We start from the raw sequence: 57,671 nt of genomic DNA on the forward strand, positions 1-57,671 counted from the left end.
TAAGTTTGAAAAGCTCAATTGTATTGATTGTGAATGAACCTTGTTCATTCGATAGTTGTCTTGATCCATAAAGAATCGAAGACCCCTGCACATTTGGTTGTTTTACTTTGTTCAGTTTTCAAAGATCTACTGTATTCATGGTGTTTCAATGTTCGTCGCCTCGTTATCAGCAACTTTTATATCATACCATTTAGTCAATTTAATGTCAATAACTTTTTTCAAAAAGTTTTTTGATCAATCATTGTCGGCTTCCGGTTGGAAGCGTTCCCTTACTCGACTTTTAGTAGTATATCATCTTGCAAGAGTTAGTGTCAAGAAAAAGTTTTATCAATTTTTGACGTTCGTTCGTCTCTCACAAGCGACAAGATATACTTTATCACGATATCGAATACTGGTCAATAGAAAAAAGCTAAAAAGTAGAAGTTTTTATTCAATCTCTGCTGTCAGTAATTCCGCCGCTTTAATTTAGAGCTGTATTTCATAAAGGTTATAAGCATTATCGTTAACTTCAGGAACTTTTTTATTGACTTCAAGCAATTTAAACCCACTTTTTTTATAGAAAGTGTTCAAGTACAGATTATCTGCCATACAGTCTAAACGCACTTTCTCTTTTTGATCTATCCGGGAGATTTCCAGCGCTGCCTCCATTAAACTTTTTCCTAAATTCTTGCCATGAGCATTTTTGGTTAAGGTGATTCTGTGTAGATAATAAGTATGATGCGATTCATCTATTCCCCAAAGTGTTTTATCCCATGCGCTCTGTTCGTCCCATAAAACGAACATTCCCATTACTTGTTGATCTTGTTTCACTAGATAGACTTCATTTCTTTCTATGGCTCTTTGGGTATTGTGAACATCTTTTCCTGACAGCAAATCACTCCATTGAGAAGATCCCTTAGCCGCAAGCCATTCAGCTGTTTCTGTCAGAATCGACAATACTAATTCATAATCTTTTTGCTGTGCTGTTTCTATTTTTAACATGCTCATTTATATCCCCCATTTATAACTAAAGAGAAAACCTCCGCAAGAAGTTACCTTCTTGCAAGAGGTTTTCAGATGCTTTAATCATCTAATATGAATTATAGTCGTTCGTTAAGTTCTTTTGCCAATTCTTCAAATCCAGGTTTACCTAATAGAGCGAACATATTTTTCTTGTATGCTTCTACTCCTGGCTGATCGAACGGATTGACACTGTTCAGATATCCTGAGATCGCAACAGCTATTTCAAAGAAGTAGAATAGGTATCCTAATGTATATGCACTTGTATCAGGAATATTCAGCACAAAGTTTGGAACATCTCCGTCTGTATGCGCCAATAAAGTTCCTTGGAATGCTTTTGTGTTGACAAAGTCGATTTCTTTCCCTTCTAAATAGCCTAATCCATCAAGATCTTCAGATTCTGAGGGTATCTTCACTGATTTAGCAGGATTGTCGATTTTGATCACAGTCTCGAATAAGTTGCGTCTTCCTTCTTGGATATATTGGCCTAAAGAATGAAGATCTGTTGAGAAGTTTGCACTTGAAGGATAGATTCCGCGCTGGTCTTTCCCTTCTGACTCACCGAATAACTGTTTCCACCATTCAGAGAAGTATTGCAAATTTGGTTCATAGTTGATCAGCAGTTCTGTAGAATATCCTTTGCGATATAATACATTTCTTAATGCTGCATATTGATAAGCTTCATTATTTGATAGATCAGAATCAGTATATAGGCTGGCAGCATCCGCTGCACCTTTCATTAGATCATCTAGGTTCCCGCCGCTGACTGCGATCGGTAATAGTCCAACTGCTGTTAAAACAGAGAAACGTCCACCGACATCATCGGGAATGACAAAGGTTTCATAACCTTCTGCATCTGCTAATGATTTCAAAGCACCTTTTTCTTTATCTGTAGTAGCAAAAATACGGGACTTGGCTTCTTCTTCTCCATATTTTTCAATCAGAAGATTTTTAAATACTCTGAAAGCAATTGCTGGTTCAGTTGTAGTCCCCGATTTAGAAATAACATTAACTGAGAAGTCTTTGTCGCCGATAACTTCAATTAAGTCTGCTAAATAAGTCGAACTGATACTGTTTCCTGCAAAGAAGATTTGAGGTGTTTTTCTTTGTTCTCCACTTAGTTCATTATAGAAAGAGTGATTTAGAAAATCGATCGCCGCTTTTGCACCAAGATAAGATCCGCCAATTCCGATAACCACTAAGATTTCTGAGTTAGATTGGATTTTCTCTGCAGCTGCTTTGATGCGTGCAAACTCTTCTTTATTATAATCTGTAGGAAGCTTGACCCATCCTAAGAAATCACTGCCTGCTCCAGTGCCGTTTCTCAGTGTATCATCAGCTGTTGATACTTGAGCTTGCATGTTTCCTAATTCTTCTTTACCGATAAAGCGATTTAGTACGTTTGAGTAATCAAATGAAATATGACCCATTCGAATTCTAACCTCCATATTTTTGATATCGTTCTCTTTATATTTTATATGATTTAGGCAAGAAAAAAAAGAGAAAGCTTGAAGTTCCTCTTTTTGTTCAAAGGTATTAAATTAAAAGAAATTGCGGGACACCAGATATCTCCCACTCTTTAAGCGTTTTTGTGATCTTTTCAGAATGTTCCCAAGACAGTTCACTATTATCGGGCAATAAATCCAGAGGTGTTCTTAATTGTTCATCTTCATAGGTGAATACAAACAGAGGGACACGATGATTTTCTACCACTGCATTAGTCAGTTCATTCAACTCAAGTTTTTCAACTTCCAGCAGTAAAACTTCTTTCATTCTATCAATAATACAAGCTAAACCTGTTTTTTTCGGCAGAACCTCAGTCGCTGGAAAAGAAAAACCTTCTTCTTCTTTCTTGACTAAGAAGACGTATCTGTCTTCTTCGTCTTTCACTAAAACGGTACATGCTACATAATGATTTTTTGCTATCACAATTTACACCTCTCGTAGTCTTACCAAACATCCATGCAATTAACCCAGATAACTAAATAGGTCATTTTTAGTCAACCAGGCTATTATATATTATACTTTTCATTAAGTATAGAGGCAGATGCTTTCTTTTAATTAGAAAAGTTTTTTTCTTCTATTTCAGTCAATGCTTCATCTATCCAGTTGGGCATTTGCTTTCGAATCGATTCGAATTCTGTCCCTGTCCTGCGGCCATATCTTGGATTTTTCTTTTTATTTGAAAAAGGATGATAGTTAGGTTTATGCAGACTTCTCATAGAAAGACTGATTTTTTTACTATATTCATCGATATCCATCACAATGACTTCTACTTCGTCATCTACCTTGACGATGTCCTCGATCTCTTTTATAAACCCATGTTTTAACTCAGAAATATGCACGAGCCCTTGTGTTTCGTCATCTAGCGAAACAAATACTCCATAGGGTTGTATACCAGTGACTTTGCCTCGCACACGGTTGCCGATTTTGTATTCCATGAACTCACCTCGCTGTCTGTCATGGAGTATTATTTTCATATCCTTTTTAGTATAGCATGAATAACAGGCATAGGGAAATTGTGATTCAAGTTGAACCTTATGAAGAAATAAAGAATGAATTGAATAATGGACCCTCTGGTAGAAATTCACTTTTGACAACGATATAATGTAAGAAAAGGATAAAGGAAGTGGCGTATGGAAAGAATATTTGATGAAATCATTGATCGTTCCGGTACCAACAGCGTTAAATGGGATGGCAGAAAACTGTTCTTTGATTCTGAAACTGCATTGCCGATGTGGGTAGCCGACATGGACTTTGATAATGCCCCGGCAATTAAAACTGCATTGCATAACTTAATCAATCAACAGGTTTTAGGATATGCGCTGCCTTCAGACACTTTATATCAGTCCATTATTAATTGGCAAAATGAGCGACATCAAATGAACATCGCTAATGATCAAATATTATTTGCTCCAGGGGTCGTTGGCGCATTAGCTGTCTGTATCCAAGCTTTTTCCGAACCTGGTGAAGGTGTGATGATCAATGATCCTGTTTATACTCCTTTTGCTTCCGTTACAGAATCTAACAGTCGGAAACTTTATCGATCTCCTCTATCTATTTCAAATAACCAATACATTATGGATTTAAAAGATATTGAAGATCAGTTCAGTCGTTATTCGATTAAAGTATTCCTATTATGTAATCCGCATAATCCAGGTGGACGAGTCTGGTCCAAGGAAGAACTGATTCAGCTTACGGACCTCTGTATACAATATGGTGTGATTCTGATCAGCGATGAGATCCACAGTGATCTGGTCTATTCTGAATCAACACATTACTCTCCCGTTGCATTAAACGATACGTACAGGGATACTGTTGTTACACTGCATTCAGCAAGTAAAACCTTCAATATCGCTGGTGTCAAACTCGCTTATTTTATTGTCTGCAATGATGAACTCAAAGAAAAAATCAGTTTTGTGCAGTCACAGACCGAACAAAGCGGTATTTCCACATTTGGGATGGTTGCTACAGAAGCTGCTTTTTCAGAAAGCCGTGACTGGCATAACGCATTGCTTGAATATCTTGAGGATAACCGTCAGTATGTCACAGATTTTTTTGACCACGAGCTTCTTGAAGTCCGGTATATGAAGCCTGAGGCAACCTATTTATTCTGGTTTGATGCTTCGACTTTGAAAACACCTGGTGAAGCATTGAAGCAGCTTTTCGTAGACATAGGGGATGTTGCATTAAATGACGGTACTGCATACGGAGAATCCAGCGGACAGTATATGAGATTAAACTTTGCTTGCCCTAGAACGATGCTGGAAGAAGGGCTCAAGAGAGTCAAAAAAGTTTTTGATGAAAAAACAGCTGAATAGTTCCGCTATAAGAAAGAACCGTTTCCTCTTGAGGAAACGGTTCTTTCTTATGATAATTCATTCAAAGCTAAGATCAAGCTGCCTGTAATGCCTGCATCGTCATTCAGTCCTGGAGACGTAATATATTCTTCCAGAGCCGGGGTTGCAACATATCCATTTAACAGCTTTTGAAATTGTTCTCTAACCAAAGGAAACAGCTGCTTCTGTTTCATGACACCGCCGCCGAGAATGATTTTTTCCGGGCTGATAATCAGTGTATAATTCATTAATGCCTGTGCTAAATAATACGCCTGAATTTCCCAGACTTTTTGATCATCTGACAAGTCCTGCGCTTTCTTTCCATATCTTTTTTCAATCGCCGGTCCTGATGCTAATCCTTCTAAACAATCTTTATGGAAAGGACAGATTCCTTCAAAGGTATCTTCAGGATGTCGTTTGACTAGCAAGTGCCCCATTTCGGGATGACCAAACCCTTCTAATGGTTCCCCGTTTACTACTGCTCCACCACCGATACCTGTTCCAATTGTAAGGTAGACACAGGATGATTTCCTTTTTGCAGCGCCTCTTTCCAGCTCACCTAATGCTGCAGCATTGACATCTGTCGTCCATCCGATTGGTATTGAATAGCGGTTTTTCATTTGCCCTAGAAAGTCTGTCTGCTGCCAAGCTGTTTTAGGGGTTGTGGTTATATAGCCATATGTTTCAGACTGCTGATTGACGTCAATGGGGCCAAAAGATCCAATTCCCATTGATTCTAATTCAAATTGATCAAAAAACTCGAAAACTTTTCCAAGTGTTTCTTCTGGTGTAGTGGTAGGTATAGTTACTCGATCTTGAATCGCAAGTTCGTTATCGCTGACAGCGCATACAAACTTTGTTCCTCCTGCCTCTATTGCTCCTAACATATTTCCACTCCTTTAATGAGTATGTATCAAAAAGCAGCGTACCTGCGCACCCTGCTGATTGATCAAACTATCATAATCCTTATCTGTTGATGGTGATCGTTTCGATAACGACATCTTCGTTAGGCTTGTCCATCATATTTCTTTCTACGTTTTGGATTGCTTCAGCTACATCCAGTCCGGATACTACGTGCCCGAAAACAGTATGTTTCTGATCCAACCATGGCGTTCCGCCCTGTTCTTTGTAAGCTGTAATGATTTCATCTGGGAAGCCCGCTTGTTCTAATTGGCCGACCATTTGCTCTGGCAGATCAGACATTGTTACAATAAAAAACTGGCTTGAATTGGTATTAGGTCCAGCATTTGCCATAGACAGAGCACCTTTCAAGTTAAACAGTTCTGTAGAAAACTCATCTTCAAAGTTTCCGCCCCAAAGACTTTCTCCGCCCATACCGCTTCCAGTAGGATCTCCACCTTGAATCATGAAGTTTGGAATAACACGGTGGAAAACAACACCGTCATAGTAACCTTTTTCAGCTAAACCAGTAAAGTTTTCTACTGTTTTGGGTGCATGTTCCGGGAATAATTGAACAGTAATATCCCCTTTGTTTGTTTTGATTGTTGCAGTTAATGCTTCGGCATTTTGTCCTGCTAATTGTGGAAATTGACTCATCGTTTAAATTCCTCCTTTGGTATCATTAACAGTTTACCTTAGATTCCTCAGATTTCCAACCTCTTTATTCGAGCCGTTGATTAAGCTGTGTTAGTGAACATAAACCAGCTGATTATTCAAAACTTCATTCATTAAAAATTTATCTTCAGAGGTTCAATCTTTTCTATTAATAACTGTTTTATTCATGTTATCATTAACATTGGATCTGCATTTTAAATAAAGGAAGATTACTCATGGCATTTTTAAGCAACTACCCGCTGATTTCAGCATTGTCTGCAATTGTTCTGACGCAAATTGTTAAAATTCCGATCGCTTTTTTATTAGGTCGGCCGACTTCTTTAGCGTTGGCAACTTCTACTGGAGGAATGCCTAGTTCCCATTCAGCAGGCGTAACAGCACTCATTACTAGCTTGGTCATTCAATATGGATTTGCCTCTCCTTTAGTCGCGATCGCTGTAACCTTTGGTGTCATAGTCATATTTGATTCTATGGGGGTCAGAAGACAGAGCGGTGAACATGGTATATTAATTAACGAGCTGATTGCAGACTTAGAAAATCTCAGAAAAACAATTATTACAATTGGACAAGAAGGACCGAAAAGTGTCAAAAACATGATTGACGAAGAACGCTATTCAAAAGAATTTCTTGGCCATAAGCCTATAGAAGTATTCTTTGGAATATTATCTGGAATTCTGATTGCTTTCTTAGTACGGTTAGCTTACTAGTTTTTGATTTGTAATTGGATTTAGTAAAATGGAGGAAATATAGTGGCAAGTGAAAAAGAACTTTTTGATATAACCATCATCGGCGGCGGGCCGATCGGCATGTTTGCTGCTTTCTACGCAGGAATGAGAAACGTGAAGACCAAGCTGATTGAGACACTGCCTGTTTTAGGCGGACAGGTCGCTTTGTTATATCCTGACAAAACGATTTACGATATCGGCGGATATGCAGCAGTAACCGGGAAAGAACTGATCAAACAGCTGCAGGCACAAATGTCTTTATTTGATCAAGAAATTTGTCTTGAAGAACAAGTACAAGACGTGATCAAGAATGAAGAAGGTATTTTTGAATTAACGACTGCGAAAGGTAAACATTACTCTCGTACAGTCATTATCACCACAGGTCAAGGTGCTTTTAAGCCTAGAAAATTATCACTAGAACATGCAGAAGATTTTGAAGATCAGTCGCTGCATTATATTGTCAGTAATATAGAACAATATCGTGATAAGACGGTAGCTATCTGCGGCGGCGGTGATTCAGCAGTGGACTGGGCACTGACATTGGAGCCTGTTGCTAAAAAGGTTTATCTAGTACATCGCAGAAATAAATTCCGAGCTCATGAAGCGTCCGTGGAGCAAGTCAAGACCTCATCAATTGAGTTGCTTACTCCATATATTCCGCATGAGCTGCACGGTTATGATGGTCAGCTAACTGCTGTGACCTTCAAACAAGCAAAAGGCGAAGAAACCAAGACTATTGACTTAGACTTTTTTGTCGTCAACTACGGATTCAGTTCATCGATTGGTCCACTAAAAAATTGGAACATCGAATTAGAAAAAAACGACATTATCGTAAGTCCGAAAATGGAAACTTCCATTGAGGGAATCTATGCTGCTGGAGATATCAGCACATACGATGGTAAAATAAAACTGATCGCAACTGGATTCGGTGAAGCACCGACTGCAGTCAATCATGCGGTACATTATTTGCGTCCAGAAGAACATGCTCAACCCTATCAAAGTACTAAACTATCATTTGACGACTAACAAAACGCAACATACATTTTAAAGGAGGAACCTTAAATGGTCCAACCAAGTAAAGCATTGCATAAAGTAGCGCTAGAGCGGTTAAAAGAACGCGGTGTCAGTTTAGAAGAAATTGCAGAATTGGTTTATGATCTTCAGCAGCCTTACATTGCTGATGTTACTCACGAGATTTGTCTGGAAAATGTTCGTTCTGTTATTAAAAAAAGAGAAGTTCAGAATGCTATCTTGACCGGTATTGAGCTGGATGTTTTGTGTGAACAAGGCAAACTGAGCAGCCCGCTGCAAGAAATTATTGAAGAAGATGAAGGGTTATATGGTATTGACGAGATTCTGGCTTTATCAATCGTCAATGTCTATGGATCAATCGGTTTTACAAACTATGGTTATCTAGATAAAACAAAGCCAAAATTAATATCAAAATTAGATAATCATGAAGACAAAGAACATACCCATACTTTTCTGGATGATATTGTTGGAGCCATCGCAGCAGCGGCTGCCAGCAGACTAGCTCATGACAATCCTGGAATCTCAGACATCATGCAATAAACAAAAAAAGTAAGTAAAAACACCAGACTATCTGAGGTCTGGTGTTTTTACTTACCGTAGGGGAAATATGACCATATACTTGAAGTACACATGAGTTTTAGAATCATAGTTTACTTGCTTTTTATTATCGCAGCATCTTTAAATAAGAAAGTTTAAGATACAAAAAAAGTTTCGAGCGCAAGCACGAAACTTTTTTTGTATTTCAGATAGTGGGTTGCCGCTTAGGACAAAGGTTAGTTGTTGAGAGAATCATACAAGTTGAGGGGCTCGTATGTCTTCATAGCTAATTTTAATAGATGGTTCCTACTTAAAATTTCTGTGTGTCAAAAAGTAGTCAGTCATTTTTCTTTAATTCCTCAAAATATATTTTATGTGCTTTTGCTTCATTTTCCAGTTCGAACAGTTCCATATTCCGAACTGCTGCTTCAGCAAGTTTTTCACCTTTGTCCTTATCTCCCGTCAAGTAATAGCAGCATCCATTTAGAAAAGAACATTTGATTCTTTCATAGATGTATCTTGATCCACTCAGATAGTCTTCAATTTTAAAAATATATGTTCTAACTAGATCAAGCTGCCGTTTTTCCAACATCACCACTACAACGTTCATCAGCATCAAGACCATCTCATCTGAATATCGGCTGATTTGATTATAGTTATTTAAAACTTTTACGGCTTTTTTAGCCAGCAATCCAATAACTTCCCCATCAAAGATAAATATTATATTGGTAAATAAGGCTACTTCATAATATTGCCAATTATCAATACTGAACAGATAATGTTGAATTACTTCTATTTTTGCCGTTTCAACAGGCTCTTTAGTCAGCCGTTTTTTTAAGGCATGACACAAGACACTCATATGTTCATTCCGAATCAGTTCCTCTTTAGATGCTAAGTAACGATCTTCCAGAAACTGCAGGCGACTGATGTCATTTTTCCTAAATGCCTCATTAATACCATTAAAGTCATCCATGACACTATCCTGAAGCTCTTCAACTTTTAAAATGTATTCATTAATTGGAATGTTTAAGACATTGAGTAAATTAACGATCTTGGGAAATCCTATATTTGTTTCTTCTCGCTCAAATTTCGAAATATTAGAAGCACTGATTTTTCTTGATGAATTTGATTTCTCAGACAACTCACTTAGAAATCTGGTAGAAACATTTTTACTTTCACGAAGTTCTTTAAAAGCCTGTCCATATTTTTCAATCACGGTTGGTTCTCTCCTTATAGATGCGGTCCTCTTTCTCGCTGACTACTATATGACCCAAATTTCTGAAATTTCTACTCTGCCTTTTACTATGTGAGTAACTCATGGTAAAAGGAGTGTTGAAAATGATCTTATTACAACTTGCTGGCTTAATGTTGACTAAAGGTTTAATCTCTACTCAAGATATTATAGAATTAATTGGAACTGGAAGATAATCTACATAACTTATGAACTTAAATAAGCAAAAGGCTACTTAAATGATAGCCTTTTGCTTATTTGATATCCAATGATAAATGAACTTTCTATCAGTATAAAAAAGAAAATAAAACAATACATAAAAAAGTCTTGCGGCAATGCATTAATGATTGGATCAGTTGCCGGGTCAAACAGCCATGCATCATTATTGAAAAACAGCTGATGGAATAGGACAAACATCTGATCAAAACTGACAGCCAGCAGCATTAGTAGAATCGGTGGTATCAAACAGGCTATAAAAAATGGCTTGATCAGTATCCAGATTCTTTTTGTCTGTTTCAAAAACTTCAAATAAAAGAAGGAACCGACCAGTGTAATGAACAAAACCGCATAATTAAGATAAAATAATCTTTTTACTTCGTAAAAGTGAAATAGCCCGCTCTCAGAACTTGAGAAATCTGGAAAGTTCAACTCTTGTATCCACGGAAAGTGCAGGTAGCGTAACAGCACATAGTAATTATCCATAAGCTGATCATAAGAAAGACCCAATCTTTCTGGCAAATTCTGCTGTTCAACGGTTATTTGATATAAAGGAATACACCAGATTGTCAAAGCAATAGCCGCCGAGACAATGAGTAAAATCAAACTAATGATCCCAAAAAAATCTTTAAATTTAGCTGTCATTAGATTGTCCATTCGTCTAATTTCTGAATTGTATAGGTCGGCTGATCAATGATAGTCTCCATATCCTCTTCTGTTGTGAACCCTGTAAAGACTAATAAAGTGTCGATTTCGTTGTTGATTCCTGCTAGAATATCCGTTTCGTAGTTGTCTCCAACCATCAGCACTTCATTCTTATCTAATCCGATTTTTTTGATTGCTTCATCCATTATAATCGTTTCTGGTTTACCTACAAAGGTCGGCTCAATACGAGTAGCTTTTTCAATCAAAGCAACGACTGATCCGGCGCCTGGCACCATTCCTCTTTCAGTCGGCAAATTAGTATCTTTATTGGTTGCAATAAAACTAGCCCCTTTTTGGATCGCCAAGGTTGCAATTTCACACTTTTCGTAGGTTAACGCTCTATCCAAACCGACAACTACATGATCAGGCGCTTCTTCATCGATTGTAAATCCAGCTTCAGTAACGGCTTCATGAAGTCCTTTTTCGCCGACCACATATACCGTTGAGCCGCCGAGTGTTTTCAAGTAATCAGCTGTAGCTAATGAACTTGTATAAATTTCTTCTTCATAAGCTTCAACTTGAAATTGTTCTGTCAGTTTTTTAGCCACTTCTTTTGGGCTGCTTGTAGAGTTGTTGGTCACAAACAAGAATGGCTTGTTTGCTTTTCTTAATCGATTTATAAAGTCCGGCGCCTCAGAGATTGGTTCTTTTCCTTTATACATCGTTCCATCCAAGTCGATCAGATACCCTTTATAGTCCTTTATCGTCTCTTCCATATACGTCTACCTCTCTCATGCTCGTTCTATTGTATTTCCCTATGCAACTTCCTGCTGTTTATCAGGATTCAGGATCATTTTTTTGACGAATTTTAAATTTTGTTTCGCCTTTTTGATTTTTCACTGTTTTCACTTTGTTTTCTTGTTTTGCTGAGTTTTGTTTCTGGTTTTGTACAGGCTCTTTTTGCCGATCTTTTTTAGTAAAAGTTTTTTTGGTCTGTCCTTGTTTTCGATCCGTTTTTTTCTCATTTTGTTTCTGCTTTTTCACTTGATCAAATTTTTTCAGATTCTGCTGTTTCTTGGTTTGCTGATTTTTTTGTTTTTGATTCGATTTAGGCTTCCGTTTGGATTGCCGCTGTTTTCTTTTTGGTTCGATTCTTTCCAAAACAAAATATGCACAGCCAAAGCTGCAATACTCAGTTAAATAGTCATTCAAGCTAGTAATTCGCATATCAATCGGAACTTTTTTATTTTTAGAATAATAAAATCCTCTTAGGCGCAGTTTCTCGTAGGCAATGTCTCCGACGATATAATCATATTTCTCCAAGAAATCACTATATCGCTGTTCAAGCATTTCCAGATCCAATGCATCTCTGTAATTTTCAATAATTTTATAAGCATCACCGTTTAGTGACAAAGTCTCATGATCAATTTTTTTGACGAGCTTGTCTTCGTCGCCCAAGTTGATATTTAAAATCGCTTCTTGATTCGACAGCTGCGTAGTCTCCTCTTTTTTTTCTTCTTTGTATGTTGTGTCGTTCATATGATCCCTTCTTCTTTTCTCTAAATTAATGGGTAATGTTGTTTAAGATATTCTCCGACAACTCTTCTTAAAAAGTACGGAAATAAAACTTTGTAGTCTGATTGCTGTGAAATTTCCGGGAAGAAAGGCAAGAATAGATAATGATCAACGGATGCGAGTACATAGTCTTTTTCAGATTCGATTGGTTCTCCCTTGATCAAAATCTCTTTTCCATCAAGTACTTGAATGTTTTTATAACATAATTGCCCAAAAACTTTCCCTCTGAATCCCAATCCTTTAATCGTTAGATCTTGCAATTTTTCTCTTTGTTCTTCCATTGAGAGGATCATGGTTTCTAGTTCATTTCCCCTCATTGTATATTTTAACACGCGCATAGGATGAGGCAAGGCTCTATGCAAGTCATCATTCGTAACAATGCCTTCTATCAGCGGCTGAAGAAACAGTCCTGAATTTAAAATAGCCAATTCTGTCTCAGCTTGCTCACTGACCGCGTCAAGTCCTACTTTCACAAAATTTGTACACTGTTTCCAGTTTGCTTCTAATAAATCAGGAATCGTAGATATCTGCTGTTTTTGAAGCAGTTCATGCCCCAATTGAAGATACTGATAAACGAGTGTTCTTTCATGAGCAGCCGGTTCAACCTCTTGATCGATACGGACAACTCTAGCTGCGGTTTTTTTTATTGTGTGGTCTGTTATCTCCAGTTCAATGCGACCTATATACTCACCGTATCTTCCGGCTCCAGTCAATAATGTATCGTTGACTTGTTCTCCTTCTGGAAGCAGGTGATGCGTGTGTGCTCCCAGAATCAAATCAATATCAGGGAAACGTTCAGCAATTTCTCGATCAAAATCGATCCCTAAATGGCTCATTAGAATCCACTGGTCCACAAATGGCTCATATTGTTCAAGCATGCGTTCTATCGTTATAAACGGATCTTCAACGTTCCATCCTAAAGGATCATAGCTCAAAGTCAATGGTATTGTGCAGGCTATTACACCTAAGCGTGTACCTTCTTTTGTTTTATAAATTTTGATAGGGACAGCCCAATCGGGAACTCTGTTGGTCTCCTGATCCACCAAATTAGATAAAATGACTTTAAAATCCGCATCGTCATAAAGATGATCCAATTCTTTTTTTGTACTGCCGATCCCTTCGTTGTTTCCAATCGTAACGGCATCGTAATGTGCATTGTTGAGTAATCGTGTGATGGCCTGTCCATTTGTAGCTTCTGTCAGTGGATGAACACGATCGCACGCATCCCCAATATCAAACATCAGCACTGTTTCATTAGCTGACTCATGTGCTGCACGCTGACTTCTTAAATATTTTGCCGTTCTAGGCCAGTTTTCCAAATGAGAATGCATGTCATTTGTATGATAAATGAATACTTTTTCCAATCTAGTCCCTCCGCCTATTGATGAACACTGTTAATAATACATCTTTTATTTTACGTTAAAAATCGTTTTCTATCGTTAACTTTACCATAATTTACTGGACTTTTCTTGTTAATCTAAATGGTTTTAAGCGAATAAACTAAACAATCGTTATACTATTGAACCAATAAGCTGGGATGGTTGTTCGATCTTTACATCAGCGGCGCAAACAATCTCAAAACTCTTTTTGCAAATAAAACGATAACAGATTGAGGTAAATCTTCTATTTTAATTTTTTCGCTCTGCTTCAATGTTTCCTTGTAATCCTGGATCATATCTTTGATCTCAGGCACACCATACAAAGCCACTGCATTTTCAAAATGCAAATATAAGCTTCTATAATCAAAGTTAATGGTTCCAATAACCGCCGCTTCGTCATCTACAATCAGCGACTTAGCATGCATAAAACCGCGTGTATACTCATAGACATCAACACCAGCTTCTATCAAATCTTTATAATAGGAACGGCTCGTCATATGTACCAAATATTTATCCCAAATTTTAGGCAGAATGATTTTAACATCTACACCACTTTGAGCGGCCAGCACTAAAGCGGTCTCCAGATTTTCATCCAAAATCAAGTAAGGAGTACATATCAAAACAGACTTTTTCGCTTGATGAATCATTTTAACAAACACTTGCTCTCCGACATTCTGTGTATCTGTCGGACTGTCTGCGAAGGGCTGGACATATCCTCTGCTGGATGATGCAGACGTTTGATTAAATTCAGGAAGAAAGCTAGTCATTTTTTCAGAAGACAGCGTTTCGTCCATTGTCTGCCATAATTCTAAAAAGATCAGTGTCTGTCCCCAGGCACCTGGACCATCAAGACGTATGCCTGTATCTTTCCAATGCCCGAATCGCTCAATTTCATTGATATACTCGTCTGCAATATTGATTCCACCCGTAAAGGCTACCATTCCGTCAATGGAAAGCACTTTTCGGTGGTCGCGATTGTTTTGAGAAGAAGTGAGAACTGGGTGAAAAGGATTATATACCCTGCATTCAATTCCTTTTGCTTCTAATTGTTCTTTTGTATCGTTTGGCAAGGTAACAAAACTTCCGATATCATCGAACATGACATTTACTTTCACTCCTGCTGCTGCTTTTTCAATTAGTATTTCTTGAATTTCTGACCACATTTTCCCTTCTGCCACAATAAAAAACTCAAAGAAAATATACTTCTCTGCTTTTACTAGATCTGCGAGCATCGCTTGGTAATAAGCTTCTCCGATTGGATAATAGGTTATCTTCGTTTGATCATACACTGGAAACCCCATCGTCTCCTGAAGATAATACATTTGTGTCGAATATTCATCGTACTCTTGAGATGCTGCTTCAAAAACTGAGCGATCTTCTAATAAATAGGAACGGTGAAATTTATAGATTTGTTCTAACTTTTTCTGCAGTTTTCTAGTCTTGGTCTGTCGGTTGAAAATCAAATAGAACAACGCGCCATACACGGGAAAAATCAGTACTTGCAGAATCCAAGTGATCTTGTAAGCTTCTTTTCCTTTTTTCCAGACAACATGCAGAGCGATAGCAACGGATAAAAAGGTGAACAAAGTTTCAAGAACAATAGAGTAAGCAACCGACTGATTAATAATGACAGCAAATATAGCAAACTGTATCACGATCAGAATAGCAATCAATACTCTTCTTCTAAAGATCTGCAGCAACCATTTATGTAACATTCTACTCATTCCTTTTAGCTATATTCACTTATCAGTATGCCTGTTTTCATCGGTATTGTCACTGATGTTTTCAATAATCAGTCATTATTTCTTAAAAATTTTTTCTATACAATGAAAAACAGCCTTTCCTAACGGAAAAGCTGTCTTAAATATGAATGCTAAATGAAAATTAACTGTTTAACGCAACGATTTTTGTACCGTGAAACTGATTGGTTTGGAGCTTTTCTGCAAGAAACGGCAGGTTCTGATAGTTGATTCCGCCTCCCGGCAAATTTTCGATTCGACCGGCTGCGTACTGGATCAGATCATTCAATCGATCCAAATTATCCGTAATGTCTCCTCCTAATCTGCCATGGGTTAAGATTCTAGAAACGTTTTGTTCAATCAGCCAATCCATTTCTTCAAACTGAGCTTCTGCAGGAATTTGATCAAAAGCCATGTGAAACGTAACTTCTGTGTTTCCTGCTAAAGCAAGCAACTCTCTCATCTGCGACCGATCAATTCGATCCTCAGCGGTCAGGCATCCGAAGACAAGTCCATCTGTCCGCAAGCGCACAGCGTTTTTGACATCTTCTTCCATAATATGGATTTCTTGTTTAGAGTAGATAAAGTCTCCTCCGCGCGGTCGGACCATAGTAACCACTGGAATACTGAGATTTTTACAATAATCTAAAACTTGAATGATCACACCATTCGAAGGAGTTGTACCTCCTACTGCTAAATTGTCGCATAACTCAATTCTTCCGGCACCTCGCTCAATCGCAGTAGGAATCAGCGTATAATTCTCAGCACAAAATTCTTTTAACATTATCAGTCAGCAGCTCCTTAATAATGGATGACACGTTTTGAAGTTAATTTTACACGTTCAATATGCTTCTAATCAATCAGCAAATAGTTCTTTTTCATGCTGAATTAGGTGGCTGAGCTTAGCCCACTGCTCATCTTCAGTCATACTATTGCCTTCTTCTGTAGAAGCAAACCCGCATTGCGGGCTGATACACAGCTGATCTTTAGGGACATACTGAGTCGCTTCTTGAATTCGGCTTTTCAACACTTTGATATCTTCTATCTTAGGAAATTTAGATGTCATCAACCCAAGCACCACTTTTCCATTACCAGAAAAATGTTCAAGGGGTCCAAAGTCTCCTGAGCGATCATCATCATACTCAAGGAAATACCCGTCATAGGATATATCGTTAAACAACTCTTTTGCTACAGGATAATAAGGTCCTGCTGCTGCATAAGATGACCGATAATTTCCGCGGCAGACATGTGTTGTCAGTACTAGATCATCAGGTTTATTGGCTAAAATGGTTTTTATATTTTCTTTGGCGGTCTGCTTCAGTTCAGTCCATTCTTCTTCCGAAAGCAACCCGCCTCTGATTCCGTCGGCTGCTAAAAATCCCCAGAATACATCATCTAACTGCAAGTAGCGACAGCCTAAATCATAAAAATCTTGAATAGCATCAATGTAGACTTTCCTGAGATCCTGTGCAAATACTTCTAACGTTTCGTAGTGTTCTTCTCTTCGGATGCCTTCATGCAGAAATTGGTTAGGGCTTGGAATAGAAAGCTTAGCCACTGCATCGTCATCAACGAATTCTTTCAAAGCTTTAAAGTGCTCCAGAAAATCATGCGTTTTATTCCAGCTGATTTCACCTGTTGTCCGAACATCCAGCGGTTCACTTTCAATCCCTTCCGCAAATTTATACCCGTGATCTTTACGGTACTGCTCAATTCCGTTGATTCCCCACATAAAATCCAGATGCCACCATCCACGTCGAAATTCTCCATCCGTTATCGCCTGCAGCCCGATTTCTTTTTGCTTTTCTACAATTCTGCTGATCTCCTGATCTTCTACTGCCGTCAGCTCTTCTCGAGACAACTCTCCATTTTCGAATGCAGCTCTGGCTTTTTTTAAATGATCAGGACGAAGCAGACTGCCAACATGGTCTACTCTAAATGGTCCTTTTACTGCTGTTTGATTTGTCATATGTAACTTCCTCTCTGTATTTCAATTTGGAAAAGCTTACTCCGCATACCTACTATAGTCACCAATATTTTATTAATTAGTTTACTTATTATTAACTAGTTCTCTTTGCAAGAACATACTGTTTAAAAATGGTAAGAACGGCACTGTTCAATTTTTTAAAATTCTGCATTTAAACTCAACAAGCATTTTAATCCTATTAAAAAAGTTGATTTTAATGTACTGAAACGGAGAACTTTTGTCAACTTCAATCAGCAGCTGTTTTATTCAACGTTGACATTCTCCGCTTGGTCTCATACAGTAATATAGGCAATAGTAAACGGAGGTAAGTATGGCAAAAAAATATTATGCAATCAAAAAAGGCCGCAAACCAGGAATTTATACAACATGGCCGGAAGCTCAAAAGCAGGTATCAGGATTTTCAGGCGCTGAATTTCAATCTTTTACTTCTAAAGAAGAAGCAGAACAATTCATCAATCCTAAAGAGATCGTTTCTCAATACACCGACGAACAGACCGTGACGGCTTATGTTGATGGTTCATTTGACAAAATAAACGGACGTTACAGTTATGGAGTGGTTATGCTGAAAGACAATACTGTTTTAGAGACATTGAAAAATGCTGACGATGATTCTAGATATGTAGAAAGCTATCAAATTGCTGGAGAGTGTTTCGGCAGCTTGAATGCTATCAAGTGGGCTAAAGAACATGGATATAAAAGAGTCATCATCCATTATGATTACTTAGGAATCGAAATGTGGGCAACTGAAAGATGGCGTGCAAATAAAGCAGTCTCTAAAGACTATGTAGCACATTTCAAAAAACTCTCTCAAGGCATCGAAGTAGCTTTCAAAAAAGTCAAAGCGCACTCTGGTGTAGAATTCAATGAACTAGCCGACCAATTAGCAAAATCTGCTCTAAAAAGTTGATATAAAGTAGAATGCTTTTGATCAGGCAGATCTCTGCCCTTTTCAAAAGCATTTTTGTTTTAGTCTATTCAGGAACTGTTCTATTGACTTCACTTGAATAAAAAGATCCATTTCTATAAAAATGTACTGTGTTAAAATGTTATTGAACAAGTTGATTTATATAGAAAGGAGAAAGAAATGAAACAAGCGATCAACATAACCGATTATGAAGAGGCTTACGAAGACAGTTGGGTGCGATGTAAGGCGCTTTCCTATTTACATAGTCAGTTTCATGATCAAATGTCTCGGAATAAAGATCGTTATTCTCTGGTAGAGGATGGCTACAATGAGGTCATTGAGCTGATTGCACTAGACGGTCAGAAAGTCGTGGGACTTATAGACGTCGGTGTTTATAGTGAAGAACGCAGCCGGCATGACGTTTATGTCCCTCATGCCCACCAAGGCGCTTATTTAGACAGCATTGCTGTTCACCCAGATTATCAAAAGTCAGGGATTGCACAAAGTTTATGGAACCAAGTCGTTGACCAGTTAAAAGAAAAACAAGTTGATTACCTTACGATTTTTACACGCGATGATATAGCTGCAAATGCTTTTTACCAGAAGAATGGTGCACAGCTCCTGACAAAGCATTATCGCGTTCTTGGAAAGCCAAAGCAGGATACATATAAAAGAGGCCGATTTTCAGTTGATCTTGAACATAATAGAATTGGAGAATGGACAGCTGAAAGTCAACCTATTCCATTTGTTCCGGATTATCCCCATACTTTCTGGGTTTTCGAAGAATCAGACTTGGGACTATTCGATGCTGAGTCCGTTACCGCAGAATATACGTATGTTTTATATATTTAACTTACAAAAACTGTCCCCTTTCCACTTTAAAGAAAAGGAAAATCATATAAGGAAAAAGGCCGGCTATAGAGTGTTCTCTATAACCGGCCTTTACAATACTTCAGATATTATTTTCCGAATACTTTAAAACGATCTTCATCGTTCATGTAATCTTTATCTCCTGCTGGAGCTTCTGGTGAACCGAACACTAACTGTGCTCTTAGTTTCCAGTTTGAAGGAATATTCCATTCTTGAGCGACTCTTTCGTCGATAACTGGGTTGTAATGCTGCAGGTTAGCGCCAATATTTAACTGAGCTAAAGCAGTCCAAACGTTTACTTGTGCAATTCCGCTTGCTTGATCAGACCAGATCGGGAAGTTGTCTGCATAAAGAGCAAATTGTTCTTGTAACTGTTTTACTGTGTCTTGATCTTCAAAGAACAAAACAGTTCCTTTACCATTTGCAAATCCTTGCAACTTAGCTTGTGTATTCGGGAAAGCATCTTCTGGAGTTAGTGGTTTCAATAACTCTTCAGTGATATCCCATAGTTTTTTGTGAGCATCATCAAACAAAATGACTGCTCTAGAAGTCTGAGAGTTAAATGAAGTAGGAGATTCCTTAACGACATCTTTAATTAGACTAACTAGTTCTTCTTCAGAAACTTCAACATTGCTACCTAATGAATAGATAGAACGGCGTTTTTTTAATTCATCAACAAATTGCATGTACTAATACTTCCTTTCTGAAATAACCTTACTTTTTGTAACTATGTCCATTATAACCTTATTCAATAGAATATCAAGAATAAACTTCAAATTCGTAATAAATTATTTCAGATGATAACTCCTTAATGTTGCAATGATTATTTTGTAATAGTTGAAATAAAATTTATGTTTATAAATCCATCGCATTCAGCACATCTTTTAGTGCTTTGAGATCATCAGCTGAGAATGTCAGCCCTTTGCCCATCTTACTATGATCCGGACTCCAGTCCCTGATATCAAATTTGGGATCATTGCCATTCCAGCTGACAATATTCAGTTCTTTTTTCCATCCGCTTTTCCCTTCACTTAAGTCACCGATGTGTTCCATGATCTCGAAATCAATTCCTGCCATTTTTAACGCTCCCCTAAAATAAAGTGTCTTCCGATTTCTTCTGATTTATGAGCGTCAGATCCGGTTTCCAATTCTAAGCCCAATTTCTCAGCTTGCTCTATAATGAATTGATTAGGATACGTTTGCTGATAGTACTCCTTATCGATTCCTGCAAAATTATAGTCTAACCGATACCCGTTTTCTTTCGCTAGTTTCAGCAATTCGGTCCAATCAATCTTATCAGTGTATTGATACGCTTTCTGAAACTTATGAATCAAGTTCAAATGACCGATTTTCTTCGGCGTCAATTGTCCGTAAGGTAAGCTCAGTGCCTTTTTCACTGTTGCAGCGTAGATACTGTATAGTGTATGAACCCCCACTTCCTGTCCTTTTTTAACGAAACTGTCTTTGCTGTAGTCGATACAAAAGAAAGTACCATCCGGCAACTTCAGAAAATGAACGCTTAGGATAGAATGCTCAACGGCTTCAGGATACTGTTCTAAAAAGAGCTGCGTTTCCTGTTCATATCCTTCTATATAATCGATTTCAAAGCCGATATTAATTTTGATCTTCCCCTGATACTTGGCTTGCAGACCTTTTCCTTCTTTCAGATATTCATAGACATCTTCCTTTTTCATTGCGCTATCTTTTGTCGGTACCGTATCATTAATCGGTAAAGGTGCATGTTCCGTAAACGTCATTTCTACTATCCCTTTTTCAATTGCCTTTTTGACGTACTGCTCCATTAGATCAGTAGATCCATGAGGACAATACGGCGTATGAACGTGTGTATCTTTTATCATGCCCGCTCCCTGCTTTCTCTCTATTTAATATATTGTGTTTTTCTTTTCAAATTGATTTTTTTAAATTAAAAAATTCTATAACGTGCTGTATCTTTAGTGTAACGGAATATTTCATTGCAAGTTATTCATATATATAAAGGTTTGTGTTACTATTTTTGTTATCAGTAAAACTTACTAAACACAAGTTTTATTGTATCAGACTTTAAAAATATAAGAAATGAGGAAGGAACTATTATGCATTCAAACAGTCACAACCAATCCATACTCCATCAAAAACAACAAGAATTGGAGTTCCTCCATCATTTCCATGGATTGGATTTTGAATTGATCGACTTATCTGTTATTGAACAATTTGACTGGACTAAGTTATCACAAGATGATCTTGGTCTAATGAACGAACGTCATAAATGGCAGCATGAAGGATCTTTATTTGCTTTAAGAAGCGACTGGACCAATGCCATCGTTCGTTACCGAAAAAAATACCAACTAAATGCTGAAAAAATTGCGTATACTGGACCCGTTTATACGTTAAATACTGAAAAACATCAATATGGTCTTGAAATTTTTACCGACAATGTCGATAAGCAAGCTGAAGTGCTGACTCAAATGGTCCGTTTTATCAAACAGTCTTTATCCATTCCATTATCTGTTGCAGTGATCAGTCATAACACATTGCTGAAAAACCTGCTCTCAGAAGAAGAACTCGCTGATGAGCTGACAAGAAAATTTATAAAAGAGCGTAACCGCGATGCTCTGATCGCAAAATTAGGCACTGATCATCCAATCGTAGAATTGATGGCTCACCCAGCTGCCGAACAAGCTGCTTATGTGAAAGAACATATGCCTCATTTAAAACGTCATATCGAAGAAATGAGTCACTGGGAATCCATTTTAATAAAGGAAAATGTATCCTATGTTTACGGTGACATGCTGGCGTTGCCTTCTCAATCTTATTATAAAGGGATTTCGATCCAGCTCTATTCAGAAGACCAAGTAGAACCCATCGCTTCAGGCGGACAGTATTCTAGTCCATCTAATGCCTTTGGAATCGGTTTGAACGTTTAACTCATTAAAAGCGTCCATGGAGGAATAAATATACATGATTACAATTGCGTTATCAAAAGGAAGACAATTAAAAGACTTTATCAACTATCTTGATGAAAAAAAGCTAACCAGTTGGAGTACAGCATTAAAATCTGTCTCTAGAGAGCTGGTGGTCGAAACAGAAAATGTCCGCTTCATGCTGGTCAAAGGAGAAGATGTGCCTGTCTACGTTGAAGAAGGTGTTGCGGATCTAGGCATTACGGGCAGCGATGTATTATTTGAACAAGATCGTCAAATCAATAACTTGATGGATCTGCCTTTCGGATACTGTCACTTTGCAATTGCGGCTAAAGAACCGCAAGACACTTATCCTGTCGTTGCTACAAAGTATGTTCAGTTTACCCAACAATATTTTGATTCAATCATGCAGCCTGTCAAAATTATTCAATTAAAGGGGTCTGTTGAACTGGCAGCTACCATCAACATGGCGGATGCTATTATGGATATCGTTCAAACCGGAACGACCTTAAGAGAGAACGGGCTGAGTGAACAAGTCCAATTAGATGAAATTAATGCTCGTCTCATCTCCAACAAGCATGCTTACTTTGCTAAGAATGATGAAATTCAAACGATTATGAATCAGTTAAGGATGAATGACCATGTTTAACGCACAGGAATTTACACAGATTTTTACTGAGGAAAACGAAATGGACTGGACAGTAATGGAAACTGTCCAGTCCATGATAAAAACAGTTCAGCAAAATGGAGATCGAGCTTTATTAGACTATTCAAAACAGTTCGATCGCGTTGAGCTGGATGAACTGACTATATCAAAAGAAAAGCTTAAAGAAGCTTATGAATCGTTACCAAGCGACTTGCGAGAAGCACTAGAAGCCGCTAAGGAAAATATCGAACAGTATCAGCAATCGATCAAATGGAAACAAAGTGAGTCTTCTGAACTTTATCAAAAAATTCATCCATTGAATCGTGTCGGAATCTATGTCCCTGGCGGAACGGCTCCGCTTGTTTCTACTGTCTTGATGACAACAGTGCTGGCGAATGTTGCCGGAGTAAAAGAAACGACGATCGTCACCCCGCCTCAACCAGAGGGTGTTCAGCAAGCCATTCTTGCAGCCTGCTATATCGTCGAAGCTGACCACGTCTATCAAGTCGGCGGAGCTCAGGCAATTGCTGCACTAGCGTACGGAACAGAAACGATCCAAAAAGTTGATAAAATCGTCGGACCAGGCAACCAGTATGTTGCGATGGCTAAAAAACTAGTCTATGGAGATGTCGGTATAGATTCGATTGCAGGCCCAAGCGAGATCGTTGTAGTTGTTGATGAAACAACGAATGCAGAATGGGCAGCCTATGACTTGATGGCTCAGGCAGAGCATGATGTACTGGCCAGAACATTTCTAATCAGCGAAAGCAAAGAAAAAATAGAAGAGATCTTGTCTGAAGTAGAGAAAAAACGATCAACTCAACCGAGAGCCGAAATTATTTCTAAGAGTCTTTTAGATCATCACTATGCTGTTCATACGGCTTCCAAAGCAGAGACCGTTCAAGTCGTAAATCTGATTGCTGGTGAACATGTTTCGATCCAGACCAAAGATGCCGAAACCTATGTCGATCTGGTTACGACAGCTGGTGCTTTGTTTGTCGGTGACCTTTCTCCTGAAGCGATCGGAGACTATGTTGCCGGACCCAGTCATGTTTTACCGACAGGCGGAAATGCCCGCTTTTCAAACGGACTATCCGTAAATGATTTTTTACGGACAAACTCAGTAATTCACCTCTCCCCTGCATCATTTGAGAGGATGGCTCCTTCAGGGATTCGTTTAGCCAAAGAAGAGGCACTGCAAGCGCACCATGATTCCCTTTATTACCGATTGGAGGATATTCAAAATGATAAGAATCGATAAAAACGAAAGTCCATACAGAGCACTGACAGAAGATGAAATTGCAAAAATTGCGATTGATACTCAATTCAATCAATATGCTGAAAACGAGTATCAAGATCTGCAGAAAAGTTATGCTGCATTTAATAATCTTGATCCAGAACTGGTTTCTTTTGCCAATGGATCAGATGAATGGATTCAAAAGTCTGTTGTTGTTTTAGGCAAAGGACCTATCTTAACTTTTGATCCTGACTTTGTAATGTACCAGGTCTACGCCGAACAATTCGGTCGGGAAATCGTCAAACTCCCCAGCAATGAAGATCATACCTTTGATTATGAAAAAGTCTACAAAAAGATAGAAGAGTTGAAGCCCTCTATCTTTATCTTCTCACAACCTAACAATCCGTACGGTACTTTACACCCGGCTGATTTCATCGAAAAAGCAGCAGAAATGATGAAAGAAGTTGGCGGATATTTTGTTTTAGATGAGGCTTATGGCGAATTTGTGGAAGAAACTGCACAATATCCTACAGGCGATCACGTTATCCGATTCCGCACTCTATCAAAAGTTTATGGACTGGCTGGACTGCGTATCGGAGTCGCTACTTCTACGCGCAAGACAATGGAGCTTTTAGACTCTATCGCCCACCCTTATCCGTTAAATACTTTCTCACTAAACGTGGCGGTCCACCTGCTGAATCAGCCTGAAAGACTGGAAGAATTTATTGAATTGAACCGCGAGCTTTCAAAACAGCTTCACAGTGTATTCAAAGAAGAGGTCGGCGATATCATCCCTATGCTTGAAAGCCACACAAATTTCTTGTTCACTTATGGAGACGATGCAATGGACTTAGGAAATTATATTGTTGAAAATGGATTTTTACCAAGAATGTATCCTGAAGACGAATCTCCTGCACTAAAAAAAGCGGTACGATATTCGATTGCAAAAGAAAATCAATTAGAAGAAATCAGAAAAATCATTCAAAAATGGAGAGATGAAAAATGGCAGTCAAGAAAGAACGGATAACAAAAGAAACGTCTATCCGCATGTCAGTCGATAGAGGTCTTGAACCTTCAACGATCGATACAGGCGTAGGCTTTTTAAATCATATGTTGGATCTTCTGGCTTTCCATGGTCACTTTGTTTTTGATATAAAAGTCGAGGGTGATCTGGACGTGGATGATCACCATACAACAGAAGATGTCGGCATACTCTTAGGCCAGTCTATTGCTGAACTGAACGAAGATAAATCAAAAATCCAGCGCTACGGAACAGCTTATGTACCGATGGATGAAACTTTGGCGCGCTCTGTCGTAGACATCAGCGGTCGTCCTTGTCTTCACTTTGAAGCTGTGTTTTCAAGTCAGAAAGTAGGAACATTCGATGTAGAATTGGTAAAAGAATTCTTTTATGCAGTAGCCATCAATTCCCGGATCACAGCTCATTTAGACTTGATTCGCGGCGGAAATACTCATCATGAAATCGAGGCTCTATTCAAAGCTTTTGCACAAAGTCTAAGAATCGCTTTGAGCGATTCAAATGTGAATAGAATCCCTTCCTCAAAAGGAGTGATTGAAGAATGATTGCCATAGTAGATTACGGATTAGGCAATATTGCCAACTTGACGAATGCCTGTGAATATCTAGGATATAAAGTTGTAGTCACCAGCGATTTAGAAGTCTTGAAAAAAGCAGACCGAATTATCTTACCTGGTGTGGGTCACTTCAATGATGCAATGAATCGAATCAAAGAGAATGGTCTTTTGTCTGTGTTAGAAGAATTAAAATCCTCTAAACCATTTGTCGGAATTTGTTTAGGGATGCAATTATTGTTTGAACACAGCGAAGAAGGAAATGTTGACGGATTAGGCTATTTACCTGGAACGGTCAAGAAGATTACAGGAAATGTCTCCGTTCCCCATTTAGGTTGGAACAAGCTGAAATCGACTGTACCCTCTTTAGATGATGATGTGTATTTTATTCATTCTTTTAAAGTTCATACAGATCAGAATGTTGTAGCTACTGCTGAGTATGAAGATGATGTTGTAGCGATCGTGCAAAAAGACAACATTATAGGAATTCAGTTCCACCCAGAAAAAAGCGGTGTTAAAGGTCTGCAGATTTTAGATCAGGCACTTAAAGGCGGGTTTTCACAATGATAGAATTATGGCCGGCAATCGATCTGATAGACCAGCAAAGCGTCAGGTTGACTGAAGGAAAATATGAATCAAAAGAAGTCATGAATCGCTCAGCAGAAGAAGCGATTGAATACTATAATCAATTCAAGCAAGTCACTCGCATTCATATTGTAGACTTGATGGGTGCGCTGCACCAAAAACCCGCTGAAAGCGAGTTTATTACAAATCTTATCCAGACCAGTCGTCTGCCGATTGAGATCGGCGGCGGTATTCGTTCACAAGAGACGATTGAACACTACCTATCAAATGGTGCATCATATGTGATCGTTGGAACGAAAGGTCTACAAGATTTAGACTGGTTAAGACAAATGACAGATCTGTATCCTGGGAAAATCTATTTAGGATTGGATGCTGTGAAAGACCAAGTCGCAGTAAACGGCTGGACTGAAACTGAAGATTTCACGATTTATGATGTGGCTGAAAAAACAGCTTCGTTCAAGTTAGGCGGCATTATTTATACTGATATTTCAAAAGACGGCAAAATGGGCGGTCCGAATGTAGAATTGACGGCAAAATTAGTCGAGCTTTCTCCCCACCCGATTACGGCATCTGGGGGAATCAGAAGTCTATCCGACATGAAAGAATTAGAAACGATCGGGGTAAAAGCAGCTATCGTAGGAAAAGCTGCCAATACTTCCGAGTTCTGGGAAGGAATCAGCTAATGATCAAGAAACGGATTATTCCTTGTTTAGATGTTAAAGACGGGGTAGTCGTCAAAGGCATCCAGTTCAAGGGATTAAGAGAAATCGGAAAGCCTGTAGATCTGGCGAAACGCTACAATGCCCTCGGAGCAGATGAATTGGTTTTCTTGGACATCTCAGCAACTGAAACCGGTCATGCATTAATGCTGGATGTTATTAAAGAAACAGCAAAAGAATTATTTATCCCTATGACGATCGGCGGCGGCATCCAGTCAGTTGCAGATATTTCTGCGCTGCTTGGTGCGGGTGCTGATAAAGTCAGCTTGAATTCAGCTGCTTTAAGAAATCCAGATTTAATTCGCGAAGCAAGCGAAAAATTCGGGGCTCAATGTATCTGTATCGCATTAGATGCAAAATGGGATGAAGAAAAACAAGATTGGTTCTGTTATACGCACGGCGGCAAAAAAGCAACAGACATTCGCGCGCTGGACTGGGTCAAAAAAGTAGAAAGTCTTGGTGCAGGAGAGCTGTTGGTGACCAGTATGGACTATGACGGTATGCAGCAAGGATTCGATCATAAACTATTGAGCTTGATTCAAGAATCTGTAACGATACCCGTCATCGCTTCCGGCGGTGCCGGCACTTCCGAGGACTTTTCAGCGTTGTTCTTAGAAACAGATGTCTCTGCAGGACTGGCTGCTTCCATCTTCCATGATGAAGAAGTATCGATTCAAGAAGTCAAAGATGATTGTATACGAAAAGGAGTGGCGATGAGAAATGTCTAAATATGACGATATAACCCCTGATTTTTCAAAAGGACTATTAACGGTCATTCTGCAGCATTACACGAACAAAGAAGTTCGTATGGTTGGTTACATGAATGAAGAAGCTTTTGAATTGACCAAAAAAGATGGAGTTGCTTGGTTTTATTCCAGATCTAAAGAAAGACTTTGGAAAAAAGGCGAATCCAGCGGCAACGTTCAGTACGTCAAAGACATGTATTTAGACTGCGACAAGGATGCTTTACTGGTTATGGTAGACCCTGCTGGACCAACTTGCCATACTGGAACAGACAGCTGTTTCAATTTAGCTGATTCCTTTACGTTAAAAGACATTGAAGCGACTGTTCAAGATCGCGCTGAATCTTCTGAAGAAAAGTCTTATACCAACTACCTGCTTTCTGAAGGGATAGATAAAATCGCCAAAAAGTTTGGTGAAGAAGCTTTTGAAGTGGTGATCGGTGCTAAAAACAACGATAAAGAAGAAGTTGCAAATGAAGCGGCAGATGTGCTGTATCACTTAGGTGTACTGCTGCACCATTCCGGTGTGACGGTTGCCGATGTAGAAGCTGTATTATCTGCTCGTCATCAAAAACCGAATAACTTTAAAGGTGAGCGAAAAGAAGTTAACGAATGGTAAAACTTTTCTCTTTCTAATCTTTCTTCAAAGCCAAAAACCGGTAAGTCGATTAATGACTTACCGGTTTTTGGCTTTATTTATTAAAACACACCTAACTTGCGCAACGCTTACAGTATTTATTTATCTTAATCTTCTTATTGTTTCTCCGTTACTATCCCTTTATTTGGTGATACTGTTGCAATTCTGCTTTAACCTCTGTATTCTAATAGATAACTAATAGATGTACTTAAATATTCTGATAATAAAAAAAGGAGTCTCTCATGACCGCACAACTACAGCAAATCATTATTATTATTACGCTCAGGGCTTAGCACTGTAAGAAATTTTACAGCTGTTTAGTCCTATTCATGGTTGTGTGAATGGGACTAAGACCTCCCATTCTTATTACAAGAGTGGGAGGTCTTTTCTTTTGCATCACATTTAGAATAAAGATAAAAGGAGGAAGAAACCGTTCAGTTTTTGTTCATTCTGCAAATAACCTTACTAAGGAGATGAAAACATGCAATTCTTTAAAAAAGTGAATGACTATTTTACGCAATACTTATCTTATATCGTAATTTTAACGGCGGCAGCTGCTCTGCTGTTTCCCGGACTATTTACCTGGGCAGCCGGCATTACCACATATACCCTGCAATTTATTATGTTTACCATGGGACTTACAATGAAACCATCTGACTTCAGTGAAGTGATGCGAAAACCTTGGCAGGTATTTCTAGTTGTTTTTGGCCAGTATCTATTTATGCCTTTATCAGCTGTTGCTCTATCTGCAGTCTTTAACTTATCTCCAGAAGTCGCATTGGGCTTGCTGCTGGTAGGTTCTGTTCCTGGTGGTACTTCTTCAAACGTGATGGCTTATTTGGCAAATGGAAATCTTCCTTTATCCATTAGCGCTACTTCTGTTTCCACTTTGCTGTCTCCTTTGTTGACACCGGTTATTTTATCATTGTATGGCGGTGCTTACTTAAATGTTGATTTCTGGACGATGTTTTTCTCGATTATTCAAGTCGTTTTGCTGCCGGTCATCGCTGGACTATCCATCAGCTATTTTTGGGGAAAGCAAACCCAGAAAGCAGAAAAAGTATTACCTTCTTTCTCATCAGCAGCTGTATTGCTGGTTCTTGCCGGTACTGTGTCCGTCAATCAAGAAAATCTATTAAGTACTGGTCTCCTTATCTTCTTGGTTGTCTGGCTGCATAATCTCAGCGGATACGGTATCAGCTATCTGATGTGTAAATTGCTGAAAAGAGATGTCAAAACAACTCGCACGATCGCAGTTGAAGTGGGTCTCCAAAACACCGGTTTAGCAGCCAATCTTGGTCTGGCACATTTTTCTCCCGCTACTGCCTTAGCAGCTGCAGCTGGTACGATCGTTCACACATTATTCGGAACCATCTTCGCAAACCTTTGCCGTCAGAGAGACCGGAAAACTTCTGCATTACTGAATGATAAACTGCAGAATGAAGCAGCCGTGTCTACTGATTAATCTAAAAATCAATTTATCTATAGAAAGCAGGGATATTATGAAACTCAGCCAAACCGTCCGCAGCGGACCCGACCAGTTTATCTGTCAGCAAAATGCCTTAACCTTATTACACGAAAAATTAGATCTTTTTTCTCAACCCGTTATCATTACAGGAGAGAAGTCTTATGCAGCTTTTGAGAAACACTATCCGGATACTCACAATTATCCCGTTTTAAGATATGACCGGACAGCTTCTGTGGAAGATATGGAGCGCTTAGCCGCTCAATGCCAACATGCAGACTGTATAATTGGTATCGGCGGAGGTAAAGTGTTGGATACGGCAAAAGGAACGGCTGATCTGCTGGAAATCGAATATATAATGATTCCGACAGTATTAGGGACTTGCGCGGCATATACACCTATCTCTGCCACCTATCATCCGGACGGAACTTTTAGAAGTGTAGATTACTATAAGCGTGCAGCCTACCTTTGTCTGATGGACCTGTCTTTACTGATTGAATCGCCTGTCCAGTACTTCGCTGGCGGGATCGGCGATACGCTCGCTAAATGGTATGAAGCAGAAGGTATTACCAGCCACTATGAAGGCACGTTACCGGCAATGGTATCTGTCGGTTTACAGACTGCAAAGGTGACTCAAGAGTTGCTGTTGAGTGACAGTGAAGAAGCATTAAACAGCATGCGTCAGCTTAGCGTTACTCCAGCGTTTCAGCGCGTTGCAGAGGCTGTCGTAGCCATTGCAGGAACAGTCGGAGGATTCGCTGGCGAATTTGGAAGGATGGCTGGTGCTCACGCTGTCCACAATGGAATGTCTTTAATCAAAGAAACACATTCCTTTGAACATGGTGTCAAGGTGGCCTACGGTATACTCGTTCAGTTGACGGCGGCTGGAAAAACTGAGGAAGTAGATAGACTCCTTCCATTTTATGAAAAGAATGGGTTTCCGCCTACTCTTTCAAGTTTTAACATTCCTGAGCGTGACTTGGATGAGGCGATGCATAAAGTCGCTGACTTTGCTGCTGCTGACCATGAAACCTTTACGTTAGCCGTACCAACTGCACAATCAGATGACATTTACTCTGCTATGCGCTATCTAGAAACCCTATCTCGCAATAAAACGTTAGTATAATCGCTTGAGTAGAGCTCCTATAAGGGCTCTGTTCTTTTAAGGTTTCGCCTTTCCTAAAATAAAATGATGAAATTCATTCATTATAAAAGTCTCCTAAAAATTCTGCTGTATGATTTGAAAATTTTTTCTCAGAACAGTACCCTTATAAAAGTGAATGAAACAAGATAGATTGAAATGATATATAAACAATTATTTCAGTTTATCTGCTATTTTATTGTAAATGAGGGAATAGTATGGATACTCGTTTTGAACGAATCCGATCAGCAGAAAAAGGGGCTCGCGTCAGTATTGTAGTCTATATCTTACTGGCTGTATTGAAATTAATCATCGGCTATCTCTTTCGTTCTTCTTCTTTAAGCGCTGATGGGTTCAATAATTTTACGGATGTGATTTCTTCCGTTACAGTTTTGATCGGACTGAGAGCCGCCAGAAAACCCGCTGACTCCAATCATCCTTACGGGCACTGGAAAGCTGAGCCGATTGCCAGTCTTATCACTTCTTTTGTCATGATGTTTGTAGGATTCCAGGTTTTGCAGTCTACTGCAACTCGCCTGTTGTCTGGGGAAGTCGTACCTCCTAATCCTTTAGCTGCAATTGCCGCTTTAGTGGGTACCGTCATTATGCTGGGTGTCTACCGGTATAATCTGACCCTGGCTAAACGAGTAAATTCTAATGGACTAAAAGCTGTAGCAAAAGATAACCTTGCAGATGCACTGACCAGTTTCGCTACGGGTGTTGCTATTTTTGCTTCTTCATTTGGAATCGGATGGATCGATGGTGTCATGGCTATCATCGTTTCCCTGATTATACTCAAAACAGGATTAGAAGTATTTAGAGAAAGCACCTTCTCCTTATCGGACGGCTTTCATGAACAGGAGTTGGCAGAGTATCATGCAGTGATTATTCAATTACCTGAAGTTCAGGAAATCGCCTCTTTAAAAGCACGCATGTACGGCACAAATATATATGTAGATATTACGGTACTTGTTAATGCCGAGATGACAGTACAAGAAGGACACGATATAACTGAAACCATTGAAACGGTGCTATACGAACAATATGATGTAATGCACACAGATGTCCATGTCGAGCCCTATCATACTTGATTCAGGTCCAGTCAAGATCAGGTTTTATTAATCACTATTTTTTTAACCTTTTAATTCAACATTATTGAAGCCAAAAAGGAGCTGTACAGATGATATCTGCGCAGCTCCTTTTTCTGTCATTCATTATTTTTGCTTTTACTAATAGATTACTTCAGTGTTGATTTCAATCCTTTTTAGAATTGATGACTTTAAAATTATGATTGACTGTCGCTTCGATCGTTCCAAATTCTTTGAAATAATTCCCGATCAGTTCGTTCATTGGAATCGTTACTTCCCGAACGATTTTTGAAGCATCAAACATGGCATAATCGCCGCCGCCTACCGCTCTATATTGGTTGATAACAACCTCAAGTTCATCGTCTGGCTGTACAGGTTCTCCTTTGTACTCCAGTTTCACTACTCTTTCGCCGAACGGTTGAGCAACATCAATAATATAGTTTATGCCTTCATACATATCGTAATTATACATTTGCGGTTTCGGCTCCATAAAGTCCGGATTTACTGCAATATCATCTTGCTCATTCAACACAAAATACTCAGCAGATTGCTCAATCGCTGCTTTTAAGTCTGCACCGCTGACCTTCAGGACGGCTAATGTATTCGGGAAGATATAATTGGTCACGACATCTCGCATAGTAACTTGCGGATTAAATCCGCTGCTTTCATTATTGAAAAGTGCCGTTCCGGAAATATCGCAGTTTGTGTAATGCATTTGAACTTTCTGGATAAACTCTACATATGGATGTTCTTCTCTCCTAGCTTGTTCAACATCATCAATCAGCATATCTCCTGAAACTTTTCCGATCGGCTGATCCAGCCAGTCTTCAACTTCGTTATTCAAAGCTTCGTACTTACCCGCAAGACTGCCCTCTAAAGGGGTCTGTTCAGAGATTTCAATCAGTTCGGGATAGATCGATTGGATTTGAACGTTTCCTGCTTCTTTTTCCAGTTCTACTGTAACTTTTCCAAGATATGCCCCTTTATGTCCAGGCATTACTGTAGCCACGCCGTTTTTTGTCTGCGCAATAACTCTATGCTGATGTCCGGTCAGCAGTACATCAATGCCTTTAACTTCTGTTAGAATTTTATAGCCTTCATTTTCACCAGTTTGAATTTCCGTTTCTTCACCAGAGTCGAGATCTTTTTCAAATCCGCCATGATAACTGACCACGACAATATCTGCTTCTTTTCTAAGCTCAGGGACATACTTTTTCGCAGTCTCATAAGCTGACAAGAATTGAAGCCCTGTATAATTTTCAGGATGTTCCCAGTGCGGAATATACTGCGTCGTCAAACCTAAAACAGCTACTTTGACTCCTTCTTTTTTTAGAATAACATAAGGGTTGCCAAAAGCCGGCTGCTGTTCTTCATTTAAGATGTTCGCCGAAAGGATCGGATACTGTGCCGAACGGACTGCAGTATTCAGATAATCCAAACCATAGTTGAATTCATGATTGCCGATAATCCCTGCATCATAAGGCAAGTCATTCAAAGCATTAATTAACGCATCCGCTTCGCCTTTTTCTTTCAGCACAAAGAAACTTAAAGGAGACCCTTGAATAAAGTCACCATTTTCTATAACGACTGATGGTCCATCTGCAGCAGCTACTTCTTTTTTTAATTGATCCGCCAGTTTAAACAGACCAAATCCCAGATTCTGCCCTCTTTTCTGGTAATCCGTCGGAAATAGATAGCCGTGTACGTCACTTGTTTCAAAAATGGTTAACTTCATCATTTTGTCTCCAATCTATGTATGGATAAGCTGAAACAGCTCATCCTAGTACTTTTAGTGTTGATATTCTTTTTGATATTCAGGAACGAACGTATTAAGTCCTTCACCTTTTAACGCTTCGTAAAAAAGCTCAGGATTAAAAGTGTGCCAAGGAATCGTCACTCCAGCATTTGCTCGTTTTGCTACTTTCAGCAAGTTTTCTTTTGTCGCATGTCCGCTGGCCCCTAATGAAATAAACGTGATATTCAAAGCAGCCAGATAATCTTGCAGCTGGGCATATCCAGGATCAAATTCTCCTAGTGGTTCCCCATTGCTGTGCAAATAACAGCTTTGTTCAAACTGCTCTAAGTAGTGCACATTTTTATAACTGTTTTGCAGCACATATTTTCCTGGCTGATCAGACAGCTCTTTTAAGGTAACCGCTTTTTCTGCATAGGCAGGAACTTCCGCTTTATCTTCCAGCGTTTCTTCCAGCAAGGTCCATTTTGCATCCGGATAAAACGTATGCAGAATATGCGCATAACTTGATTCCCAAACCATCGTTCTTCCATGTTGTCGAATGATTTCATCAATCTTTTTCATTCGTTCTACGTTTCGGATATACGGATTATAGATAAACAGATCTTCCGTATTCATAGTGATCATATCTTCCAGTTCATTCACTAGCGTCTGCTCGTTTAAAGATTTGCGGGCAGTTTTTTCTTCTGCTTCTTTTTCGGGTTTGAAGCTGAAAGACGTTCCCTCAATCAGCAAGACATCTGCTCCCCAGTTATTCGCTTCTTTTGCCCATTGCAGAACGCGTTCAGGATGATCTCCGGAAAGTCTGAAGTCCCCTGAGTGAATCATTTTCAAAGTGGGTGTTTCAATAAAGAATGCACTACATCCTACTGTATCATGGTCACTATGTTTGGGCAATACTGTAATATCGCCTACTTCAATGGAATTGCCGAAATCAAATGGAATCAGCTCGCATGAAACCGGCAGATCTTCTCCGATATGAACGAGTTCATTATATAGAATATATGCTTCTCGTGAAAGATAAACTTTTGTTTCTTCAGGCAGCTGGCGAAGCCCACCCATGTGATCTAAGTGAAGATGAGATACGAATACGGCCGTTTCCAAATTCGAATCTTCTGAAGATGTAAGAGACAAAGTTTTGAAGTCCGTTGTATCATATAGTCCTTCGATAGCCGGCAGACTGCCTGACTGGATCAGTGTTTCGGTTTCTGAGATACCCTCTTGTTTTGCTGGAATTTGTCCTCCAACAGTTAAGCCAAAGTCACAAAGGACTCTGGCTTTGGCTGTGCGGATTTCGACAATATTCCCTCCGATGGTTTTTAATCCATTCCAAAATTGGTAAGTTGTCATATAAGAAATCCTTTCTATAGCTCTTGATCAAAATATAGTCAAGAGATGTACTACTAACAAAACTTCCATAAATGAAGGTTTGCTTATTTATTTGATTCGATAATTGATTCAGTTTCAGCTTGCAGGTTTTCCAGAACAGTCTTAGGATCTGCATCGTTGACAGCCACTTCTTCCATTGCTGCAGTCAATGCGTTTCTGAATTCACCATATCCTTGGAATACAGGACTCGTCATACCATAGCTTAGCATTTCTGTGGGAGCTTTGTAACGAGGGTTTTCTTCCAGGAATGTCATATAAGTTTCATCTTCAAGCGCAGATTTGACGATTGGCACATATCCTGTTGCCATAGCCCATTGTGCAGTATTTTCTGGTTGTAACAGGAAGCTTAGGTATTCAACGAATCCAGCTTGTTCTTCTTCAGAAGCTGAGGAGAATAGTCCCAGATCGTTACCCGCGAATAGAGTTAATTCCGTATCATTGAATGTTGGGATAGCTGCAGTAGTCCAGTCAAGTGAGTTTTCTTCAGCTACTGGTTCAACGTGAGCTAATCCAGCTGATGAACCAATGTATAATGCTGATTCTCCTCGTCCGAATGGTCCTGAGAAGTATCCATCTTCACCGGCAGTACGAGCATAGCCTTCATCAAACATAGTGTTGATAAAGTTTAATGCTTCAACACTTTCTGATGATCCGATATCTGTATCCAATGTTTCTTCAGAAATAAATTCTGCTCCGTTTTGACGAGCCATTGTTTCGTATTCCATTTCGTAGCCATTTTCGAATCCCATAGCTACACGGTCGTCGCCAGCTTCTACCATCATTTTACCTAACGCTTCGATATCTGCCCAAGAAGTTGGTACTTCAACGCCGTATTCGTCCAAGATTCCTTGGTTTACAAACATCAAACGTGTTGATTTAGAGAATGGCAGAGCGTATCTTGATCCTTCGAAGTTAGAAGAGTTTTTAAACCCTTCGTAGATATCTGCAAGTGTATCAGCGGAAAACCCGTTTGAAGTCAGAAAATCATCGTCAAGAGGAACAAGCAAGTCGTTAGTCGCTAATTCTGGAACGTCCGTTGTTGTCAATTGAGCCATAGTCGGTAATTCTTTTGATACACCGGCTGCAGTGATCGCCTGGTTTAACTCATCGTATCCACCTTGGTTTTGTTCCACTACTTCGTATTGGTCTTGAGATTCATTGAATTCTGTCGTCAATTCTTTAATCGCTTCTTGGTGAGGACCATTCATTGCGTGCCAGAAAGTAATCTCCACTGGTTCAGCGTTAGCTGTTTCTGTAGATTCTGATGAAGAGTCTGCTGCTGCTGTATCTTCTTCTGCTGTCTCACCATTTCCACAAGCTGCCATAAGTAATGATCCTGCTAAAATACCTGTACCTAGTTTTAACCGTTTTATTGAACCTTGCATGTTTAATCAATTCTCCTTTTGTTATAAGTTTGGTTTTTAAAATTGAAACCTGTTTATCAGTAGTCCGATCTTCAACTCGATATGGTTGGCGATCAGTGTATTCTAGCCTTTCAAACCACTCTTAGCTACACCCATGATGATGTAACGCTGCAAGAATAGGTAAATCAAGATCATAGGAGCAATAACGATTGCGGAAGCAGCCATTAATAATTGATAATGGGTTCCTGCTTCTGTTGTAAATGCCAGCAATCCTACTGGTAATGGTCTAAGTGCCGTTTCATTGGTTACGATCAGCGGCCACATAAAAGCGTTCCAGCTTCCGATAATTTTAAGGATCGCTACAGCTACGATTGCCGATTTCGATAGCGGAACCAGGATGGTCCATAAGAATCTGAAATCATTGCTTCCATCAACTTTTGCTGCATAATACAATTCATTCGGAATGGATTCAAAATTCTGTTTCAGCATAAATACGGAGAAAACACTCGCCACATAAGGAATGATCATTGCAGCATATGTATTGATCAACCCCATATTTGAAATCGTCAGATAGTTGGGGATAATCAGTAACTCTCCCGGTACCATCATCGTGGCGATCAGAATTGTAAACAGCAAGTTTTTCCCATAAAACTTCAATTTTGCAAAAGCAAATGCTGCCAGAATTGTCGTCAATAATTCACCCAGCGTTGACAGTGCTGTAATCAGAACACTATTCAGAAAGTAGCGTCCAAATGGAGCGACTTCAAACGCTTCGATAAAGTTTTCGATCCTGAATACCTGTGGAATCCATACCGGCGGCATAGCCACGGCTTCAGCGGGCGACTTCAAAGAAGTCGACACCATCCATAAAAATGGAATCAGCATGGTGAAAGAACCCAGCCCAAGCAAAACATACGCTGCTACTCTTGTAGATATATTCTGTGAAGCACCTGAATCTAGGTCAGCTTTTTCTTTTTTCCGCTTTAAAATACTTGCTAATAGCGGCGTTGATTTTCTATTGATCTGTTCCATATTCGTCAGCTCCTTTCTTAATAGTGTACGAATTTCTTGTTGAATCCCATTTGAATAAGAGTAACCACTAAAATGATCAAAAATAAAACAATTCCTGCGGCTGCAGCTACAGCATATTGATTCTCCTGATAGAATTTCTGGAAAATATAGTAGACAACCGTCATTGCTGAACCCGCTGGTCCTGGTCTGCTCTGGAAAAGCGCAAAGACTTCATCGAAAACTTTAAAGCTATTAATAACGCCCATAACAGAAACCAAGAATATAGTTGGACCTAATAGCGGCACAGTAATATTTGTAAATCGTTGAAATCCTTTTGCCCCGTCAATTTTTGCTGCTGAGTAATAATTGGCGTCTATATTGTTCAATCCAACAAGGAACAGTATGATATTGAATCCTAATCCCTTCCAGACTGCCATAATGACGAGAGCCAGCATGGCATAATCTGGATCTTCCAGAAATTCAATAGGTGCCACCCCTAGCAGTCCTAACCCATAATTCAACAGACCGAAGCGGCTATGATATATCCAGCTCCAGACGATGGAGATAGCGACAGTACTCGTTACGAATGGCAGAAAATAAATAGAGCGGAAAAAACTGGATAAGGCTTCGATTTTTGTCAACAGTACAGCAATGGTCAAAGAAATGACGATTGAGATGGGAACTACCCCTAAAACGAATATGAACGTATTTCGAATCGCCAGTATGAACTTCGGATCTTGTAAAATCTCGACAAAATTACTGAATCCATATCCACCGACTTCTCCTGTGAAGATATTATAGTCCTGATATAAACTCATTAGAAACGACTGAACGATCGGATACAAGTTGAAGGTTCCTACAATCAGCAGCATCGGTGCGATATAAAACAGTGACTTTAGAGAGCTCTTCAAAGTCGGCTTTTCCATCATGCCAATGCCACCGCCTCAAATTCAACGGTTTCTCCATTCTGGTCGAACAGATGGATATCTTTCATTTGTGCTGTCAGATATATATCTGTTTCCTCTTGAGGAATCACTCCCAGATCGGTCGCCACAACTTCTTGATACTGGTTTTTAATATGAACGGTAACGTCTTTTCCGACACGAGCAACGTGGCTGACCGTGCCTTCAAATAAGGCTTCGTTCTGATTTGTGGTTGTAACCAGGTCTTCTGCACGCAATCCAATCATAGTGACAGTACGTTTTGTGTTTTCTGGAAGCGCTAGTCGATCCAAAACTTCCGGATGTGCAACTGTGTCGATTGTGTTGATGACTGGTGTTCCCAAAAACTGAGCTACAAATCGATTCTTAGGCTTTCTGTATAAAGTGATTGGATCACTGTTTTGCTGGATTGCTCCTTCGTTCAGAACCATTACTTCATCCGAAATACTGAGAGCTTCTTCTTGGTCGTGAGTAACGAAAACCGTTGTAACACCTGTTTCCTGCTGGATACGATGAATCTCTTCACGCATTTCAATTCTCAATCTAGCGTCCAAGTTAGAAAGAGGTTCGTCCATTAAAAGGATAGACGGTTCTTTCGCTAATGCTCTTGCGATCGCTACACGCTGCTGCTGCCCGCCTGATAACTGCTTCGGCTTTTTGTCAACATGATCTTCGATCTGTACAAGTGTTGCTAGTTCCATCGCGCGTTCACGGCGCTGCTTCTTAGGTACTTTTTCCATTTTCAGTGGGAACATAATATTTTCTAAAACTGAAAGATGCGGATATAATGCATAATTCTGGAACACCATCCCTACCTTACGTTTAACAGCATCTTGCTTCGTGACTTCTTTATCTCCAAAGTAAATCTGACCGTTCGATGGGAAAGTCAATCCTGAAATCAACATTAAAGTCGTTGATTTCCCGCAGCCGCTGGGACCGAGAATAGAAACCAATTTACCTTCTGGTATCGTGAAATTGATATTCTGCAATACGGCTTTATCTCCGTATGCCATCGTGACATCATTAAAACGAACTTGCATCGTGTTCACTCCTTTATTGATTCAAAACTGCTCTGTAAGCAGTACTAAAGCGTATCATTTTTATCTTCTTGCAGTCTATCATAGGTTTGTTAATGAGTTGTAAATGTAGTGTATGTATCTTGTCAAGATTCAACCTTTGTCTATACTGTTTTTTTATGATAGTATAGTTTGTTTGTCCTCTAATCATTAGAATAGAAATCGGTTACTGCTGTTATACTTTTTTGTCTTCTGTAAGGAGAAACGACAGCTTGCTTTTATGAGAATTTTATAAGACAATATACAATAAGATTTAGAAATGAAGGAGAAAATGAATGAATCAGAAGATAAAAGATAAAATCAGCACAATGGAAGCGACACTAATCGATTTTCGCAGAACATTGCATCAGCATCCGGAAATTGCATTTGAAGAAATCGAAACGACTAATCGGATCGCAGAGAAACTTGAGGAACTGTCGATTCCTTATAAGCGGATGGATCCGACAGGCATACTTGCAGAGATCAATGGTGAACAAGATGGCAAAACCATTCTGCTTAGAGCGGATATTGATGCTCTGCCCGTCACTGAGTTGAATGATCATTTAGACTATCGTTCTCAGGTAAAAGATAAAATGCACGCATGCGGCCACGATGCTCACACAGCTATGCTGATGACTGCTGCTGCTGCTTTAAATGAAATCAAAGCGGAGATTAAAGGAACCGTCCGCTTACTGTTCCAGCCTGCTGAAGAAGTTGCTGAAGGTGCACGCAAAATGATCGAACAAGGAGTTATCGAAGGTGTGGACAACGTTTTCGGTATCCATATCTGGTCAGAACTGGAATCTGGCAAGGTCTCCTGTCCTCCCGGTCCTTCATTTGCTGCTGCAGATATGCTGACTGTTCGCTTCAAAGGTAAAGGCGGACACGCCGCTATGCCCCATCAGACTGTTGACGCTGCAGTAATGGCATCACAATTTGTGTCGACCCTGCAGACAATTGTTTCCAGAGAAATCGACCCTTTGCATTCTGCTGTTGTGACCATTGGGAAAATGGAAGTCGGCAGCCGCTTTAATGTTATTGCAGAGAATGCTTTACTAGAGGGAACGATAAGAACGTTTGATGCAGTTACAAGAGACAAGATTGAATCTTCTATTGCTCAATATGCAGAACATATTGCCTTATTGTATGGCGGAACGGTTGAGGTTGATTATGAACGCAAAACAGAACCGGTCGTCAATGAAACACATTCAGCTAAGCTTGTCCAAAGTGTTGCTGCTGAGGCATTCGGAGAATCTGCCTTGCAAGAAGAACCGCCTACCATGGGAGCAGAAGATTTTGGGTATTATATGGCTGAAGCAACAGGTGCATTTGCACTGGTTGGTTCAGGAAATGAGACGAAAGATACTTGCTGGGCACATCACCACGGCCGCTTTAATGTAGACGAAGCAGCCTTGAAAGTCGGCGCAGAGCTTTATGCGCAGTATGCATTAGCTTATTTGGATCAAAGTGAGTTTTAAGCTTCTGCTTTTCTTTTAAATAACAAAAATCCTCTTATCTCATGACCAGCAGATTCGCTGGGCAGGATAAGAGGATTTTTACTTATTTTTATAATCCAATCAAGATTAGACAAAGTCGCATTAATAGAAACACGATTTGTGAAAACATGTGAGCTAATATAGCGGCTTCTAAATGATGTTTATAGTAAATCCAGCCGAAAATGATACTGCCTAGACCGTTCATGACAAATAATCTGACCCACAGCACTGTACTCATTTCAAATACTGAGATATTCCCTACTGTGAAGATAATCGCAGAAAAAAGGATACTGAATAGATACACGTATCGGTTGAGTTTCTGACCGCCTAAACTGAATACATAGACAATGATCGTCATCAAACCGAATCTAAGCAGAATTTCTTGTGTGATTCCGCCATATAGAATACTAGATAAGATTTGCTCCCATCCAGGTACCATCAATGCTCCTTGAAATGCTTCTGGCAGCCATGGCCGGAACACAATATCAAATCCTCCGGTCACAAGACCGACTACTGCTCCGCCGATTAATACTGTGCTGAGAATAGATCTGATATGAAGAGAAGACTGCTCGTAAATAACGGATCTTAGTCTGACTTTTTCTGCATTAAAGTGACCAATCAGCAGAGCACCTGTAATGATCGTCAAAGGCTGAAGCAAACTTAGTCCAGCAATCTGCCAAGTCTCATATCCTTCCAATCCTTCTGTCGTAGTGGCTACAGCTGTATTGTATACAACGGGATATAAACTTGCTAAACTGATCAAAATCAGTCCGAAGTAAATCCAAAACCCTTTCCACTTGCTCTTCTTTTTTACCTCAGTCTGCTTTAATGAACTTTCTTTTCTTTCTGCCGGCACCGGCAAGCTCCTCTCTGGTAGAGTATTTCGTACTGAACACTTTTTATTTCACTTTTAAAATTTGTTCTTTTGCGTGCACAAATTCCGTAATCAGTGCATTAGTCGGTGCTTCAAACCCATATTCATTTGCCAATCTGGCAACTGCACCATTGATATAGTCAATTTCAGTTAAGCGGTGGTGCTGAATTAAATCTTGGTGCATGGATGGATAGTGATGACCAAGCTCTTTTCCAGCTGAAACGATATACTCGACAGTTTCTTCAAAGTCCAGTTCAACGTCTTGCTCTTTAGCCACTTCAACAAATTCTTTCACGATTCTTTCGACAATGGATACCGCCTGTTCTGTCTCAAACATCTCACCCAGTGTTGAGTCCAGTAATGAACAGGTCGCATTTAAAGCTCCATTTACACACGCTTTTCTCCAGATAGAAAATTTAACATTTTCACTGTAGATTCCGTTAAGCCCTGCATCTTTCAACACTGCAACAATTTCTTTTGCTTTTTCTTCTCCTCCAGGAATGAAGTTTTGGATTTCTGTTGATCCAGTGCCTTCTAATTCGATTTGACCAGGTCCATTAAGCCCTGCTGTCCAGATCGTTACGCCGATCAGCATATTTTCTAGTGGAACATATTCTTTCATAACCGTCTCATGACCAATACCGTTCAATAGGCAGACGACTTGAGTCTGTTCTCCAATGATTGGTTGAATGTCTTCAAGCATATCACCTAAAAACATCGCTTTTGTAAACATAAAGATTACATCTACCTGATCTTTAACTTCATTTGGATAATAAATAGGGATATGTGCAGTTTGTTCTGTACCATTATATTGAACTTGTAATCCATTCTCTCGAATAGCCTGAATATGTGCATCCCATTTATCAATCAAAATGACATCATTGCCCGCTTGGTGCAGCATAAATCCAAACCGGCTGCCCATCGCTCCACTTCCTGCAATTGCAATTTTCATTTTTTCTCACTCCTAATTTAACTTGAAAAAATCTACTTTCTTATTATACCATAGCCGTCATACCGCAGAGGTCCAGGTTTGATAAGTTAAGCAGATCTTCCAAATTCGTTTATTCATTTTGTTGTTAAAAAAAACAATTAGGATAAGCTGACCACGGAAAGAAAACTTTATAAGTAAAAAGTCTCCAAAGTCAGTATAAATTGACCTGACTTTGGAGACTCCTGAATCATCCATTATTGTTATCGATAAGAGGGGCTTTTTCTTTTTTTCAGTACAGCGTAGACAGCCGCAGCAACTTGCAATGCGATTCCAATACCTGCAGCAATCAATATAAACTGCTGGTCATTTTTTACAATGATACCGACATAAGACCAGATAAAGACTAATGGATACAGCCAATCTTGGTATTTTAAAGAAATGTATACACATAATAAAGAGGCAACCACCAACATAATGATCGTCCAGGTCGTTTCATTAAATCCTAAGACGGATGTGATCCCAGCAGAAACTGCCCAAGTAAAGATATTTACGATGGTAGCGACGGTTACCCATCCAAAATATATCGAAAAAGGAAAACGATCAAAGAAATTATAGCGGATTTTGGAGATGATACGGTAGATCATCACCAGTGTAATTAATAATCCTGCAATAATAAAAGTTGAAATCAGAATCTGATCAGCCGTAAAGGTTAAGATCCAAGCTGCATTTAATGCAAAATTCAAGATCAGCCAGACTTTGACTTTATCGTAAATTGTGCCTTCAAAATGATTAATGAAAAAGAGACGAACAATCCAGACCAATACACTGAGATAAATGAGTCCCCATATTGAAAAAGCGAAGCCCGCTGGCTGGATCAAAGCCTGCTGGTCGTCAGCAGTTGCTCCTACATCTGTAGCAGACCAGTAATTCAAGAAAATCATTATCCCAAAAACAACTAGATAAGCTATACCATATTTTTTTGCTTTATTCATAATATACTCCTCCTTGCTGATAGAATTTGGTTAGAATTCAAAATAAAGTGAATCAGATACATACTGCTGATCGTATTTTTTTATCATTTGCTTTAAGAAACTTTTTAATTTTTTTAAAGGCTCCTCTTCGCTTTCCACCGCTGATGATAATCGTTTGAATTTATCTTTTTCATTATCTGTTGCTTGCTTTTTAACATATCCCCAAACATGACTAGCTGCATTTACCGCTGACTTAGGAATCGGTTCCAGGTCTATGGCAGCTTCAATCAGCCTATAGAACGGAATGACCGGATAACTGGATTTATCTTTCAGTAATTCACGGATACTCTGATAAATCTCCTGAGATCGTTCCAGTACTACATATTTATAGCGGCTCCATTCTTGCTCCAGATCTTTAATATTACCATTGTCCGCAGTCGCCAGTACACATTTGACAGCGGACAGATTTTTATCTTTCACTTCCAGCATAATGTCAATATCCAAGTCTTTTACTTGGTCGTAATAGGCAACAAATTCATCAATATGAATGGTTTTCGAATGAGATCCTGTACGATTGTTGATCTGTTGCTGGGAATAATGTGTTTTTTGTCTGCCGTCTTTCTTATTCCAGGTGGTTTTGGCTTTCTTTATCCAGTAAGCATCATCTTTCTCCGGATCACTCGGATTAATAGCGTTATGCAAATTATCATATACAGCAGGTGCACCGGTTTGCTCACTGATCCAGATGACTTCTTTGATGGTATAAGAACGGTCATCATTTTCGACTACCAACCGATTTTTGATCCGTTCGTCCAAAGTCTGATAAACTTCCACGAATCGATTCATCGCTGTTTCTTTATCCCCATACACGCCGCCAACATGTAAAATCAATTTGCTGCTTGCGTCTGTGCCCAAACTATCTAGAAACAAAGTGTGATACTCCAGGTCTGCAATCGCCCTTTCAACAACCCCTTCGTCTGGAGAATTGAGCACCGTATATTGCCCTGGGTGCATTGAGACTCTCATACCATACTGTTTGATCAACTTACCGATCTCTTCAAATTGTTCTGAAAACTGCGTGGACCAATCCAGTGTATTCACTTCTTTGTCTGAAGCAAATGGAATAATATCCGAGCTGATTCGGAACAGTTTGATTTTATGCTCACCATTGAACTGAACAATATTTTTTAAAGCGTTTAGATTATGTTCAATCAGCGTGCTCAAATGTTCTTCTGTGGCACTCGCCTTCCGGCAGGTTTTCTGTTTAGTGTCGTTCACACCGACCGTTATACACGGATATCCGATACTCACTACTGACTCTCTCCTTTAAGTTACACAATAATAAAGTAAAAAGCGAGACCATTACTGTCCCACTATATAAATAAACATAAAAAAAATAGCAATATCAGGACCGCTTCGTCCTTCTATTACTATCGTACCTCATTTTAAGGATATTCTGAAATCATTCGTTTTCTCTTCTAACGACAAGACGAATGAGGATTAAAGGGTCTGATCAGCATTAAAACAATGACGTATTAATGCTGATCGTGTTTTTATAAGAATTCTAGATCTTCTGGATATTCTCTTAAGAATAAATCATGCTTGTCAGCTTCTTCAGCAATTTCTGCTACTGTATTACCATCTTTGAAAAAAACTTCCATTGCCATATCAAATGTCCCTCTGATCGCAATGCCCATTTCAATAAAATGGATTGTACAAAATTCGATTTCTCGAGCATTCAGCTGCTGAATCAATTTTAGATCTTCAAAACATTCAATCGTAAAAAAGTTTGTCTGGTTTTCTAATGATGTGTTCTTTAACTGCCTGATCCATAAATACTGTTCGTATCGATCGAGTTCATTCAAAGCATTTAAATGAGTTTGCTCATCCATATCTTCGTAATTGAGATCAATCACAATAGAAGAGATCGAATCTTGACCATAGAGCTTCTAAAAAAGAAAGCTGATTATATTCATGTTTCAGATGCAGATCAGCATAAGCAAATGAAATTGGCTCAGCTTCTTCGGCGGTTAGACTTCTTGGAAAGATATCCAGCAGTCTATGTAACGTCTGTTTATAAAACACTTCTGAATCTGTCTCAACCTCTATCATCAGTTCTCTTATTTGGTTAAGTTTTTCCAGGCGGATGATCTTTAGCATCGTTTCTCCCCTTCTCTTTATCCAAAACTACAGCAAACTACAGACCGTTATACCAGTATAAAATAACAATTGCTACGTTCCAATTAATTATTTTACTGCTCATCTATATAATCAGAACAACCTATGCTATGATAGGGTCAACAAATAAAATCTCAGTTTCGGAGGAAAATCATGGTTTGCATAAATTGTTCCACTTTCGGGCAGCGTATTGCGTTTCAGTTAAACGAACTGCTGCTCCCACTTATTTCAAAACATTTTACACGGTACGGTCATGAATTTGAAGTGGAAGGATTGACACTTATAACAAACGAATCTGGCGCCAATGATGTATATAATTTTTTAAACGGTATTGAGTTGACCGATGGTATACAATTCAGGATTAATCAGCAAGAGTGGCACACCATTGATCATTTTTCCGAATACATAGACGCTGCCTGGATCGATTCGATTATTAATGAGCAGCACCTGAAGATGCACTTCCAGCCTATTGTTAAAACTGATGGCACTATATATGGTTATGAATTGCTTGCTCGCTTTCATGATGATGATGGGAATACCCTTTATCCGAATACCATTTTTCCAGCAGCAAAAGCTCGAGGACGGACTTTCGCATTAGACCGCGTATGTCGTATTCATGCAGTCAAACAAGTTGATCGACTACAGGCGGATCAGAAAGTCTTCATCAACTTTATTCCTACGGCTATTTACTCACCAGAACACTGCTTGAGAACAACGACGCTGATAGCCAAACGGTTGAATATTGATCCTAGACGGATTGTATTTGAAGTTGTGGAGACAGAACAAATTGCGGATCTGGATCATCTGAAAACCATTCTTCATTACTATCAAAATCACGGGTTTGAATATGCATTAGATGATGTGGGTGCTGGCTTTAATACATTAGAAGTTTTGAAAGAAATGAAACCACCTTATATGAAACTGGATATGGAATATGCCCAAAACGTCTCAGAAGATCCGGAAAAACAAGCTGTTGCTGCTGCATTTTTAGAAACAGCTCGTACATTTCAGGCTATCCCTTTAGCAGAAGGGATTGAAAGGATAGAAGATTTTAATTGGTTAAAATCATTGGGTTACGAGTTGTTTCAAGGATACTTATTCGGAAAGCCAGAACCTGAGCCATTGGCCTCCAATCAGCTTCAGCTAATCTAAATCTGCGGCTCTTTAATCCATTACAATTCATATGATTACTTAAACTGCTCTGTTCTTGTTATACTAGACTTAAGAAATGAAAAAAGGAGTGTTCCTATGATTTGGACTTTAATCGGAATTTTATTGTTATTCTGGGTCATCGGACTTGTTCTTGATGTTGTTGGCGGTTTAATTCACATCTTGTTAGTAATTGCATTGATCGCCTTTATATATAACATGATATCCGGTCGTAAAAAACGCAGGTAACTCTACAAGTAAACAAGTTGTAAAAAATTGTCAACAAGAAGCCCCCCGCCTTTACTATAACAGTGGCGGGGGGCTTCTTGGCTTTTTAACTTTTAAGGTGAATTACTACTGGCTTGTGAACTCAGTCAAAATTTAATTTTTCATTTTTTCCAACACTGCAAAATAATTTTCTTCTCGATCAGAAAAGTTGAATAATCTTTCATTATAATCAGCATATTCAACAATTTCTCCTACAAAAATATCCGGCTCTTGTTTCAGCTTATTGTGAAGGCTCTCTAAATCTTCTGTGAAAAACATTAAGGATGGTGTACTGAGATTCAACTCTGGAGATTGTTCCGCGATAGCTTTCTTATCGAATAACACCAAAGTCGTTGCTGAATCTGATTCAGGTGCTATTTCGATCCATTTCATCTCTTCTTCACTAGATGGGTCATTTTTATTTTTAGAGATGATCTCAAAACCCATAACTTCTGTCCAGAATGTCACAGCTGCAGCTTGGTCTTCTACATACAGCATCACTTGCGCTAATTTACTGATCATTTTCAAGCCCCTTTCTCAGATAGATACCATAATTTTATTTTGCCATTATCATACTACACGCTTAAGAGCAAAGCTTATGATCGATCTCTTATAAAGGTCTAAAATCATGTGCTCAAGATATTCAAGTGCAAACGAATCCTCATTCTGTCATCTGTTTAAATTGTTCCGCCACCGCTTGCTGCTGTTCTTCTCGAGAAATGCTGCTCTCTCCATCTCCATTTTGGAATCCATAATGTCCAAAATTAGAATGATTACCTCCAGATATCACATGATACACCGTGTTTTCAGGCAGCAGCGACTGCGAAGACTGGTACTTATCCTGGTTGATCACTCCGTCATTTTCAGCATATAGAGACAATATTTCTAAATCAGTATCCGTCAAATCTGTTTCATCAGAGGGATAGGCACCTAACAGGAAAGCACCCTTAAGTTGAGCTGGCTGCTCGTCTGCATACAGCAGGGCACTCGTTCCGCCCAAAGAATGACCGCCGATCCACCATTCCAGATTTGAAGGGTTTTCCTTGTAAATTTCTGCAAAAGCATTTGTCTTCAGTATCGCAAGGTTTAACGGCATAGAAGGAACGAATACTCTAAATCCTTGTTCGCTGATTGCTTGAGCCAATGGCAGATAGGCTTCCGTCTCAACTAATCCCCCCTGATAAAAAACGACATTTCCAGACGCTTCTTCTGGTTCAATGATATAATAACCGTTTTCTTCTTGCACACCATCCGTTTTGATTAAGCTCAACGCTTCAGGCATTGCCTCATAGGTCCTATATTTTATAACTGCATATCCACCAGTGATAAGGAGGACTAGAAGGATTAAAATTCCCATGATAAAATTTTTCCAGTTTCGTTTTAGCCAATTCATAGTTCATTGCTTCTTTCTTATACTTTTTATTCGATCTGATTTTGCTTCTCTTTAGGCATTTGTCGTTGCTTCAGTGTATTAAAATACCCCCTAAAACTGCACCGAATCACTATTTTTAAGGGTTACAATCAGTCTTCATTTCGGTTTCAGTTCGACTATATTACTAGCCGCTTTATTCAAATTGCAGCTGGAAAGACTCTGGTACAATCGGCGGGACTTTTCTTTCTAAAAGATGTAAAACCATTTTCGAAACCAGTACGCCCGGTCCTAATGCTTGTCCTACACTGATCGTCGGTATGCTCTTGTTTGCAATCCATGTTGCAACTTTCTCTTCTGTTGCATAGTCAGGAAGATTTTGACTGTAACCGGATGGTGGAAAGGTTTGCCCTTGTAAGGCATCTATACTGATGTCTGACGGAATCCCTGTATATTCCTCAAGTGTTAATCCCGTTGGAGCGAAGGTTAATACAGAAGTACCAAATCCCAATGCCACCGCAGTTATTACAAATAAATTTCTCTGACGTGCTGCGCGATGAAGGGCAACAGATTCAGGAAATGCAAAATAATCAATTGCATCTATGACATAGTCGACCCCCTCTACAAACGTTGCAGCATTCTTTTCTGTTACACCATCAAAGTAACATTCGATTTCAATATCAGGATTGATTGTAAGTAAATGATTCTTCAATGCTTCTGCTTTTCGCTGTCCTACCGTTTCATGCGTCGCTGCACACTGACGATTGATATTTGTAACATCAAAAGTGTCTGGATCCGCTAAAATCAGTTTACCAAGCCCCATACGCGTAAGTAGCTCAGCAGAGAACCCGCCAATGCAGCCGCAACCTGCTATCGCAATCGTAGTATCGTGAAGTTTTAGAACTTCCTCTTCTGACATTATACCTAAATTTCGAATAAATTGATCCTTTATCATTGAGTTAACTCCTCCACTGTATTTTTTTCATTTTCCATTAAATAATCATATAATGTGCTGCGTTTTTCTTTCAGCGTTGCCAGACAGACCGATAGATCCAATGCACAGGGAATCGTTTTTGATCCGAGATAAACATTAGGCTCTCCGATGACTTCGAATGGAAATTTGAAGATTCGGTGCATATACTTATAAACTCTCTCATCAATGCAGCAGATCCAGTGTGTAACATCATTATTTAGTGAATAGTTCAGAACTGTCTTGATCAATCCAAGTCCAACATCATGTTTCGGCATCTTCGTAAATGCACTGAATTCCGCATATTTGCTTTCTTCCAACTGTAACAGCCGCTCTTTTTCAGCAAGAGAAATCGAAAAGTTTTTGATAGTCGGCAGTTCTTCCATTGGCATGAAGATCAGTCTGGTAACCCCTACAACCTCTTTGGCATCCTCAGTCTGTACAACAAAATAAGTTGAATGGTCTATGTAAGGATCCTCTTCATTCTGCTTAAAAAAACCAACTTCTTGATACCGCTGGTGATGCAGTGCAATTGCTTTATCTCGCAGCTTGCCTTCTACGTTACCAAAATAATACGTTTCTTCCACTTCCATCATAACACTTCCTTTTATAATTTATGTTACCTCTCTATTAAATAACAGTTGTCGATAAAATGACAGTTTATTTTTATTTATAGCCTTTATAGTTATTTTCTCAAAAAAATGATAGAATGATAGTCCCTTTTATATTTCAAAAATAGGATGATTATGACCGTGAATAATATTGCTAATGAAAAAAAGATGTTGCTGCAGAAATTGATGACTAACTACGAGAAATGTTTAAATGACCAGATACTGAAAATTTGTTTGATTTATATAACGCTGAGTATCAGCTGGAATTTTGCCTTTCAGTGGTTAAACCTTCCTTTTTCGCGTGCTGACCTTAGTGTTTTGCTGCTGATTTTCGCTTTGCTGTCGATTGTATTCTTGTTTTTCCATATTTTTAAACTTCCCTCGAGATTAAAAACACATATCGTTTTATCCATCGTTATACTAGTTGTTATTGGTCTGTATTTTGGTTCAGGCTATTCAGAAGGATGGAGTTATTTTCTGCTGATCCCCATTATTGACAGCCTATATGGTAATCGGTTTTTATCTATCAGTTATTCCATTATCGGTTTGCTGTGTTTGTCTGCTGCCAGTGTTTTTTTCCAATTAACTGACAGCTATATAGTAGATTATATCGATGTTTCCAACCGCATTTTACTGTACATTATCGTGGCCACATTCAGCTATTTGCTGTTGTCCAAATTGAACATGCTTTACAATAAGCAAGTCACTACTGTGGTTGAGTCAGTTGAAAGAACCCTTGAACAAGTGGTACAAAGTTTCATTGTGGCTATGGAGGCGAAGGATTTATACACATTCGGACACAGTGAAAGAGTTAGCCAGTATGCTGTGGCAATAGCCAAACAACTGCCTGAGTTTCAAGATAAACACAGTCTGAAAAAATTACGCTTAAGCGGATTGCTTCATGACATCGGCAAAATCAATGTTCCAGAACAGATCCTAACGAAACCGACTAACTTGACGAATGAAGAATATGAAATCATCAAAACTCACACCGTTATCGGAGCTCAAATGGTTGAGAAAGTGGATGGTTTAGAAGATTTAAAATGCGGTGTCCTCTACCACCATGAAAGATGGGATGGAAAAGGGTATCCAGCAGGATTAAAAGGAAATGATATCCCTTTAGAAGCTCGTATATTAACTGTGGCTGATGCACTTGACGCTCTTACCTCTACAAGAGCTTACAGAGATGAGCTCACAATTGAAGAAGCTTTTCAAGAATTAGAAAAAGGCAGAGAAACACAGTTTGACCCCCACTTATATCCAGCAATTCAAGCTGCCAAACAGGAATTGCTCAGTATTTATTCTAATGCGCATGATCCCTTTGATGAATTTAAAAAACTGACCGACTTATTATAAAAAGTCGGTCAGTTTTTTATTATAGACGATTTAAAGGACATTCAATGAACCTTTTATAGAAGATTCATTAAAAAATGTCTCAATCATATGATCGTGTATTATTTCAATTTAAGCAATGCAACAGTCTCTACATGGGACGAGTTGATAGAATTGATGTATTTGCGATTTTCAGCACAATGGTCGTATGGGGGAACATATCGACTATTTCGTACATTCGTGGGAACATATCCACCAATCATAAAAATCGGTGTGATTAATAGTCTTTTTTCTTTACCGGAATCCAGATTTCGCTTCGATACTTTGGATTTCCAGTGTCTGCACTCTCGTTCCACAAAATTTCTGGGCCTTCAACTAATTCATAACTTGATGATGGAAACCACTCTGAATATATCCTACCCCACACATTTTGAAGTGTTTCCGGGAATGGTCCAATCGATTCAAATACAGCCCAAGTACTAGCATTAATTTTTAATACATCAAATTCTGCTGTTTCATCACTTGAAGTTGCTACACCGATGTAATGATCTAGTTCTCCTCTTTCTTCCATTCTTCCTTCCGAGAAATTAGTGGAAGCACTAATAATACCTGTTGGTTCTACATTTGAAATTGCTTTTAATTGTTTAATAACATCCGTGGTTAAAAGTTCAGTCATTTTTGCAATCTCTGGATTGACACCTTTAAAAATAATTGGAACTCTCTTCTTAAATCCTACTAACTTAAAAGTTCCTTTCTCAACAATACGATAGTTCATTTCGCATCCTCCTTTAATTGATAATTGAAAGGTCATTCGAGGATAAGCTTTTAATTGTGTATTCTCACTCCTTGCCTCAGAAGGGAGAATGCCATGCAGGGAATGAAAAGCACGGGAAAATGAATCAGCCGAATTATAGCCATATTTGACGGCTACATCAATTATTCTCAAATCCCTATCTTTCAGATCAAGTGCAGCCAACGTCAGTCTTCTTCTCCGAATATATTCTGATAAACTTATGCCTGCTAAAAAAGAAAACATCCGCTTGAAATGATACTCTGAACAATAAGCGATTTTAGATACTTCACTATAATCAATTTCCTCTGTTAAGTGCTCTTCAATATATGCCAATGCATTATTCATACTTCTTAAAGAATCCATCAAACAACCTCCTTTCATCATCAATATTATCAGAGGATGCATTTACCCATCCGACAATCTGTGCACAATGTAGTCGACTCACCTTATTCGGGAAACCCTTTAGTTTACATTTGTTTATTCATTAATTGCTCTAACCCTGCTTCGGATGTTAACATTTCAAGATTATTAAATATTTCCTCTTCGCTCCAATTCCACCATTGAAGCTTTAGCAAGAATTCAATCTTTTCGTCACTAAAGCGTTTTTTGATAAACTTAGCTGGATTCCCACCATATATTGAATAGGGTTCAACACTTTTTACTACTGTTGAGTTAGCAGCAATAATCGCACCATCTCCAATTTTAACACCTGGCATTATGGTTACATTTTGACCTATCCACACATCATTGCCAATCACTGTGTCACCCTTAAAAGGAAGTTGTTCTATTGTAGGAGTCACTTTTTCCCATCCACAGCCAAAGATATTAAAGGGATAGGTTGTAATTCCATCCATTCTATGATTTGCACCATTCATGATAAACTTAACACCCGCTGCAATTGCACAGAACTTGCCTATAATGAGTTTATCTCCAAGAAATTCGTAGTGGTGCTCTATATTATCATAAAATTTCTCAGGAGATTTATTATTGTCGCTGTAATAAGTGTATTCACCAATCTCAACATTTGGTCTTTTAGGTAGATTACTTATATAGCAAACCGTCTTTATATTTTCATTCGGATAAAGCTTTTTCTTATCTGGCCCCGTCATTGAATATGGGCTCCTTTCAGGTATTCAACCTCATTTACTAGTCTTTGAAGAATCTCTATTCCTTTTCTTGTACAATCTACATTAGTTGATATTAAGGAAATAACCTTATCGACCCTTTCCTTGTAATCGCTTGGCTTGATCTTAAAATCCTCGATTATCTTAACAGCCTTTTTTTCATTTATACAGTATTCTTTATTTACTGCAAATAAGACTTGATTAAGGGAAGATATGCTTCGAAAGCAATGCCCGCAAACATAGGATACATCGTCTTTATCTATATTGTTCTCAGCAAACATTAAAGAGAAACCTGCCTCAAACATAAAAAATTCAGTTAATCCTTTCTGCAAAGCGGTTGGATAACGTTCTGCTTGCTTTTTAAACTCATAAAAGTTTTCATCATTAGCATATAGTATTTTGCTAATCGCTAATTCTCCTCGATACATAGCACTTATATATCCATGGGGATGCCCCGTCTGATAATTAGCAGTAGCAATTCCTTGCTCCGTATCTTTGATTATTTGTACCACCCGTTTAATATCACGTAAAATTAAGTCCACATGATATCCGTTTATGACTAACCATCCGCCGCCATTAATCCAATCACCCCATGCTCCGGGAGGTACAATAAGGTTGCTTCTATTCTCATCATCCAACTCTGTAGCAAGTTGATTAATTACTGTAATGTCAAATAACTCTGAATTGTAATAGATTCCGAAATCTATATCAGAATCCTCTGTATGGGTGCCTCTTGCACGAGAACCCCCTAATACGATGCCTTCTATATAAGGCAAAGAGGATAATTTTTCTGTCACTGATTGAATAATATTATCTATCATACTGAATCACTCCTTTCAATATCAAAAGCTATATCTCATGTTGAGAAACACCTTTTTTGCCATATGTTCCTTATGCTTTACGTATATTTATATGGAAAGGGGGCCTTCAGAATTCATCTTGAAGGCCTTATTTTCCCTGATTAGTGATCTAAACTACTTAGCGCTTAGATAAAATCCATAATCTTTTTCACTGCCCTACTTACGATCTGTCAAATAAGAAAAGTAAAATAATTATCGGACTAAGTTTAATTTCTTATCTTTAATTTCATAAATCACATTAGCCACATTATCAAGTAGCCGATTGTCATGGGTGATAAATACTATAGTTCCGGCATACTCCTTCATTAGTATTTCCAAAGCCTCTAAGCTTGGTATGTCAAGGAAGTTGCTCGGTTCATCCATTAGTAAGATGTTATATCTACCCATAAGCATTTTAGCTAGCAATAATTTAATAATTTCTCCGCCGCTTAAAACAGATAAGCTTTTTCCAATATCATTCTGTTTCACCCCCCATGGATGCTAGCACTGAACGAATTTCCGATACATTGTAATCACAATCCTCCTGCATAAACTCTAGGACATTCTGATTACTGTTGTACTTGTAACCATTTTGTGCAAAGTAACCTATTTTTGCCTTAGGTGAAATAGAAATTCCATCTTCATGGTTTAAGATCATTTGGATTAAAGTTGTTTTTCCGGTTCCATTACTACCAGTTAATGCCACTTTTGCTCCAAGCGGAATTTGAAAAGATACATTTTCAAACAATACCTTATCTCCAAATATTTTATTAATTTCCGTACCAGCAATAGGATATGGATTGTGGAGCTCCAATGCTTTACTTTGCCTGAAACGAATCCTACGAATGTCTTCTGGGGCTTCTACTTTTCCTAAGGCCGCAATCCTATGTTCTAGGGACTTAGCGGCATTATGCATCTTTTTTTCCTTACTTCCCATTGATTTTTGATGAGCTAAACGCCCTCCGCCTTCAGCACTTTTTTTCTTTGAAGCACCTTTTGCCTTTTTTTCTATTTTACGGGCCTGCTTTCGCTTTTCCTCCGCAGCCCTTTCCAATCGGGCACGTTCCGCAATAAATTGTTCGTATTCTGCAGACTGGCTCTTGCGTTCTTCCTCTTTTTGGCGAAGATAATCAGAATAGTTTCCCCAATACTCAGTGATTTTGCCATCTTTCAGTTCCCATATTTTATCTACTACCTCATCAAGAAAATAGCGGTCATGGCTAATAACTAACAGTGCACCTATAAAATATTTTAGCTGTCCGATTAGAAAATCAATTCCTTCACGGTCTAAATGACTGGTAGGTTCATCCGCTAAAATACCATGAACCTGTGCCGATAAAGCTTGTGCTATTTTAAGCCTTGTTTCTTCACCGCCGCTCATGGTCTGAATATCTAATTGATTAACACCAAGCTTGCCTACAAGTCCAAAATCTTTTTCCTCTTGCAAGGTTACCTTGTCCAACTGAGGGATATAGGCAAGTTCACCTAGACGATTCATTTTACATCCTGGAGGAGTTAATTCTCCTAAAATCACCTTAAATAAAGTGCTTTTTCCTGCACCATTTGCTCCTACTAAACCAATACGGTCATAATCATATACTTCTAAATCGTCTATATCTAAAACATCGCGTCCTTTAAATTCCACACGAATGTCTTTTGCTTTTAATATCAATTCCATAACATTTTCCTCCTGTCTATAATCGCATGTTTTCATTTGCTTGTACGCAGGGAAAACCCTACGATTTAAGCAGGAAGAATTACATGAAAATTAAATACATAAATATGTCCCTCCTATGAATTTTGTTTTAAATCTAATTTTCTAATCTCGGTCATCATCGGGCAAACGATAGCAACGCCAATAATTAAAATACCTGATAGTAAAAACCAATGATTTACACCGATTCTATCAGCAAAAAACCCAGAAAGGATTAAGCCAAGCGGCATAGCGAATGACATAATACTTCCGGTCAAAGAAAATATACGTCCTAAATATTCAGGCTTAATTTTCTCCTGAAAAAGAGCTGTTTGCACACCGCTATAAAATGGCACCGAAAGCCCCATTATTGCACAGCAGACTACAAACATTACAAATCCATTTGAAGGAAGTAATCCTGCAATGGCTAAACTAGCTCCCATCATAAAAAATGAACCCGTTATTAATAGTACACGCTTTTCGTAACTTCCCAATCTTCCTAATATCAAGCCTCCTGCCAGCATACCAGAGGCAAACGCAATTTCGGTGATAGAAATATGCATCGGTGTCCCATTAAAATATTCCATACTGAATAAAGGGTATAGTGCATTAATTGGCATATAAACAAATGTATATAGTGTTCCTAAAAGTAATAAGGCAAACAATCCTTTGTTTTGTCTCAGAACGACAATTCCTTCTTTCATTTCCCTTATGAAATTTGGTTCCAAACTTTGCAATTGATCACCCAACTCAGGAATACGTACAATTGCTACCGTAATAGATGCAATCACAGCACCCAATACATCGATGGCAATAATAGCATTTAAATCCCAAACGGAGTAAAGGAGTGCTGCAACTGCCGGACTAACAATATAGCTTATAGATTGCAAAGACTGACTATAGCCTGCGCATTTCGTCAGCTGTTCTTCTGGTACTAAAAGCGGCGTAACCGCATTGAGTGCTGGGGTATGAAAAGCTGTTCCAATGCTACGGATAAACAATACTACCATAACCGCCCAGACAGGTAGCTCCATATACAATGCTACAATAGCAAGCACTGCCCCTGCTGCTGCGATAATTAAATCAGCACCAATCATTATCTTCTTTCTATCATGACGATCCACTAATACACCAATGGCAGGTCCAAAGACCGCATAGGGTAAAAAACCTACTAGTGAAGCCATAGACAAGACCATGGCAGATCCTGTTTTTTCTGTAAGGTAAAAAATAATTGCCATTTGCAGGATGGCACTAGTGATTAACGATACTGCTTGCCCTGCCCATATTGTATAAAACTTAAGTTTCCAATTGTTGTATTTTTCCATTTATATTATCTCCTGCATATTATTTTGCTTGAATTTTTATTTTGAATAGCATTCTAGGCAATAAAAAATGCAGGCCAAACTCCACAATGTGGCTTTTGGTCTGCATACATACAATTTGGAAACATTCATATTAAAGACATAGTTAAATAAAGGTATAGTTAAATAACCTATATCCTCACCGTAACTAATGAATGCTCAATATCGTATAA

Annotated in this window: 59 protein-coding genes and 1 pseudogene; 22 read left to right on the forward strand and 38 right to left on the reverse strand. The window is 38.9% G+C overall.

Features of this window, described 5'->3' with window-relative positions; genetic code table 11:
- Positions 1-465: 465 nt before the first annotated feature.
- The 4 genes from B6F02_RS00010 to B6F02_RS00025 all read right to left on the reverse strand — a co-directional run bounded on the left by B6F02_RS00010 (position 466) and on the right by B6F02_RS00025 (position 3,440).
- Positions 466-987 (reverse strand): GNAT family N-acetyltransferase, encoded by a 522-nt coding sequence (locus tag B6F02_RS00010; protein ID WP_080145359.1) that lies wholly within the window; start codon positions 985-987, stop codon positions 466-468.
- A 92-nt stretch (positions 988-1,079) separates the two neighbouring features.
- Positions 1,080-2,429: a glucose-6-phosphate isomerase gene (locus B6F02_RS00015; protein ID WP_080145360.1), complete on the reverse strand. Its 1,350-nt coding sequence runs from the start codon at positions 2,427-2,429 to the stop codon at positions 1,080-1,082.
- Between the two features lie 106 nt (positions 2,430-2,535).
- Entirely contained in the window at positions 2,536-2,928 is a 393-nt protein-coding gene (locus B6F02_RS00020; protein ID WP_256864612.1) for a hypothetical protein, read from the reverse strand.
- A gap of 128 nt (positions 2,929-3,056) precedes the next feature.
- Positions 3,057-3,440, reverse strand: coding sequence for a CvfD/Ygs/GSP13 family RNA-binding post-transcriptional regulator (locus B6F02_RS00025; protein ID WP_080145361.1), 384 nt, complete (start codon positions 3,438-3,440; stop codon positions 3,057-3,059).
- A 195-nt stretch (positions 3,441-3,635) separates the two neighbouring features.
- On the opposite strand from B6F02_RS00025, the gene B6F02_RS00030 reads away from it, so the two are divergent.
- A complete protein-coding gene (locus B6F02_RS00030) occupies positions 3,636-4,820 on the forward strand; it encodes a MalY/PatB family protein (protein WP_080145362.1) in 1,185 nt (394 codons plus the stop codon).
- A 47-nt stretch (positions 4,821-4,867) separates the two neighbouring features.
- Here the strand turns inward: B6F02_RS00030 and B6F02_RS00035 are convergent, their stop codons facing one another.
- Complete coding sequence (locus tag B6F02_RS00035) at positions 4,868-5,725, reverse strand: ROK family protein (protein WP_080145363.1); 858 nt, start codon at positions 5,723-5,725, stop codon at positions 4,868-4,870.
- Positions 5,726-5,804: 79 nt separating this feature from the next.
- Positions 5,805-6,395, reverse strand: coding sequence for a peptidylprolyl isomerase (locus tag B6F02_RS00040; RefSeq protein ID WP_080145364.1), 591 nt, complete (start codon positions 6,393-6,395; stop codon positions 5,805-5,807).
- Between the two features lie 233 nt (positions 6,396-6,628).
- Between B6F02_RS00040 and B6F02_RS00045 the strand changes: the two genes are divergently transcribed.
- Genes B6F02_RS00045 through B6F02_RS00055 form a run of 3 tightly spaced genes read left to right on the forward strand, consistent with a single transcriptional unit; the run spans position 6,629 to position 8,710 of the window.
- Positions 6,629-7,120 (forward strand): divergent PAP2 family protein, encoded by a 492-nt coding sequence (locus B6F02_RS00045; RefSeq protein ID WP_080145365.1) that lies wholly within the window; start codon positions 6,629-6,631, stop codon positions 7,118-7,120.
- A 42-nt stretch (positions 7,121-7,162) separates the two neighbouring features.
- Entirely contained in the window at positions 7,163-8,164 is a 1,002-nt protein-coding gene (locus B6F02_RS00050) for an NAD(P)/FAD-dependent oxidoreductase (RefSeq protein ID WP_080145366.1), read from the forward strand.
- Between the two features lie 36 nt (positions 8,165-8,200).
- Positions 8,201-8,710, forward strand: a complete 510-nt coding sequence (locus B6F02_RS00055; RefSeq protein ID WP_080145367.1) for a phosphatidylglycerophosphatase A family protein — start codon at positions 8,201-8,203, stop codon at positions 8,708-8,710.
- Between the two features lie 334 nt (positions 8,711-9,044).
- Here B6F02_RS00055 and B6F02_RS00060 read toward each other — a convergent pair whose 3' ends face one another.
- From B6F02_RS00060 to B6F02_RS00095, 8 genes are all read right to left on the reverse strand, one after another.
- Positions 9,045-9,923 carry a helix-turn-helix domain-containing protein gene (locus B6F02_RS00060; RefSeq protein WP_080145368.1) on the reverse strand — a complete coding sequence of 293 codons (879 nt, stop codon included), beginning with the start codon at positions 9,921-9,923 and terminating at the stop codon, positions 9,045-9,047.
- 246 nt (positions 9,924-10,169) lie between these two features.
- Complete coding sequence (locus tag B6F02_RS00065) at positions 10,170-10,799, reverse strand: TIGR01906 family membrane protein (protein WP_143745148.1); 630 nt, start codon at positions 10,797-10,799, stop codon at positions 10,170-10,172.
- Complete coding sequence (locus B6F02_RS00070; protein WP_080145370.1) at positions 10,799-11,575, reverse strand: TIGR01457 family HAD-type hydrolase; 777 nt, start codon at positions 11,573-11,575, stop codon at positions 10,799-10,801. The genes B6F02_RS00065 and B6F02_RS00070 overlap by 1 nt, the downstream gene beginning before the upstream one ends.
- 61 nt (positions 11,576-11,636) lie before the next feature.
- Complete coding sequence (locus B6F02_RS00075) at positions 11,637-12,338, reverse strand: YutD family protein (RefSeq protein ID WP_080145371.1); 702 nt, start codon at positions 12,336-12,338, stop codon at positions 11,637-11,639.
- A 20-nt stretch (positions 12,339-12,358) separates the two neighbouring features.
- A complete protein-coding gene (locus B6F02_RS00080; protein WP_080145372.1) occupies positions 12,359-13,738 on the reverse strand; it encodes a bifunctional metallophosphatase/5'-nucleotidase in 1,380 nt (459 codons plus the stop codon).
- A 188-nt stretch (positions 13,739-13,926) separates the two neighbouring features.
- Positions 13,927-15,468 carry a cardiolipin synthase gene (gene cls / locus B6F02_RS00085; RefSeq protein WP_179128487.1) on the reverse strand — a complete coding sequence of 514 codons (1,542 nt, stop codon included), beginning with the start codon at positions 15,466-15,468 and terminating at the stop codon, positions 13,927-13,929.
- 169 nt (positions 15,469-15,637) lie between these two features.
- The gene (locus B6F02_RS00090) at positions 15,638-16,276 is read right to left on the reverse strand and encodes a copper homeostasis protein CutC (protein WP_080145374.1); all 639 of its coding nucleotides are present in this window, start codon (positions 16,274-16,276) and stop codon (positions 15,638-15,640) included.
- 72 nt (positions 16,277-16,348) lie between these two features.
- Complete coding sequence (locus tag B6F02_RS00095; protein WP_080145375.1) at positions 16,349-17,461, reverse strand: 5-methyltetrahydropteroyltriglutamate--homocysteine S-methyltransferase; 1,113 nt, start codon at positions 17,459-17,461, stop codon at positions 16,349-16,351.
- Positions 17,462-17,789: 328 nt separating this feature from the next.
- Between B6F02_RS00095 and B6F02_RS00100 the strand changes: the two genes are divergently transcribed.
- A complete protein-coding gene (locus tag B6F02_RS00100) occupies positions 17,790-18,386 on the forward strand; it encodes a ribonuclease H1 domain-containing protein (protein WP_080145376.1) in 597 nt (198 codons plus the stop codon).
- 177 nt (positions 18,387-18,563) lie between these two features.
- A complete protein-coding gene (locus B6F02_RS00105; RefSeq protein WP_080145377.1) occupies positions 18,564-19,235 on the forward strand; it encodes a GNAT family N-acetyltransferase in 672 nt (223 codons plus the stop codon).
- A 107-nt stretch (positions 19,236-19,342) separates the two neighbouring features.
- Here B6F02_RS00105 and B6F02_RS00110 read toward each other — a convergent pair whose 3' ends face one another.
- The 3 genes from B6F02_RS00110 to hisJ form a co-directional block, all read right to left on the reverse strand.
- On the reverse strand, positions 19,343-19,939 hold the full coding sequence (locus B6F02_RS00110; RefSeq protein ID WP_080145378.1) for a nitroreductase family protein: 597 nt from the start codon (positions 19,937-19,939) through the stop codon (positions 19,343-19,345).
- Positions 19,940-20,108: 169 nt separating this feature from the next.
- Positions 20,109-20,330 carry a YdbC family protein gene (locus tag B6F02_RS00115; protein ID WP_080145379.1) on the reverse strand — a complete coding sequence of 74 codons (222 nt, stop codon included), beginning with the start codon at positions 20,328-20,330 and terminating at the stop codon, positions 20,109-20,111.
- A gap of 2 nt (positions 20,331-20,332) precedes the next feature.
- A complete protein-coding gene (gene hisJ, locus B6F02_RS00120; protein ID WP_080145380.1) occupies positions 20,333-21,112 on the reverse strand; it encodes a histidinol-phosphatase HisJ in 780 nt (259 codons plus the stop codon).
- A 234-nt stretch (positions 21,113-21,346) separates the two neighbouring features.
- Between hisJ and B6F02_RS00125 the strand changes: the two genes are divergently transcribed.
- The 12 genes from B6F02_RS00125 to B6F02_RS00180 all read left to right on the forward strand — a co-directional run bounded on the left by B6F02_RS00125 (position 21,347) and on the right by B6F02_RS00180 (position 32,030).
- The gene (locus tag B6F02_RS00125) at positions 21,347-22,177 is read left to right on the forward strand and encodes an ATP phosphoribosyltransferase regulatory subunit (RefSeq protein WP_080145381.1); all 831 of its coding nucleotides are present in this window, start codon (positions 21,347-21,349) and stop codon (positions 22,175-22,177) included.
- Positions 22,178-22,211: 34 nt separating this feature from the next.
- A complete protein-coding gene (hisG, locus tag B6F02_RS00130) occupies positions 22,212-22,823 on the forward strand; it encodes an ATP phosphoribosyltransferase (protein ID WP_080145382.1) in 612 nt (203 codons plus the stop codon).
- Positions 22,816-24,081 carry a histidinol dehydrogenase gene (hisD, locus tag B6F02_RS00135; RefSeq protein WP_080145383.1) on the forward strand — a complete coding sequence of 422 codons (1,266 nt, stop codon included), beginning with the start codon at positions 22,816-22,818 and terminating at the stop codon, positions 24,079-24,081. Before hisG ends, hisD begins: the two co-directional genes overlap by 8 nt.
- Entirely contained in the window at positions 24,065-25,084 is a 1,020-nt protein-coding gene (locus B6F02_RS00140; RefSeq protein WP_179128488.1) for a pyridoxal phosphate-dependent aminotransferase, read from the forward strand. The genes hisD and B6F02_RS00140 overlap by 17 nt, the downstream gene beginning before the upstream one ends.
- On the forward strand, positions 25,060-25,641 hold the full coding sequence (gene hisB, locus B6F02_RS00145; RefSeq protein ID WP_080145385.1) for an imidazoleglycerol-phosphate dehydratase HisB: 582 nt from the start codon (positions 25,060-25,062) through the stop codon (positions 25,639-25,641). The genes B6F02_RS00140 and hisB overlap by 25 nt, the downstream gene beginning before the upstream one ends.
- Positions 25,638-26,216: an imidazole glycerol phosphate synthase subunit HisH gene (hisH, locus tag B6F02_RS00150; RefSeq protein ID WP_080145386.1), complete on the forward strand. Its 579-nt coding sequence runs from the start codon at positions 25,638-25,640 to the stop codon at positions 26,214-26,216. Before hisB ends, hisH begins: the two co-directional genes overlap by 4 nt.
- On the forward strand, positions 26,213-26,917 hold the full coding sequence (gene hisA / locus B6F02_RS00155) for a 1-(5-phosphoribosyl)-5-((5-phosphoribosylamino)methylideneamino)imidazole-4-carboxamide isomerase (RefSeq protein WP_080145387.1): 705 nt from the start codon (positions 26,213-26,215) through the stop codon (positions 26,915-26,917). Before hisH ends, hisA begins: the two co-directional genes overlap by 4 nt.
- Positions 26,917-27,681: an imidazole glycerol phosphate synthase subunit HisF gene (hisF, locus tag B6F02_RS00160; RefSeq protein ID WP_080145388.1), complete on the forward strand. Its 765-nt coding sequence runs from the start codon at positions 26,917-26,919 to the stop codon at positions 27,679-27,681. The genes hisA and hisF overlap by 1 nt, the downstream gene beginning before the upstream one ends.
- Entirely contained in the window at positions 27,674-28,315 is a 642-nt protein-coding gene (hisIE, locus tag B6F02_RS00165; protein ID WP_080145389.1) for a bifunctional phosphoribosyl-AMP cyclohydrolase/phosphoribosyl-ATP diphosphatase HisIE, read from the forward strand. The genes hisF and hisIE overlap by 8 nt, the downstream gene beginning before the upstream one ends.
- A 499-nt stretch (positions 28,316-28,814) precedes the next feature.
- On the forward strand, positions 28,815-29,798 hold the full coding sequence (locus B6F02_RS00170) for a bile acid:sodium symporter family protein (protein ID WP_080145390.1): 984 nt from the start codon (positions 28,815-28,817) through the stop codon (positions 29,796-29,798).
- A 37-nt stretch (positions 29,799-29,835) separates the two neighbouring features.
- The gene (locus B6F02_RS00175) at positions 29,836-30,924 is read left to right on the forward strand and encodes an iron-containing alcohol dehydrogenase family protein (RefSeq protein ID WP_080145391.1); all 1,089 of its coding nucleotides are present in this window, start codon (positions 29,836-29,838) and stop codon (positions 30,922-30,924) included.
- A gap of 233 nt (positions 30,925-31,157) precedes the next feature.
- The gene (locus B6F02_RS00180) at positions 31,158-32,030 is read left to right on the forward strand and encodes a cation diffusion facilitator family transporter (RefSeq protein WP_080145392.1); all 873 of its coding nucleotides are present in this window, start codon (positions 31,158-31,160) and stop codon (positions 32,028-32,030) included.
- Between the two features lie 163 nt (positions 32,031-32,193).
- Here B6F02_RS00180 and B6F02_RS00185 read toward each other — a convergent pair whose 3' ends face one another.
- The 6 genes from B6F02_RS00185 to B6F02_RS00210 all read right to left on the reverse strand — a co-directional run bounded on the left by B6F02_RS00185 (position 32,194) and on the right by B6F02_RS00210 (position 39,525).
- Positions 32,194-33,762, reverse strand: a complete 1,569-nt coding sequence (locus tag B6F02_RS00185) for a bifunctional metallophosphatase/5'-nucleotidase (protein WP_080145393.1) — start codon at positions 33,760-33,762, stop codon at positions 32,194-32,196.
- A gap of 54 nt (positions 33,763-33,816) precedes the next feature.
- Positions 33,817-35,130, reverse strand: coding sequence for an MBL fold metallo-hydrolase (locus B6F02_RS00190; RefSeq protein ID WP_080145394.1), 1,314 nt, complete (start codon positions 35,128-35,130; stop codon positions 33,817-33,819).
- Between the two features lie 83 nt (positions 35,131-35,213).
- A complete protein-coding gene (locus tag B6F02_RS00195) occupies positions 35,214-36,554 on the reverse strand; it encodes an ABC transporter substrate-binding protein (RefSeq protein WP_080145395.1) in 1,341 nt (446 codons plus the stop codon).
- 102 nt (positions 36,555-36,656) lie between these two features.
- Entirely contained in the window at positions 36,657-37,418 is a 762-nt protein-coding gene (locus B6F02_RS00200; protein ID WP_080145690.1) for a carbohydrate ABC transporter permease, read from the reverse strand.
- A 164-nt stretch (positions 37,419-37,582) separates the two neighbouring features.
- A complete protein-coding gene (locus tag B6F02_RS00205) occupies positions 37,583-38,473 on the reverse strand; it encodes a carbohydrate ABC transporter permease (protein ID WP_080145396.1) in 891 nt (296 codons plus the stop codon).
- Entirely contained in the window at positions 38,470-39,525 is a 1,056-nt protein-coding gene (locus B6F02_RS00210; protein ID WP_080145397.1) for an ABC transporter ATP-binding protein, read from the reverse strand. Before B6F02_RS00210 ends, B6F02_RS00205 begins: the two co-directional genes overlap by 4 nt.
- A 311-nt stretch (positions 39,526-39,836) precedes the next feature.
- Between B6F02_RS00210 and B6F02_RS00215 the strand changes: the two genes are divergently transcribed.
- A complete protein-coding gene (locus tag B6F02_RS00215; RefSeq protein WP_080145398.1) occupies positions 39,837-41,018 on the forward strand; it encodes an amidohydrolase in 1,182 nt (393 codons plus the stop codon).
- An 88-nt stretch (positions 41,019-41,106) separates the two neighbouring features.
- Here the strand turns inward: B6F02_RS00215 and B6F02_RS00220 are convergent, their stop codons facing one another.
- The 6 genes from B6F02_RS00220 to B6F02_RS00245 all read right to left on the reverse strand — a co-directional run bounded on the left by B6F02_RS00220 (position 41,107) and on the right by B6F02_RS00245 (position 45,972).
- Positions 41,107-41,892, reverse strand: coding sequence for a hypothetical protein (locus B6F02_RS00220; RefSeq protein WP_080145399.1), 786 nt, complete (start codon positions 41,890-41,892; stop codon positions 41,107-41,109).
- A 43-nt stretch (positions 41,893-41,935) separates the two neighbouring features.
- On the reverse strand, positions 41,936-42,862 hold the full coding sequence (locus tag B6F02_RS00225) for a 2-dehydropantoate 2-reductase (protein WP_080145400.1): 927 nt from the start codon (positions 42,860-42,862) through the stop codon (positions 41,936-41,938).
- Positions 42,863-43,101: 239 nt separating this feature from the next.
- Complete coding sequence (locus B6F02_RS00230; protein WP_080145401.1) at positions 43,102-43,833, reverse strand: TspO/MBR family protein; 732 nt, start codon at positions 43,831-43,833, stop codon at positions 43,102-43,104.
- A gap of 30 nt (positions 43,834-43,863) precedes the next feature.
- The gene (gene uvsE, locus B6F02_RS00235; protein ID WP_080145402.1) at positions 43,864-45,123 is read right to left on the reverse strand and encodes a UV DNA damage repair endonuclease UvsE; all 1,260 of its coding nucleotides are present in this window, start codon (positions 45,121-45,123) and stop codon (positions 43,864-43,866) included.
- A gap of 242 nt (positions 45,124-45,365) precedes the next feature.
- A complete protein-coding gene (locus B6F02_RS00240; RefSeq protein ID WP_080145403.1) occupies positions 45,366-45,728 on the reverse strand; it encodes a hypothetical protein in 363 nt (120 codons plus the stop codon).
- Positions 45,721-45,972, reverse strand: coding sequence for a hypothetical protein (locus B6F02_RS00245; RefSeq protein ID WP_080145404.1), 252 nt, complete (start codon positions 45,970-45,972; stop codon positions 45,721-45,723). The genes B6F02_RS00240 and B6F02_RS00245 overlap by 8 nt, the downstream gene beginning before the upstream one ends.
- A 171-nt stretch (positions 45,973-46,143) precedes the next feature.
- Here B6F02_RS00245 and B6F02_RS00250 point away from each other — a divergent pair, with 171 nt between their 5' ends.
- Positions 46,144-47,142 (forward strand): EAL domain-containing protein, encoded by a 999-nt coding sequence (locus tag B6F02_RS00250; RefSeq protein WP_080145405.1) that lies wholly within the window; start codon positions 46,144-46,146, stop codon positions 47,140-47,142.
- Positions 47,143-47,238: 96 nt separating this feature from the next.
- Positions 47,239-47,388, forward strand: coding sequence for a lmo0937 family membrane protein (locus B6F02_RS11170; protein WP_143745149.1), 150 nt, complete (start codon positions 47,239-47,241; stop codon positions 47,386-47,388).
- A 132-nt stretch (positions 47,389-47,520) separates the two neighbouring features.
- On the opposite strand, the gene B6F02_RS00255 is transcribed toward B6F02_RS11170, so the two are convergent.
- The 4 genes from B6F02_RS00255 to B6F02_RS00270 form a co-directional block, all read right to left on the reverse strand.
- Complete coding sequence (locus tag B6F02_RS00255) at positions 47,521-47,928, reverse strand: VOC family protein (protein WP_080145406.1); 408 nt, start codon at positions 47,926-47,928, stop codon at positions 47,521-47,523.
- A gap of 139 nt (positions 47,929-48,067) precedes the next feature.
- A complete protein-coding gene (locus tag B6F02_RS00260; RefSeq protein ID WP_179128489.1) occupies positions 48,068-48,688 on the reverse strand; it encodes an alpha/beta hydrolase in 621 nt (206 codons plus the stop codon).
- 283 nt (positions 48,689-48,971) lie between these two features.
- Positions 48,972-49,730: a ThiF family adenylyltransferase gene (locus B6F02_RS00265; protein ID WP_080145408.1), complete on the reverse strand. Its 759-nt coding sequence runs from the start codon at positions 49,728-49,730 to the stop codon at positions 48,972-48,974.
- Positions 49,727-50,338, reverse strand: a complete 612-nt coding sequence (locus B6F02_RS00270) for an N-acyl amino acid synthase FeeM domain-containing protein (RefSeq protein WP_218672148.1) — start codon at positions 50,336-50,338, stop codon at positions 49,727-49,729. Before B6F02_RS00270 ends, B6F02_RS00265 begins: the two co-directional genes overlap by 4 nt.
- A gap of 159 nt (positions 50,339-50,497) precedes the next feature.
- On the opposite strand from B6F02_RS00270, the gene B6F02_RS00275 reads away from it, so the two are divergent.
- The gene (locus B6F02_RS00275; protein WP_179128490.1) at positions 50,498-51,712 is read left to right on the forward strand and encodes an HD-GYP domain-containing protein; all 1,215 of its coding nucleotides are present in this window, start codon (positions 50,498-50,500) and stop codon (positions 51,710-51,712) included.
- A 253-nt stretch (positions 51,713-51,965) separates the two neighbouring features.
- Here the strand turns inward: B6F02_RS00275 and B6F02_RS00280 are convergent, their stop codons facing one another.
- The 5 genes and pseudogenes from B6F02_RS00280 to mef(A) form a co-directional block, all read right to left on the reverse strand.
- The gene (locus B6F02_RS00280) at positions 51,966-52,844 is read right to left on the reverse strand and encodes an AraC family transcriptional regulator (RefSeq protein WP_080145411.1); all 879 of its coding nucleotides are present in this window, start codon (positions 52,842-52,844) and stop codon (positions 51,966-51,968) included.
- A gap of 104 nt (positions 52,845-52,948) precedes the next feature.
- Positions 52,949-53,590 carry a Vat family streptogramin A O-acetyltransferase gene (locus tag B6F02_RS00285; RefSeq protein ID WP_018664418.1) on the reverse strand — a complete coding sequence of 214 codons (642 nt, stop codon included), beginning with the start codon at positions 53,588-53,590 and terminating at the stop codon, positions 52,949-52,951.
- Positions 53,587-54,426, reverse strand: coding sequence for a nucleotidyltransferase domain-containing protein (locus tag B6F02_RS00290; protein WP_080145412.1), 840 nt, complete (start codon positions 54,424-54,426; stop codon positions 53,587-53,589). The genes B6F02_RS00285 and B6F02_RS00290 overlap by 4 nt, the downstream gene beginning before the upstream one ends.
- Positions 54,427-54,657: 231 nt before the next feature.
- Positions 54,658-56,122, reverse strand: a pseudogene (gene msr(D) / locus B6F02_RS00295) (ABC-F type ribosomal protection protein Msr(D)).
- Positions 56,123-56,235: 113 nt separating this feature from the next.
- Positions 56,236-57,462 carry a macrolide efflux MFS transporter Mef(A) gene (gene mef(A) / locus B6F02_RS00300; RefSeq protein ID WP_080145413.1) on the reverse strand — a complete coding sequence of 409 codons (1,227 nt, stop codon included), beginning with the start codon at positions 57,460-57,462 and terminating at the stop codon, positions 56,236-56,238.
- Positions 57,463-57,671: the final 209 nt, after the last annotated feature.

The organism is Marinilactibacillus piezotolerans (genome assembly GCF_900169305.1).
Lineage (GTDB): Bacteria > Bacillota > Bacilli > Lactobacillales > Carnobacteriaceae_A > Marinilactibacillus > Marinilactibacillus piezotolerans_A.

What these genes read in the sequence shown, in the direction of transcription:
- B6F02_RS00010 (WP_080145359.1), bottom strand. Translation starts at nt 987, where the DNA reads ATGAGCATGTTAAAAATAGAAACAGCACAGCAAAAAGATTATGAATTA.
- B6F02_RS00015 (WP_080145360.1), bottom strand. Translation starts at nt 2,429, where the DNA reads ATGGGTCATATTTCATTTGATTACTCAAACGTACTAAATCGCTTTATC.
- B6F02_RS00025 (WP_080145361.1), bottom strand. Translation starts at nt 3,440, where the DNA reads ATGGAATACAAAATCGGCAACCGTGTGCGAGGCAAAGTCACTGGTATA.
- B6F02_RS00030 (WP_080145362.1), top strand. Translation starts at nt 3,636, where the DNA reads ATGGAAAGAATATTTGATGAAATCATTGATCGTTCCGGTACCAACAGC.
- B6F02_RS00035 (WP_080145363.1), bottom strand. Translation starts at nt 5,725, where the DNA reads ATGTTAGGAGCAATAGAGGCAGGAGGAACAAAGTTTGTATGCGCTGTC.
- B6F02_RS00040 (WP_080145364.1), bottom strand. Translation starts at nt 6,395, where the DNA reads ATGAGTCAATTTCCACAATTAGCAGGACAAAATGCCGAAGCATTAACT.
- B6F02_RS00045 (WP_080145365.1), top strand. Translation starts at nt 6,629, where the DNA reads ATGGCATTTTTAAGCAACTACCCGCTGATTTCAGCATTGTCTGCAATT.
- B6F02_RS00055 (WP_080145367.1), top strand. Translation starts at nt 8,201, where the DNA reads ATGGTCCAACCAAGTAAAGCATTGCATAAAGTAGCGCTAGAGCGGTTA.
- B6F02_RS00065 (WP_143745148.1), bottom strand. Translation starts at nt 10,799, where the DNA reads ATGACAGCTAAATTTAAAGATTTTTTTGGGATCATTAGTTTGATTTTA.
- B6F02_RS00070 (WP_080145370.1), bottom strand. Translation starts at nt 11,575, where the DNA reads ATGGAAGAGACGATAAAGGACTATAAAGGGTATCTGATCGACTTGGAT.
- B6F02_RS00075 (WP_080145371.1), bottom strand. Translation starts at nt 12,338, where the DNA reads ATGAACGACACAACATACAAAGAAGAAAAAAAAGAGGAGACTACGCAG.
- cls (WP_179128487.1), bottom strand. Translation starts at nt 15,468, where the DNA reads ATGTTACATAAATGGTTGCTGCAGATCTTTAGAAGAAGAGTATTGATT.
- B6F02_RS00090 (WP_080145374.1), bottom strand. Translation starts at nt 16,276, where the DNA reads ATGTTAAAAGAATTTTGTGCTGAGAATTATACGCTGATTCCTACTGCG.
- B6F02_RS00095 (WP_080145375.1), bottom strand. Translation starts at nt 17,461, where the DNA reads ATGACAAATCAAACAGCAGTAAAAGGACCATTTAGAGTAGACCATGTT.
- B6F02_RS00100 (WP_080145376.1), top strand. Translation starts at nt 17,790, where the DNA reads ATGGCAAAAAAATATTATGCAATCAAAAAAGGCCGCAAACCAGGAATT.
- B6F02_RS00105 (WP_080145377.1), top strand. Translation starts at nt 18,564, where the DNA reads ATGAAACAAGCGATCAACATAACCGATTATGAAGAGGCTTACGAAGAC.
- B6F02_RS00110 (WP_080145378.1), bottom strand. Translation starts at nt 19,939, where the DNA reads ATGCAATTTGTTGATGAATTAAAAAAACGCCGTTCTATCTATTCATTA.
- B6F02_RS00115 (WP_080145379.1), bottom strand. Translation starts at nt 20,330, where the DNA reads ATGGCAGGAATTGATTTCGAGATCATGGAACACATCGGTGACTTAAGT.
- hisJ (WP_080145380.1), bottom strand. Translation starts at nt 21,112, where the DNA reads ATGATAAAAGATACACACGTTCATACGCCGTATTGTCCTCATGGATCT.
- B6F02_RS00125 (WP_080145381.1), top strand. Translation starts at nt 21,347, where the DNA reads ATGCATTCAAACAGTCACAACCAATCCATACTCCATCAAAAACAACAA.
- hisG (WP_080145382.1), top strand. Translation starts at nt 22,212, where the DNA reads ATGATTACAATTGCGTTATCAAAAGGAAGACAATTAAAAGACTTTATC.
- hisD (WP_080145383.1), top strand. Translation starts at nt 22,816, where the DNA reads ATGTTTAACGCACAGGAATTTACACAGATTTTTACTGAGGAAAACGAA.
- B6F02_RS00140 (WP_179128488.1), top strand. Translation starts at nt 24,065, where the DNA reads ATGATAAGAATCGATAAAAACGAAAGTCCATACAGAGCACTGACAGAA.
- hisB (WP_080145385.1), top strand. Translation starts at nt 25,060, where the DNA reads ATGGCAGTCAAGAAAGAACGGATAACAAAAGAAACGTCTATCCGCATG.
- hisH (WP_080145386.1), top strand. Translation starts at nt 25,638, where the DNA reads ATGATTGCCATAGTAGATTACGGATTAGGCAATATTGCCAACTTGACG.
- hisA (WP_080145387.1), top strand. Translation starts at nt 26,213, where the DNA reads ATGATAGAATTATGGCCGGCAATCGATCTGATAGACCAGCAAAGCGTC.
- hisF (WP_080145388.1), top strand. Translation starts at nt 26,917, where the DNA reads ATGATCAAGAAACGGATTATTCCTTGTTTAGATGTTAAAGACGGGGTA.
- hisIE (WP_080145389.1), top strand. Translation starts at nt 27,674, where the DNA reads ATGTCTAAATATGACGATATAACCCCTGATTTTTCAAAAGGACTATTA.
- B6F02_RS00170 (WP_080145390.1), top strand. Translation starts at nt 28,815, where the DNA reads ATGCAATTCTTTAAAAAAGTGAATGACTATTTTACGCAATACTTATCT.
- B6F02_RS00175 (WP_080145391.1), top strand. Translation starts at nt 29,836, where the DNA reads ATGAAACTCAGCCAAACCGTCCGCAGCGGACCCGACCAGTTTATCTGT.
- B6F02_RS00180 (WP_080145392.1), top strand. Translation starts at nt 31,158, where the DNA reads ATGGATACTCGTTTTGAACGAATCCGATCAGCAGAAAAAGGGGCTCGC.
- B6F02_RS00185 (WP_080145393.1), bottom strand. Translation starts at nt 33,762, where the DNA reads ATGAAGTTAACCATTTTTGAAACAAGTGACGTACACGGCTATCTATTT.
- B6F02_RS00190 (WP_080145394.1), bottom strand. Translation starts at nt 35,130, where the DNA reads ATGACAACTTACCAATTTTGGAATGGATTAAAAACCATCGGAGGGAAT.
- B6F02_RS00195 (WP_080145395.1), bottom strand. Translation starts at nt 36,554, where the DNA reads ATGCAAGGTTCAATAAAACGGTTAAAACTAGGTACAGGTATTTTAGCA.
- B6F02_RS00200 (WP_080145690.1), bottom strand. Translation starts at nt 37,418, where the DNA reads ATGCTGATTCCATTTTTATGGATGGTGTCGACTTCTTTGAAGTCGCCC.
- B6F02_RS00205 (WP_080145396.1), bottom strand. Translation starts at nt 38,473, where the DNA reads ATGATGGAAAAGCCGACTTTGAAGAGCTCTCTAAAGTCACTGTTTTAT.
- B6F02_RS00210 (WP_080145397.1), bottom strand. Translation starts at nt 39,525, where the DNA reads ATGCAAGTTCGTTTTAATGATGTCACGATGGCATACGGAGATAAAGCC.
- B6F02_RS00215 (WP_080145398.1), top strand. Translation starts at nt 39,837, where the DNA reads ATGAATCAGAAGATAAAAGATAAAATCAGCACAATGGAAGCGACACTA.
- B6F02_RS00225 (WP_080145400.1), bottom strand. Translation starts at nt 42,862, where the DNA reads ATGAAAATTGCAATTGCAGGAAGTGGAGCGATGGGCAGCCGGTTTGGA.
- B6F02_RS00230 (WP_080145401.1), bottom strand. Translation starts at nt 43,833, where the DNA reads ATGAATAAAGCAAAAAAATATGGTATAGCTTATCTAGTTGTTTTTGGG.
- B6F02_RS00245 (WP_080145404.1), bottom strand. Translation starts at nt 45,972, where the DNA reads ATGCTAAAGATCATCCGCCTGGAAAAACTTAACCAAATAAGAGAACTG.
- B6F02_RS00250 (WP_080145405.1), top strand. Translation starts at nt 46,144, where the DNA reads ATGGTTTGCATAAATTGTTCCACTTTCGGGCAGCGTATTGCGTTTCAG.
- B6F02_RS11170 (WP_143745149.1), top strand. Translation starts at nt 47,239, where the DNA reads ATGATTTGGACTTTAATCGGAATTTTATTGTTATTCTGGGTCATCGGA.
- B6F02_RS00255 (WP_080145406.1), bottom strand. Translation starts at nt 47,928, where the DNA reads ATGATCAGTAAATTAGCGCAAGTGATGCTGTATGTAGAAGACCAAGCT.
- B6F02_RS00260 (WP_179128489.1), bottom strand. Translation starts at nt 48,688, where the DNA reads ATGCCTGAAGCGTTGAGCTTAATCAAAACGGATGGTGTGCAAGAAGAA.
- B6F02_RS00265 (WP_080145408.1), bottom strand. Translation starts at nt 49,730, where the DNA reads ATGATAAAGGATCAATTTATTCGAAATTTAGGTATAATGTCAGAAGAG.
- B6F02_RS00270 (WP_218672148.1), bottom strand. Translation starts at nt 50,338, where the DNA reads ATGGAAGTGGAAGAAACGTATTATTTTGGTAACGTAGAAGGCAAGCTG.
- B6F02_RS00280 (WP_080145411.1), bottom strand. Translation starts at nt 52,844, where the DNA reads ATGGATTCTTTAAGAAGTATGAATAATGCATTGGCATATATTGAAGAG.
- B6F02_RS00285 (WP_018664418.1), bottom strand. Translation starts at nt 53,590, where the DNA reads ATGACGGGGCCAGATAAGAAAAAGCTTTATCCGAATGAAAATATAAAG.
- B6F02_RS00290 (WP_080145412.1), bottom strand. Translation starts at nt 54,426, where the DNA reads ATGATAGATAATATTATTCAATCAGTGACAGAAAAATTATCCTCTTTG.